This is a genomic window from Paenibacillus sp. DMB20, assembly GCF_000987955.1.
Lineage (GTDB): Bacteria > Bacillota > Bacilli > Paenibacillales > Paenibacillaceae > Paenibacillus_AQ.
The window spans coordinates 230686-288356 of record NZ_LAZU01000053.1; the positions used below are offsets into that span (position 1 = coordinate 230686).

48 protein-coding genes, 5 tRNA genes, 4 pseudogenes and 1 riboswitch (2 of these 58 only partly in view) are annotated in these 57671 nt (G+C 50.7%); of the genes and pseudogenes, 46 read left to right on the forward strand and 11 right to left on the reverse strand.

Features of this window, described 5'->3' with window-relative positions; translation table 11 throughout:
• The 8 genes and pseudogenes from cobD to cobS form a co-directional block, all read left to right on the forward strand.
• Positions 1–85, forward strand: partial view of a threonine-phosphate decarboxylase CobD gene (gene cobD, locus XI25_RS29045; protein WP_046681308.1) — the end only. 1007 nt of this gene lie to the left of the window's left edge; the window shows 85 of its 1092 coding nt (coding positions 1008–1092); its start codon lies beyond the left edge, outside the window; it ends in the stop codon at positions 83–85.
• A gap of 16 nt (positions 86–101) precedes the next feature.
• A complete protein-coding gene (locus XI25_RS29050; protein WP_046681309.1) occupies positions 102–824 on the forward strand; it encodes an adenosylcobinamide amidohydrolase in 723 nt (240 codons plus the stop codon).
• Positions 821–1798 (forward strand): adenosylcobinamide-phosphate synthase CbiB, encoded by a 978-nt coding sequence (gene cbiB, locus XI25_RS29055; RefSeq protein WP_046681310.1) that lies wholly within the window; start codon positions 821–823, stop codon positions 1796–1798. Before XI25_RS29050 ends, cbiB begins: the two co-directional genes overlap by 4 nt.
• Positions 1789–2379, forward strand: coding sequence for a histidine phosphatase family protein (locus tag XI25_RS29060; RefSeq protein WP_052759791.1), 591 nt, complete (start codon positions 1789–1791; stop codon positions 2377–2379). Before cbiB ends, XI25_RS29060 begins: the two co-directional genes overlap by 10 nt.
• 100 nt (positions 2380–2479) lie before the next feature.
• Positions 2480–2683: riboswitch (cobalamin riboswitch) on the forward strand.
• Between the two features lie 237 nt (positions 2684–2920).
• Positions 2921–3925, forward strand: a complete 1005-nt coding sequence (locus tag XI25_RS29065) for an ABC transporter substrate-binding protein (RefSeq protein ID WP_046681312.1) — start codon at positions 2921–2923, stop codon at positions 3923–3925.
• A gap of 85 nt (positions 3926–4010) precedes the next feature.
• Positions 4011–5081, forward strand: a complete 1071-nt coding sequence (gene cobT / locus XI25_RS29070; protein ID WP_052759792.1) for a nicotinate-nucleotide--dimethylbenzimidazole phosphoribosyltransferase — start codon at positions 4011–4013, stop codon at positions 5079–5081.
• Positions 5078–5649: pseudogene (gene cobU / locus XI25_RS29075) on the forward strand (bifunctional adenosylcobinamide kinase/adenosylcobinamide-phosphate guanylyltransferase). The gene cobT and the pseudogene cobU overlap by 4 nt, the downstream one beginning before the upstream one ends.
• Positions 5646–6455 carry an adenosylcobinamide-GDP ribazoletransferase gene (cobS, locus tag XI25_RS29080; RefSeq protein ID WP_046681313.1) on the forward strand — a complete coding sequence of 270 codons (810 nt, stop codon included), beginning with the start codon at positions 5646–5648 and terminating at the stop codon, positions 6453–6455. Before cobU ends, cobS begins: the two are co-directional and overlap by 4 nt.
• 118 nt (positions 6456–6573) lie before the next feature.
• On the opposite strand, the gene XI25_RS29085 is transcribed toward cobS, so the two are convergent.
• On the reverse strand, positions 6574–7119 hold the full coding sequence (locus XI25_RS29085; RefSeq protein WP_046681314.1) for a DUF1697 domain-containing protein: 546 nt from the start codon (positions 7117–7119) through the stop codon (positions 6574–6576).
• Between the two features lie 467 nt (positions 7120–7586).
• Here XI25_RS29085 and XI25_RS29090 point away from each other — a divergent pair, with 467 nt between their 5' ends.
• The 10 genes from XI25_RS29090 (at position 7587) to XI25_RS29135 (ending at position 20196) form a co-directional block, all read left to right on the forward strand.
• A complete protein-coding gene (locus XI25_RS29090) occupies positions 7587–8552 on the forward strand; it encodes an ABC transporter permease (protein WP_152669243.1) in 966 nt (321 codons plus the stop codon).
• Between the two features lie 14 nt (positions 8553–8566).
• Positions 8567–9454: a carbohydrate ABC transporter permease gene (locus XI25_RS29095; RefSeq protein WP_046681316.1), complete on the forward strand. Its 888-nt coding sequence runs from the start codon at positions 8567–8569 to the stop codon at positions 9452–9454.
• Between the two features lie 56 nt (positions 9455–9510).
• Entirely contained in the window at positions 9511–11097 is a 1587-nt protein-coding gene (locus XI25_RS29100; protein ID WP_046681317.1) for an extracellular solute-binding protein, read from the forward strand.
• 67 nt (positions 11098–11164) lie between these two features.
• Positions 11165–12310, forward strand: coding sequence for an ROK family transcriptional regulator (locus tag XI25_RS29105; RefSeq protein WP_052759793.1), 1146 nt, complete (start codon positions 11165–11167; stop codon positions 12308–12310).
• Positions 12311–12384: 74 nt separating this feature from the next.
• Positions 12385–13254 (forward strand): sugar phosphate isomerase/epimerase family protein, encoded by an 870-nt coding sequence (locus XI25_RS29110; protein ID WP_046681319.1) that lies wholly within the window; start codon positions 12385–12387, stop codon positions 13252–13254.
• Positions 13255–13393: 139 nt separating this feature from the next.
• Positions 13394–13666: a hypothetical protein gene (locus XI25_RS29115; protein WP_046681320.1), complete on the forward strand. Its 273-nt coding sequence runs from the start codon at positions 13394–13396 to the stop codon at positions 13664–13666.
• A 70-nt stretch (positions 13667–13736) separates the two neighbouring features.
• Positions 13737–14879 (forward strand): response regulator, encoded by a 1143-nt coding sequence (locus XI25_RS29120; protein ID WP_046681321.1) that lies wholly within the window; start codon positions 13737–13739, stop codon positions 14877–14879.
• A gap of 34 nt (positions 14880–14913) precedes the next feature.
• Positions 14914–15582, forward strand: a complete 669-nt coding sequence (locus XI25_RS29125) for a class D sortase (RefSeq protein WP_046681322.1) — start codon at positions 14914–14916, stop codon at positions 15580–15582.
• A 323-nt stretch (positions 15583–15905) separates the two neighbouring features.
• Positions 15906–16637: an Ig-like domain-containing protein gene (locus XI25_RS29130; protein ID WP_152669244.1), complete on the forward strand. Its 732-nt coding sequence runs from the start codon at positions 15906–15908 to the stop codon at positions 16635–16637.
• Positions 16624–20196 (forward strand): SpaA isopeptide-forming pilin-related protein, encoded by a 3573-nt coding sequence (locus XI25_RS29135; RefSeq protein ID WP_046681324.1) that lies wholly within the window; start codon positions 16624–16626, stop codon positions 20194–20196. The genes XI25_RS29130 and XI25_RS29135 overlap by 14 nt, the downstream gene beginning before the upstream one ends.
• A gap of 69 nt (positions 20197–20265) precedes the next feature.
• Here XI25_RS29135 and XI25_RS29140 read toward each other — a convergent pair whose 3' ends face one another.
• Positions 20266–23331, reverse strand: coding sequence for an ATP-binding protein (locus tag XI25_RS29140; RefSeq protein ID WP_046681325.1), 3066 nt, complete (start codon positions 23329–23331; stop codon positions 20266–20268).
• Between the two features lie 293 nt (positions 23332–23624).
• Between XI25_RS29140 and XI25_RS29145 the strand changes: the two genes are divergently transcribed.
• The 7 genes from XI25_RS29145 to XI25_RS29180 all read left to right on the forward strand — a co-directional run bounded on the left by XI25_RS29145 (position 23625) and on the right by XI25_RS29180 (position 30706).
• Positions 23625–24932: an ABC transporter substrate-binding protein gene (locus XI25_RS29145; RefSeq protein WP_046681326.1), complete on the forward strand. Its 1308-nt coding sequence runs from the start codon at positions 23625–23627 to the stop codon at positions 24930–24932.
• 25 nt (positions 24933–24957) lie between these two features.
• Positions 24958–25890: a carbohydrate ABC transporter permease gene (locus XI25_RS29150; RefSeq protein ID WP_046681327.1), complete on the forward strand. Its 933-nt coding sequence runs from the start codon at positions 24958–24960 to the stop codon at positions 25888–25890.
• Between the two features lie 9 nt (positions 25891–25899).
• Positions 25900–26730: a carbohydrate ABC transporter permease gene (locus XI25_RS29155; RefSeq protein WP_046681328.1), complete on the forward strand. Its 831-nt coding sequence runs from the start codon at positions 25900–25902 to the stop codon at positions 26728–26730.
• A gap of 26 nt (positions 26731–26756) precedes the next feature.
• Entirely contained in the window at positions 26757–27515 is a 759-nt protein-coding gene (locus XI25_RS29160) for a glycerophosphodiester phosphodiesterase (RefSeq protein WP_046681329.1), read from the forward strand.
• A gap of 368 nt (positions 27516–27883) precedes the next feature.
• On the forward strand, positions 27884–28861 hold the full coding sequence (locus tag XI25_RS29170) for a LacI family DNA-binding transcriptional regulator (protein ID WP_046681331.1): 978 nt from the start codon (positions 27884–27886) through the stop codon (positions 28859–28861).
• A 167-nt stretch (positions 28862–29028) separates the two neighbouring features.
• The gene (locus XI25_RS29175) at positions 29029–29955 is read left to right on the forward strand and encodes a prenyltransferase (protein ID WP_046681332.1); all 927 of its coding nucleotides are present in this window, start codon (positions 29029–29031) and stop codon (positions 29953–29955) included.
• Between the two features lie 79 nt (positions 29956–30034).
• Entirely contained in the window at positions 30035–30706 is a 672-nt protein-coding gene (locus tag XI25_RS29180) for a DUF6081 family protein (RefSeq protein WP_235440493.1), read from the forward strand.
• A 160-nt stretch (positions 30707–30866) separates the two neighbouring features.
• Here the strand turns inward: XI25_RS29180 and XI25_RS33550 are convergent, their stop codons facing one another.
• The 3 genes from XI25_RS33550 to XI25_RS29190 all read right to left on the reverse strand — a co-directional run bounded on the left by XI25_RS33550 (position 30867) and on the right by XI25_RS29190 (position 34805).
• Entirely contained in the window at positions 30867–31964 is a 1098-nt protein-coding gene (locus XI25_RS33550; RefSeq protein WP_052759794.1) for a dockerin type I domain-containing protein, read from the reverse strand.
• Positions 31921–34056 carry a hypothetical protein gene (locus XI25_RS31695; protein WP_052759795.1) on the reverse strand — a complete coding sequence of 712 codons (2136 nt, stop codon included), beginning with the start codon at positions 34054–34056 and terminating at the stop codon, positions 31921–31923. The genes XI25_RS33550 and XI25_RS31695 overlap by 44 nt, the downstream gene beginning before the upstream one ends.
• Before the next feature lie 110 nt (positions 34057–34166).
• Complete coding sequence (locus tag XI25_RS29190) at positions 34167–34805, reverse strand: cohesin domain-containing protein (RefSeq protein WP_160308965.1); 639 nt, start codon at positions 34803–34805, stop codon at positions 34167–34169.
• Between the two features lie 236 nt (positions 34806–35041).
• On the opposite strand from XI25_RS29190, the gene XI25_RS29195 reads away from it, so the two are divergent.
• Entirely contained in the window at positions 35042–36427 is a 1386-nt protein-coding gene (locus XI25_RS29195; protein ID WP_235440494.1) for an extracellular solute-binding protein, read from the forward strand.
• Positions 36428–36689: 262 nt separating this feature from the next.
• Here XI25_RS29195 and XI25_RS29200 read toward each other — a convergent pair whose 3' ends face one another.
• The 3 genes from XI25_RS29200 to XI25_RS29210 are packed head-to-tail and all read right to left on the reverse strand — an operon-like array spanning position 36690 to position 39634.
• Complete coding sequence (locus XI25_RS29200; protein ID WP_046681335.1) at positions 36690–37604, reverse strand: glycine betaine ABC transporter substrate-binding protein; 915 nt, start codon at positions 37602–37604, stop codon at positions 36690–36692.
• A gap of 1 nt (position 37605) precedes the next feature.
• On the reverse strand, positions 37606–38439 hold the full coding sequence (locus XI25_RS29205; protein WP_046681336.1) for an ABC transporter permease: 834 nt from the start codon (positions 38437–38439) through the stop codon (positions 37606–37608).
• Positions 38432–39634 carry a quaternary amine ABC transporter ATP-binding protein gene (locus XI25_RS29210; RefSeq protein WP_046681337.1) on the reverse strand — a complete coding sequence of 401 codons (1203 nt, stop codon included), beginning with the start codon at positions 39632–39634 and terminating at the stop codon, positions 38432–38434. The genes XI25_RS29205 and XI25_RS29210 overlap by 8 nt, the downstream gene beginning before the upstream one ends.
• Positions 39635–39948: 314 nt before the next feature.
• On the opposite strand from XI25_RS29210, the gene XI25_RS29215 reads away from it, so the two are divergent.
• The 8 genes and pseudogenes from XI25_RS29215 to XI25_RS29250 all read left to right on the forward strand — a co-directional run bounded on the left by XI25_RS29215 (position 39949) and on the right by XI25_RS29250 (position 47094).
• Positions 39949–40515, forward strand: a complete 567-nt coding sequence (locus XI25_RS29215) for a GbsR/MarR family transcriptional regulator (RefSeq protein ID WP_046681338.1) — start codon at positions 39949–39951, stop codon at positions 40513–40515.
• 222 nt (positions 40516–40737) lie between these two features.
• Positions 40738–41298: a GNAT family N-acetyltransferase gene (locus XI25_RS29220; protein WP_046681339.1), complete on the forward strand. Its 561-nt coding sequence runs from the start codon at positions 40738–40740 to the stop codon at positions 41296–41298.
• A 388-nt stretch (positions 41299–41686) separates the two neighbouring features.
• Complete coding sequence (locus XI25_RS29225; protein WP_046681340.1) at positions 41687–42181, forward strand: ArsR/SmtB family transcription factor; 495 nt, start codon at positions 41687–41689, stop codon at positions 42179–42181.
• Positions 42182–42248: 67 nt separating this feature from the next.
• Positions 42249–43573 (forward strand): annotated as a pseudogene (locus XI25_RS37135) (MFS transporter).
• Between the two features lie 94 nt (positions 43574–43667).
• Complete coding sequence (locus tag XI25_RS29235) at positions 43668–44771, forward strand: LolA family protein (RefSeq protein ID WP_046681341.1); 1104 nt, start codon at positions 43668–43670, stop codon at positions 44769–44771.
• A gap of 275 nt (positions 44772–45046) precedes the next feature.
• Positions 45047–46225: an alanine racemase gene (gene alr / locus XI25_RS29240; protein ID WP_046681342.1), complete on the forward strand. Its 1179-nt coding sequence runs from the start codon at positions 45047–45049 to the stop codon at positions 46223–46225.
• Between the two features lie 233 nt (positions 46226–46458).
• Positions 46459–46740 carry a CopG family ribbon-helix-helix protein gene (locus XI25_RS29245; protein WP_046681343.1) on the forward strand — a complete coding sequence of 94 codons (282 nt, stop codon included), beginning with the start codon at positions 46459–46461 and terminating at the stop codon, positions 46738–46740.
• A gap of 3 nt (positions 46741–46743) precedes the next feature.
• Positions 46744–47094, forward strand: coding sequence for a type II toxin-antitoxin system PemK/MazF family toxin (locus XI25_RS29250; protein WP_046681344.1), 351 nt, complete (start codon positions 46744–46746; stop codon positions 47092–47094).
• A 282-nt stretch (positions 47095–47376) separates the two neighbouring features.
• Here XI25_RS29250 and XI25_RS33555 read toward each other — a convergent pair whose 3' ends face one another.
• The gene (locus XI25_RS33555) at positions 47377–47526 is read right to left on the reverse strand and encodes a hypothetical protein (protein WP_160308966.1); all 150 of its coding nucleotides are present in this window, start codon (positions 47524–47526) and stop codon (positions 47377–47379) included.
• A gap of 226 nt (positions 47527–47752) precedes the next feature.
• On the opposite strand from XI25_RS33555, the gene XI25_RS29255 reads away from it, so the two are divergent.
• Positions 47753–49963, forward strand: coding sequence for a Tex family protein (locus XI25_RS29255; protein ID WP_046681345.1), 2211 nt, complete (start codon positions 47753–47755; stop codon positions 49961–49963).
• 173 nt (positions 49964–50136) lie between these two features.
• On the opposite strand, the gene cmpA is transcribed toward XI25_RS29255, so the two are convergent.
• Together cmpA and XI25_RS29260 are read right to left on the reverse strand one after the other, a co-directional pair.
• Positions 50137–50265: a cortex morphogenetic protein CmpA gene (gene cmpA / locus XI25_RS33195; RefSeq protein ID WP_152669246.1), complete on the reverse strand. Its 129-nt coding sequence runs from the start codon at positions 50263–50265 to the stop codon at positions 50137–50139.
• Between the two features lie 80 nt (positions 50266–50345).
• Positions 50346–50696, reverse strand: coding sequence for a hypothetical protein (locus tag XI25_RS29260; protein WP_046681346.1), 351 nt, complete (start codon positions 50694–50696; stop codon positions 50346–50348).
• A gap of 264 nt (positions 50697–50960) precedes the next feature.
• Here XI25_RS29260 and XI25_RS29265 point away from each other — a divergent pair, with 264 nt between their 5' ends.
• The 11 genes and pseudogenes from XI25_RS29265 to XI25_RS29315 form a co-directional block, all read left to right on the forward strand.
• Complete coding sequence (locus XI25_RS29265) at positions 50961–51446, forward strand: SprT family protein (RefSeq protein WP_046681469.1); 486 nt, start codon at positions 50961–50963, stop codon at positions 51444–51446.
• A gap of 20 nt (positions 51447–51466) precedes the next feature.
• Positions 51467–51542, forward strand: a tRNA-Asn gene (locus XI25_RS29270).
• Between the two features lie 7 nt (positions 51543–51549).
• Positions 51550–51638: transfer RNA gene (locus XI25_RS29275), tRNA-Ser, on the forward strand.
• A gap of 269 nt (positions 51639–51907) precedes the next feature.
• Positions 51908–51982: transfer RNA gene (locus tag XI25_RS29280), tRNA-Glu, on the forward strand.
• Between the two features lie 151 nt (positions 51983–52133).
• A tRNA-Lys gene (locus tag XI25_RS29285) sits at positions 52134–52209 on the forward strand.
• Positions 52210–52240: 31 nt separating this feature from the next.
• Positions 52241–52323, forward strand: a tRNA-Leu gene (locus XI25_RS29290).
• 184 nt (positions 52324–52507) lie between these two features.
• Positions 52508–52845, forward strand: a pseudogene (locus XI25_RS29295) (KGG domain-containing protein).
• A 237-nt stretch (positions 52846–53082) separates the two neighbouring features.
• On the forward strand, positions 53083–54732 hold the full coding sequence (locus XI25_RS29300) for an AraC family transcriptional regulator (RefSeq protein WP_046681347.1): 1650 nt from the start codon (positions 53083–53085) through the stop codon (positions 54730–54732).
• A 105-nt stretch (positions 54733–54837) separates the two neighbouring features.
• A complete protein-coding gene (locus tag XI25_RS29305) occupies positions 54838–55854 on the forward strand; it encodes an iron-hydroxamate ABC transporter substrate-binding protein (protein WP_046681348.1) in 1017 nt (338 codons plus the stop codon).
• A 22-nt stretch (positions 55855–55876) separates the two neighbouring features.
• A pseudogene (locus tag XI25_RS29310) lies at positions 55877–56885 on the forward strand (FecCD family ABC transporter permease).
• A protein-coding gene (locus XI25_RS29315; RefSeq protein ID WP_046681349.1) for a FecCD family ABC transporter permease crosses the window boundary here: on the forward strand, positions 56878–57671 show its 5' portion. 229 nt of this gene lie beyond the right edge of the window; 794 of the gene's 1023 nt are visible here — the first part of the coding sequence; its start codon is at positions 56878–56880; its stop codon lies off the right edge, out of view. The pseudogene XI25_RS29310 and the gene XI25_RS29315 overlap by 8 nt, the downstream one beginning before the upstream one ends.

Consider the following 57671-nt stretch of genomic DNA (forward strand, 5'->3'; position numbering starts at 1 on the left):
ACATATTCGCATCGCCGTTAAAGGCCCGGAAGCCAACCGGACATTTCTAAGCAAGATACAGCTTGTGATCGACAGTTTTGAATGAGATAGGAGTGTTCCAAATGACAACGCCTTTTTTAAATGAATCCGGTACTCACTATGAATCGACGGCCTGGCCGGGTCTGACGCTTACTCGGCATGAACGTCATCTGCTGCTTCGCACCCCGGTCCCAGTGGATTGCCTTAGCAGCGCTATACATGGGGGAGGGATGAAAAGGATCGATCGCGCAGCCAACATTTATGTGGATCGGTTTTATGACTGCAGTAACCCGGAAAAAGACGTGAAAAAGCTCTTCGAAGATTGGGGTTATGACCCGGGGGCGACGGTAGGATTATTGACCGCGGTTCAGCTCAAGCATGCTGCCGTTCTTGAAGAAAGCGGAAAAGACGCCTCCCTTTTCTGCTGTACTACAGCCGGGGTTTCGAACGGCGCCCGGGCCGGATCGGAGCGGACGACCTTTCCCGTATACCAACCGGGTACGATTAACATCATGCTTATGATTGATGCCAGAATGACGCAAGGCGCCATGGTTAACGCCGTCATCACCGCCGTGGAAGCGAAGGCGGCCGCATTGGCGGATCTGGGCATTCGCGATGCGGAGAACGGCCTGATCGCCACGGGAACGACAACGGACTCCATCGTCTTGGGAGTCAGCCAATCGCCGTCCTATCCCATCGAACACCGATATTGCGGAACGGCAACGGATCTGGGAGCTGCGATTGGGCGAGTCGTTTACGGAACGGTAAAAGAAAGCTTGAACGCTGCGGGAGTGAAGCCGGCATGATGGAATGGTTCCCCGTATTCATCCTATGCGCTGCATACCTGCTAGACCTGATCATAGGGGATCCGCGATGGCTTCCCCACCCGGTGATCGGCATGGGCCATGCGATCAAGCGGCTCGAGAAGAGGATCCGCCGTCATGTCTGTCAGCCGGACGGCCTCAAGAAAGCCGGGATTTTATTCCCCCTCCTCATCGTCGGGGGGGCATGGATAATAACCTGGGCACTGCTAAAGGGACTGGGCCTGATTCATCCCTGGCTTGCCATAGGAGCGGCGGTCCTGCTGATTGCTACGACCATTGCCACGAAAGGACTTAAGGATGCCGGGATGGAAGTATATGCTCATCTCAAGAGCGGGGATTTGCCCGCTGCCCGGCAAGCCTTGGGGATGATTGTCGGGAGAGACACGGACCGCTTGGACGAGCCCGAGATTGTCCGCGGAACGGTGGAAACGGTCGCCGAAAACATCGTGGATGCCATCGTTTCTCCGCTGTTCTACGCTTTGATCGGAGGTGCTCCCCTTGCCATGGCTTATCGGGCCGTCAATACCCTGGATTCCATGGTTGGATACAAGAATGATAAATATTTGAATTTGGGGTGGGCATCAGCCCGTTTGGATGATATCGCGAACTTCATTCCGGCCCGAATCACCGCTTTATTGCTGGTCGTCAGCAGCTGGATCATGCGCCTTGATTACAAAACATCTTGCCGCACCATTAAACGCGATGCGCGTCTTCACCCAAGTCCCAACAGCGGCTTTCCGGAATCGGCCGTCGCCGGCGCTTTGGGGATTCGGCTTGGGGGAGAGAACGTGTATCACGGCGTGGCGTCTTTTCGTGCTTACATGGGAGAATATTCACGTCCGCTCGACAAAGGGGATATTCTATCGACCGTAAGATTAATGCTGGCATCATCGCTGTTGTTCCTGCTGCTGGGCATACTCGTCATATGGAGTGCAGGTGGAGCGCTATGGAGTTAGAACTGGTATGCGTTCGTCATGGCACAACGAAGTGGAATAAGGAGAAACGTTATTTGGGGCATACCGACATCGGTATACTCCCGGAGTCATTGACCAAGCTTATGCCTGTGAAAAAAGTCCTTGAAGGGAGAACGTTTCGAAAGGTATACTGCAGTGACTTAAAAAGGTGCAGAGAAACGCTGGATTGGATCTATCCGTCTTCAACCGATAGGGCGGTCTTCGATCGCCGGTTGCGGGAAATGGATTTTGGAGAATGGGAAGGGCAGACGTACGATCAGTTAAGGCATTCCGAAGTTTACCGGGAATGGCTGGACAACCCTCAATCCGTGACTCCTCCCGGAGGCGAGGCCTGGGCGCATTTTCAGGGCAGGCTGACCGATTTCATGAATAGTCTGACCGCTTTGGCGCAGGCAGAGAGCAAGGACAACCGCGTGCTGGTGGTAACTCACGGAGGAGTGATAAGGCAGCTTGCGGCGATGACGATTTCAGGTTCCGCCTTTTGGGACTTCTCGGCAGATCCAGGGAGCCTGTTCACGTTGAAGCTGACATTTGAAGGCGGTAAATGGATAGGGCATTTGTAAAAGGGGCTCCCCTGGGACCGCCCATGCAAGGCAAAGGCTTGTAAGGCGTCCCTATCTGACCTATAATCTTGAAATGAGAGGTAAGACTTGTACCTAAATGAATATGGTTAACTTGTAAGGTCCGGGTTTGGAAGATTTCTTCGATGCCCGGTTAAAAGGGAAGCCGGTGAGAATCCGGCACGGTCCCGCCACTGTGAAACAGGGATATTCTCTTCGTGCCACTGTTCTGCGGCAAGCAGGATGGGAAGGCGAGAATATCAGCGAACCTGTGAGTCAGGAAACCTGCCTTACGAGCCGTACGACGGTCCTTCGAGGAAAGGATTACGTTTGGCTTGTGGATGTACCGAGTTTTTAATACGGTGCATAGCCTGCAGAACTCGCTGCAATGACCAGGAGCCTGCATGACGTAATCCCTGATCCTTTCTTGTCAAAGAAGATCAGGTTTTTTTTGTTGCATAGACTTTCGTTATGATCATTCATTGTAATAACAAGGGGAGCGTCTCGGAGACCATGAAAACGAAGACAGAGGAGAGAAAGCACAATGAAGCAAACGTGGAAGAATTGGACTTTGGGCGCCATGATGGTCATGCTGGTACTGGCGCTTGCAGCTTGCGGAAGCAATAGTGAACCGAAACAAGGAACCGAGCCGGCACCGGCAGCGACGGAAAAAACGGCTCCCCCCGCCGAAGAGGCAAGCGTTCTGAAAACGGAGTATCCTCTGACCGTAAACGATGCTACGGGCGAGGCTCTTACTTTTAAAGAAGCGCCAAAGAAAATTATATCGATCTCGCCTGCGGAGACCGAAACATTGTTTGCGCTGGGTTTGGACGAGCAGATTGTCGGAGTTTCCGACTTTGACGATTATCCGGAAGCGGCAACGACCAAGCCTAAAATGGGTGGTTTGTACAATCCGAACGAGGAAGCCATGATTGCCGCGCAGCCCGACCTCGTGGTAACGGGAATCTCCATGAGCGCCGAAGCTGCACAGCATTTGCGCGATCTGGGAATTACCGTCTTCAAGACGGATCCGAAAAAGCTGGACGATGTGATGGCAAATATTGAACTGTTCGGCCAAATCACGGATCATCAAGAGGAAGCCAAAAAAGTGATCGAACAAATGAAGAAAGAGCGGGACGAAGTGACGGAAGCGGTCAAATCGCTTACGCCTGAGCAGAAAAAGAAAGTATACATCGAGTTTTCTCCCGGTTGGACGGTTGGCAGCGGCGAGTTTATGGATGAATTGATCACCTTGGCCGGAGGGGTTAACGTGGCAGCCGATACCGTGGGATGGAATGAAATCAGCGAAGAAAAAATCATTAAAGACAACCCGGACGTGATTCTGTACTCCAAAAACGTTACGGATGAAAAAACCAAGAAAACGTTGGACCAAATCATTAAAGGACGCAGCGGTTGGGACCAAATCACGGCCGTTAAGAACGATGCCGTGGTCGGACTGGATGATAACGTGATTAGCCGTCCGGGTCCGCGCGTGACGCAAGGCCTTAAAGAGATAGCAAAAGCGATTTATCCCGAACTGCTGAAATAAGTTCATTTTTGAAAAAGCGACCGAAAGTCGTTTTCGCTTGCGAAACTTCCTGCGATCGTTTAGAGCCATTAAAGGAGCGATAATGATGAGACAAGAAATCATGGAACACATCGGAGAAATTCGCGGTCTTGATCAAGCGGCGATCCAGGCTGCCAAATCGCACATAAACAACCTTACGGTTCCTCCGGGCAGCCTGGGCAAACTGGAGGCCATGGCGGTACAACTTGCCGGGATCACCGGAACCGTAAAGCCTTCTTTTGACCGTAGGGAAGTTATTATTATGGCAGGCGATCATGGAGTATGCGCTGAAGGCGTAAGCGCCTTTCCTCAGGAAGTGACGCCTCAAATGATTCATAATTTTCTTGCGGGCGGCGCAGCGGTTAACGTTCTTGCCAGACAAGCAGGCGCGGAAATTGCATGCGTGGACATCGGAGTGAACAGCGAATTATCCCATCCCGATCTCCTGTCTCGTAAAATCCGTTATGGAACGGCAAATATGGCGCAGGGACCGGCCATGTCCCGTGAGGAAGCGATGCAATCGATTATGGTCGGGGCAAAAGTGGTTGAGGATGCCGTCAAAAGGGGTGTCCAGCTATTCATAACCGGCGAGATGGGCATCGGGAACACGACGGCGAGTTCTGCGGTAATTTGTGCGTTAACGGGCATGCCGGCAAGCGATGCGGTGGGGAGAGGGACCGGCATTGACGATTCGCGCCTGCAGCATAAGATCGCCGTGGTTGACAAAGCTTTGAAGGTCAATGCTCCCGATCCGCTGGATCCCATCGATGTACTGGCTAAGGTGGGCGGCCTTGAAATCGGCGGGCTGGCAGGCGTGATTCTGGGATCCGCAGCAAACGGCTGCCCGGTCATTATCGACGGATTTATCTCCAGCGCGGCTGCGCTGCTTGCGAAAGCGATCTGTCCGGCATCCGCCGATTACATGATTGTGTCCCATGTTTCCCATGAACAGGGACACCGGAGGCTGCTTCAGGAATTGAATCTCCGCCCTGCATTGGAATTGGATCTCCGTATAGGCGAAGGTACAGGCGGCGTATTATGCCTGCATCTCGTGGATGCGGCATGCCGAATCGTCAGCGAAATGGCAACCTTCGAAAGCGCGGGGATCTCGGGCGAAACCCAGGAGCAGACGATATGATAACGCTTGTCACAGGCGGGGCAAGAAGCGGAAAGAGCAGCTTTGCCGAGAAGTTATGCATGTCGAAATCGGAACAAGCGGTGTATATCGCTACGGCTCAAGCCTTTGATGACGAGATGAAGGACCGAATTGCCCTTCATAAGTTGCAGCGGAATCATGCCGGCTATTGCTGGCGCAATGTGGAAGAGCCGTTTCATCTGGCAAAACTCCTGAGGGATTGGCGTGAGAACAGCCTGGGTGAAGAAGCTTCGCCCCTTCGGTTCTGGTGGATTGCCTTACGCTATGGCTGTCCAATATCCTTCTGTTCCATGAAGGACGGAAGGATGCCCAAGAGCAGGTGAAAGCCGAAATCCTTGCTCTTGTGGAGCAGGCGCAGCTGTACCCCGGGCATCTGATCATGGTAACGAATGAAGTGGGCAGCGGGATTGTGCCGGAATATCCGCTGGGCAGAATGTATCGTGATTTAGCGGGGTACATGAATCAGGCCGTAGCGAAAATCAGCTCCGAGGTATTCCTGGTCACGGCAGGCATTCCGATTGAACTGAAAAGCAGGGAGCATCGGCTATGACGAAATGGGGACAAGCGGCTGCGGCCGCTTTTCAATTTTTATCGCGTTTTCCCGTGAAGGCCAATCTCGATTACTCGCCGGCGCTGTTTCTCCAAAGCGTGAAGTTCTATCCGGCCGTAGGAGCCGCGATCGGATTGGTCGTGTGGGTCGGCGCTGCCGGACTGGCGTATTTGCTCCCCCCGTTGCCGGCTGCAGCCTTGACCCTTATCTTATGGGTGTGGCTTACGGGAGGGCTTCATATGGATGGCTGGATGGATACGGCTGACGGCATATTAAGCTACCGTTCACGAGAAAAGATGCTGGATATAATGAAAGACAGCCGCGTAGGAGCCATGGGGGTTCTTGCATGCGTGCTGCTCCTCATGCTGAAGCTTTCCTTAATTTATTCACTGCTGCATCAGGGCCCCAACTACTCGGGACTTCTGCTTCTTCCTTTGATTTGGAGCCGTTGGTTCATGGTTCATGCGATGGCTTCATGGCCGATGGCCCGCGGCAAGGATGGACTGGCGGGGAACTTTCATGGACTGGGCAAAGGGCAGCAATGGGCCGCGCTGCTTATGGCGGTCGTGCTGTCCGGAGCTGCGGCATCGATAGCGCCCTCGATCGCTATGGACTCCCGTTCCGTGCTTGCGGCACTTCTGGGATTCCTGATCGTCCCGGTGGCATTGTGGTGTGCGGGAGTATGGCTGGGGCGTCGGCTGAACGCCGCATTGGGCGGTTTAACGGGGGATACCTATGGCGCGCTGAACGAGTTTCTTGAAGCGGTGGGCTTGCTTTTGCTAGTACTGTTATTTAATCAGATATGAGAGAGGCTCCGCTTCAAAAGCAGCCATAGGCCAATAAGGCGGCCATTCGTACCGTATGGAAACGAATGGCCGCTTTCTTTGATGACCCGGAATGACTGCATATATTACGTGATCCGGTTTAACCCTGTGCAGCCAGCATAAACTCGTAAATTTTACGGGTGGTATTCACATTTCTGACCGTCATTTGGCGGCTGATTTTGTTGCCGGCAAGCTTCTCCATACCGCTTTTGGCCAGATCGGCTTTGTCGATCGACCATAGAATCGCCCCCGGTACATATTTAACCGTATCCACTTCCGGCCGAATAACGAGCTTCTCCAGCACCGTCTCATCGTCGATGTCATCCCATAAGAACAGCACATCGCTTTTCATCTGCTTGTCGTTGGTCCAGGACTCGGGAAGGGCCTGCATAACCTTTGCAAAGTCATCGAAACTAAGGACCAGTACCTTGATCCGCAATCCGAAGGCTGCATGTATGGCTTCTTCAAGCAGGTTCGATATCTCGTTTTTGGACCGGCTGTCGTCCGTGAAAATAATATTGCCTGTATTGATATAGGTTACGACGGAACGCATACCCGCCTCTTCAAAAACCTCTTTCAGCCGTTTCATCTCGATTTTATTGTTTCCCCCGACGTTGATTCCCCGAAGAAGAGCGGCATAGACCATGTTTATCCCTCATTTATCATATTTAAAAGCCCCGGTTTCTATTTTAAGAGATAAGAAAGTATAACTCCAGAGGTTTGCCTCCTTATCTCGCAAGAAAAACATCCGTTAAATGCGTCTGCTTCTGAGAAAGTACGTCGATAGACGTTTTTCATATTACGGATCAAAAAAATTGTCGATTAATTAATAAAGACACTGTACAAATTAATTAAATCAGTTATAATGTGATAACAAGCTTGTTAAAAATGCTGGAAAACAAGAGAGGAATATCATTCAATCGACGAAAATGTAACCGCTTAATGGAAGCGATTGCGAATGCGCGAATCAGTAGTGGGGGACACGCACGAATGATATTAAGGCTCAAACGGGAGGGAGGCCGCGCGATCCGTATTTTAGCAGAAGTACTTTGATGGTTCAGAAGAGAGAGGAAGTATTCGTCAAAGTATCAGACGTTTGAAGGGAGTATGAACATGGCTAGCTCTGAACAGACCGTAATACAGATGGGAAGGAAGAAGAACAAGGGTTCCAAGCTTCAGTTATGGGCCAAAGAGATTGTCTACAACAAATGGCTGTACATTATGTTTTTGCCTGTTTTCATATGGTATTTCATATTTGCCTACTGGCCGATGCATGGTTTGTTGATGGCATTTCAGAAGTACAACGTGGTAAAAGGGATCACGGGCAGCGAATGGGTAGGAATGAAGTATTTCAAACAATTCCTGGACGACCCTCACTTTTGGAGACTGATCAAAAATACGCTGCTGCTGAATATTTACAGCTTGATTTTCGGATTCCCGGTGCCGATTATTTTGGCTCTTTGCTTTAACGAAATCCGAAGTCTTCTGTTCAAAAAAGTTGCGCAGACGATCAGCTACCTGCCTTACTTTATTTCGACCGTGGTCGTGTGCGGGATGGCTCTGACGTTCCTGTCCCCAAGCACGGGGGTTGTCAATATCATCTTGAACAAATTCGGAATGGAGAGCGTTTACTTCTTCCAGGACCCGGCGTATTTCAGAACGATTTACGTGCTGCTGGGAATTTGGCAGGGAGCCGGATTTTCCGCCATTATTTATATCGCCGCCCTCTCGGGCATCAGTCCCGAACTGTACGAAGCAGCCAAGATCGATGGGGCGGGAAGATGGAGCCAGCTCCGATATATTACATTCCCGAGTCTGGTCCCGACCATCATTATCATGCTGTTGTTAAACCTGGGAACCATTTTAACGGCCGATTTCGGCAAAATCCTGCTTTTGTACAATCCGACCATTTATGAAACCGCGGATGTGCTGAATACTTACGTGTACAGAAAAGGCCTCATTGACAACAACTACAGCTATGCCACGGCGGTTGGCCTGTTCCAGGCCGTTATCGGTTTCATCCTGGTATACGGGGCCAATTACTTGAGTAAAAAGGCAAACCAGACTTCGCTTTGGTAAATGGGGGAGAGAACATGCTTAAAACCAAAAAAAGAGTGGACGCCGGTGATGCCCTTTATTTTGCATTCATCTATCTGTTTATTATCGTCACTTGTATCGTGATGCTCTACCCGTTTATTTACATCATATCCGTATCGATCAGCGATACAGACAGCGTGATGCGAAATGAAGTGCTTCTCTGGCCGAAAGGAATAAACTTGTCGGCTTATGAGACGGTTCTGAACTATAAGGGAATGATCATGGCCTATGGAAATACGATTTTCTACACGGTGGCGGGAACCTTTCTAAGCTTGCTGCTAACGACGCTTGCAGCCTATCCGCTGTCCCGGAAAAACTGGAAGCTGCGCAACTTTGCGGCCATCTTTCTGGCGATTCCATTATGGTTCGGCGGCGGAATGATTCCATTTTATATGGTCATGAGAGACCTGCATTTGCTTAATTCCCGAATGGGCATCTTGTTGTACGCAGCGATTTCGACGTTCTACATCATCATTGTGCGAACCTATTTCGAGAGTCTTCCCAAAGAGATCGAGGAGTCGGCCAAGATCGACGGGGCCAGCGATATCCGGATATTCCTGCAAATGGCGCTGCCTTTGTCCAAACCGGTCCTCGCGGCCATCGGCTTGTATTATGCGGTTGGCAAATGGAACTCCTTCTTCTGGGAATTGATACTGCTTAGCAAGGAACAATTGATGCCGGTTCAGGTGCTGTTGGTCCGAATTATCCGGGACAGCTCATTCGATAAGGAACTGGAGAAGGCGCTGGTGCAAAGTTCCGGTGTTCTGCCGATTACGATTCAATATGCGGCTATTGTGATTACGGCCCTGCCGATTATTATGGCCTATCCGTTTCTGCAAAAGTATTTCGTGAAAGGGGTGATGATCGGCGCCGTTAAGAGCTAGTGATTCGAAAACAGAGAAGTACCGAGAGTGAATAATCCAAAGTGGAGGTCGTAAGAATGCACAGACAATGGAGAAAGAACAGGATATCCTTATTGATCATTGTTATGATTATGGCTCTTCTGACATCGGCATGCGGGGGAGGATCGTCCGAAGGAGAACCGCCGTCAGACAAACAAAGCGGTTCGGATGATCAAAAGGTGAAATTATCGATCTTTATTGCGAGCCGGGCAACGGACGAAATGTACACCAACGAAACTCTGGTATGGAAAGAAATCGGGAAAAAGTTTAACGTTGAATTCGACTTCATTACAGGTGACGCCAAAACGATGCGCGACAAGTTTCCGCTTATGATTTCTTCCAACGAGTATCCGGATATCGTCGCGGATGCGCCCAGCAACTTCAACAAGTACGGTCCGCAGGGCGTGTTCATCCCGCTGAATGATCTGATCAAAGATAAGCCTAATCTGCAAAAATACTTAGTAGACGACAAAATCGCCAAATCCCAGATCGTCAATGCCGATGGCAATATCTACGCGGTTCCCATGCTGTCCGCGGTCCGTACATCGGAAGGACCGTTGGTTCGTCAGGACTGGCTGGATCGCTTGAAATTGCCGGTTCCGGAAACGATTGATGATTGGTATAATACGTTGAAAGCGTTCAAAGAGAAGGATGCCAACGGCAACGGAGATTCGAACGATGAAGTGCCATTTTCCACTGCCGGTACGTTTTATCTGAACTTTGCCGATGCTTGGGGCATTGATTTGAACGAGGATGGCCGCTGGATGGAGGAGAACGGCAAGATGATTTACACGCCGATCGATCCGCGCGCCAAGGAATTTTTGACCACGATGAACAAATGGTACAGCGAAGGATTGTTTGATAAAGAGATCCTGTCCAGACAGGATAAAGACTATACTTCGTTGGTTTTCAACGATAAGGTCGGTGCAACCAACCATTGGGTCGGATATGTGGCAAGCTTTAATTCCAGACCGGAAGTCGAGAAAATTAAAGGATTTAACTTCCAGGTTACGCCTCCTCCCGTCATGAACAAAGGCGACCAACCTCTTACCAGCAGACAGCAGCAAATCGTGGTGCCTGTTGCTTGGGCCATCAGCAGCCAGAATGAGCATGTCGACAAAACGATGGAAATTTTTGAGTATGCTTACAGTGACGAAGGCCAGCTGCTGTTCAACTTCGGAGTCGAGGGCGACACGTATACGAAAGAAGCGGACGGAACGCTCAAATATACCGACAAGATCATGAAAAACCCGGACGGGGCAGCGAAGGCATTAAATAGAATCGGAGCGCAGCCATGGATCGGTTTCCGTCAAGACCCGCGTTATGAGAAAGCCGCGGCGGTGAGCGAGGATGCTGCCAAGCAACTGTTCTATTACGTCGACCAAAATTATTTCCGGGATCCTACGCCTGCTTTGAAATACAGCGAGGATGATTTCGAGACATACAACGAGATCAAAACGCCGATCGATACCTATGTCAATGAGATGATCAGCAAGTTTATTGTCGGGCAGGAGCCGTTATCCAAATTCGATGAATTCGTTGGACAAGTAAAATCGATGCGCTTTGACGAACTGGAAGCCATCCAGAACAAAGCATATGAGGCAAATAAAGAATTGATGAAGTAGCAGATAAGAATAATGGAAACTAGGGGGTTTCTTTTATAGAGAACACATTACCCTGGAGAAAGGTACAATGATGAAACATATTAGAGGTAACGTATATCTAATGAAAGAAATCAACCGAGCGACCATCTTAAGCTTACTTCATAGGGAAAAAGCGATGTCCCGGGCGGATATGGCAAAGGTTACGAAGCTGAGCGCCACGACCGTATCCTCCTTGGTGGACGAACTGATTGCCGAAGGCTACGTTGTCGAATCGGGCGAAAAGTCATCGGTAGGTGCGGGGCGCAAGGCCATATCGCTGGAGATCAGCAAAGATAAAGGGTTTGTCATTTCGGTCGGGCTGGGCAACCACTCGTTTTACTGCACGCTGTCCAATTTTCACAGTGAAATTGTAGCTGAGCTTACGGTTCCGGCCGTAAAAGGAAACGACCAGGTTCTACAGGCGATTTTTCACTGCATAAGCGAGATTGCCCGTATAGCGGGAGTCGGTGACTTTTCCCAGATCAAAGGAATAGGCATTGCTTCTCCGGGCATTGTCGACGAAAGCAGCAGCACGATAACCTATGCGCGTTATTTGAATTTGAAGGACTTCGAGATCGTCAAACAGCTTCAAACCCGTTATTATAATCTGCCTATTTACGTAATGAACGACACGAATGCCGCCGCGTTTGCGGAATATTATCTGGAGACGAGTCCTAACGTTAAGAACGTGCTCTACGTATGGATATATGAAGGCGTCGGAGCCCGGTTTATCGTGAATGGCCAGGTCTACTCGGGATATAAGGGAAGAGCGGGCGAGGTGGCCCTGCTGCATGACAATTGGTTTAACATGACCCATGTGCTGGAGCAGGCGCAGAAAAGGGCAGCCAAGCATGGCTGCCCCGTACCTCAAAGCATTGAGGAAGTTGTGCAGGCCTATGAACGCGGGGAAGACTGGATCGAGACGGTGATGAATCGGAGCCTGGTGTTTTTGAGCAGGGCGGTTGCGGTCATGATGAACCTGTTTGGTCCGGAAAAAACCATTTTGGACGGGTGGTTCATGAAATCGCCGAAATGCATGCAGAAGATACATGATCATCTCGCCAAATTTGCGGTGGATGGTTTATACGACTCGAGCTGGGTCATCCCTGCCAGCTTAGGCAAACGAAATTATGTGATCGGCGTAACGACGATGGTTTTGCATCAACTGTTCAAAGGCAAGGTTTCGTTGACTTGACCATGGACTTAAGGGCAGACCGTTCCGGAGTGCCGGTTATGGAACTTGGGGAAACATTGGGGAGATAAAAGACTGTGAAACTGACGAATAAGATAGGCGTAATTGTTGACGGTTTCCGATTGCCCGTGAGGGAAGGACTTCAGAAGGCCAAGTCCGTTGGCGCGGACGGCGTACAGATATTCGCGGTGCACGGGGAGATGGATCCGGATCATTTATCCGTTTCCTCCCGTCAAGAACTAAAAAAGTACATTGATTCTCTCGGATTGGAAGTTACGGCTTTATGCGGCGATATTGGACATGGATTTCAGGATCGTTCGGAAAACGACCGGAAGATCGAGAAGTCCAAACGAATTCTGGATCTTGCGGTGGAGCTTGGGACGAACGTTGTCACCACGCATATCGGCGTTATACCGGAGGATGAGAATGATCCTGTTTATGAAGCGATGCAAGCAGCCTGTGCCGAGCTGTCGGCGTACGCCAGCAGTTTGGGGGCCCATTTCGCCGTCGAGACGGGACCGGAAACGGCTGCAACCCTAAAAAGATTTCTCGATTCATTGGGTACCAGAGGAGTCGCCGTCAATTTCGATCCGGCGAATTTGGTTATGGTTACCGGCGACGATCCGGTAGAGGGAGTCAAGCTGTTACGGGATTACATCGTACATACGCACGTAAAGGACGGAATTCGCTATAAGCCCATCGATCCGAGGGAAGTGTATGGTTCGCTCGGTTATGAGAGTAAGGATCAGAGTTTGGCGAAGAGGATTGAAGCGGGCGAATTTTTCCGGGAAGTGCCGTTAGGGCAAGGCGTCGTGGATTTTGAGGCTTATTTCGCGGCACTCCGGGAAATAGGTTATACAGGGTATCTGACCATTGAACGTGAAACGGGTCAAAACCCGGAACATGATATTTCCGGAGCGGTCCAGTTTATCCGGCAGTATAAATAATCGGATTTCATATTAATAAAGTCATAGAAGAAGAGGCGATGAGCCTCTTCTTTTTTTGTGTTCATTGAAAATTCAAAAAATATTCAATCGCGCGTGATTCAATGAAGTAATTGAACTACCAACAGTGAGAGGTATTGCTATGGTTATATCAAATCAACAGCAGGAAGCACTGGATCAGGCAAAAAAACATGGCGGCAAGCTAATAAGATGGCGGGGCGGAATGTGGACGTTCGAAGGAGCCGCTTGCACCGGGGAAAACTGGTGCGGCGTGCCGGAGCCCGAATGGTATTGCACAACCAATACCATATTCGCACTGGTCAGACGCGGGTATCTGGTCATGGACGGATGGGGGAGCTGCTCTTTGGGCATGGATGAACCCGGACGAAGAAAATTGGACAGAAACACAATGTGAATCGACACAACCGGAACATAATTGCTAAAATATAGAGAACATACTTGGAATGGAGGCTGTCAGGAACGGGATGGTTTTCAAAGCAATGGTTGTGGATGACGAAAAGCTTGGATTGATGAAATTGACCAAGTTATTGAAAGATCAGCCGAATGAAGATATTCAAGTCGAAATCGTCGGCGCTTTTCAAAACCCGTTGGATGCGCTCAAAGCTGCTGAGCGGGAAGTGGTACACTTGGCTTTTCTGGATATCGAGATGCCCGAAATGAGCGGTTTTGAGCTCGCGGAGCGGCTTTTGCAGCTTCGGCCGCATGTCCGCATTATTTTTGTGACGGCCTATCAGGAGCATGCGGTAAAGGCATTTGAATTAAATGCCCTGGACTACTTGTTGAAGCCCGTTCACCAGATCCGACTGGAGAGAACGCTGCTTCGGGCCGCCGAGTTTTTATCGGTGCCGGCTCCCTTGAATTCCAAAAGGATGGCAGCCAAGCTGTGCTGCATGAATCGGCTTCGCTACATCGATGCGGATGGAAATGAACAGGCCTTCGTATGGAAAACGTTAAAGGCGCCCGAGCTGTTTGCCTATCTTGTGTATCATCGGGATAAGACCGTTTTTAAACAAACGCTTATCGATTTGTTATGGCCGGGCTATGACGAAGATAAAGCAACGGCCCAGTTATATACAGCGATCTACCAAATCCGGAAAGTGATCAAAACGGCGGGGCTCGACCTTGAAATCAAATATAAGGATGAGGGTTATCAGCTGGTATGGGGCGATTTGAAACTCGATTTGGATGAGTGGAAAAAAGCGATAGCCGAAGCCCCCGAAGTGACGCCTGACACCTTAAGCCTTCATCATTCCATAAAAGCTTTATATACCGGGAACTTTCTTGAGGAGCACCGTTATATCTGGGCCGAGCATGAGCAGGAACGAAATTTGCTGATTTGGTCCGACCATGTGAGGAAAATGGCCGAGTGCTGCGTATCGGTTAAAAATTACACGGAAGCTATTCTGTTGTACCAGGAAATCAAGGAAAGGGCACCCGACATGGAGGAAGGCTATTTCGGTCTGATGATAATCCATGCGTCCTTGAATCATCCGGGCGAAGTGCGGAAGCAGTATCAGCTTATCTCGGACAGACTTCTTGAAGAATTCGACGTGGAGCCAAGCAAGAAGCTTAAAAGCTGGTATTCAAAATGGAGTGCCGATTTATAATTCGGCAAGCCGGAAGAAGAGGTTAAGAAGCAGGATGAAAAGGAAAATTACGGCTATATTGCTTATCGTTATGGGAATCGTGGTCCTGCTGTTCCCCAAACTATCGGAAATGTATTACGACCATCAGCAGGAACAGTTGCTGAAGGAATGGCAGGTTAGTCTTCAGAACATTGATAACGGGGAAGAGCCAACAGGGCAGGAGCAGGAAAAGAAAGAAACCGGGAAGCCGGCTTCAACCCGCTCTGCTGTCAAGGTTAGCAATAAGAAAGAACCATCCAAGCCTAAAACGGATGAAAATACGGACGGAGTACTTACGATTGAAAAAATAAATTTGAAACTTCCCATTCTTCAAGGGGCAACCAAGGAGAATATGAGAACGACCGTCGCCAGCATAACAAACACGGGCCAGCCCGGCGAAGTCGGAAATTACGCCATAGCAGGTCACCGGAACCGAACGTACGGCAGAAATTTCAACAGGCTGGATGAATTGGAATTGGGGGATCGTATCGGGGTTAACGATGGAAGGGAGTCATACGATTACGAGGTGACCGAAAAATTGTATGTCAAACCTGAAGAGGTCTGGGTGCTTAAACCGAACGGAAGCGATAAGGAAATTACTCTTGTCACTTGTCACCCGCTTGTAAACCCTACCCATCGTTTGATTGTAAAAGGAAAAATGGTAGAGCCAACCACTCGCTTATAATAGTCGAGTGGTTTTTTTGTTTTCTGAAATATTCAGAAAAAATTCAACGGCATGGTATAGATTAGTTCTGATGGGCTAACATGACACGTCTAATATACAACAGTAAATATAGCCTTTTGATCTGCAAGTGGAGAAGGGGGAGTGAAGGGGACTGGAAGAGGGCTGGAAGCCGCTCTTCGAATGTTTTTAGAAGTGGCTTCGTTCGTAGAGAAGGACGAAGAAGACGTGTTTGGCTTGTGATTGTTATATCTTGTGAGGTGAAACTTCTCGTTATGAGGAAATGGCAAAAATCAGTGTATTACCTTTTAGTAGCGGTTTTGCTTATGAATCTGCTGATTCCGGTTTCAGCCGCTGGGGCGGATGGCACCGTAACGCAAAACCCTGCTCCTGCGGAAACCACGGTTACCGATAGCGTTTACGGAGGACCGGGACCGAAGACGGTTACGAACAGCGTTTACGGAGAAAATCAAATTAAAACGAACATCATTACAAACGTGGTGTTGAAAGACAAGGACGGCAATAACATCGAAGACATCCGGCCGGACCAAGGCTCCCGCGTACAGGTGAATTACGAATGGAAGCTGCCGGCCGGCCACGGATACAAGTCGGGCGCGGCTTTTGTATTCAGCTTGCCCGACAAGTTTAAAGTCGATCGCATGCTGACCGGAGATTTGACCATCAACGACGGCGGTACGATCGGCGCCTATGAAGTGACGCCGGAAGGCCAAGTCACGTTCACCTTCAACGAAGGGATCGAAGACGAAGAAATCGCCGGTTATTTTTATGTGTGGAGAGAATTTGAAGAAAGCAAGTTTAACGGCGGCACGAAACAAGAAATCATTTTCCATGTTGGAGACGATCAAATCATCATCCCGATCCATTTTAAAAGCGACAACAGCAGCGAGATGGATAAAAAGGGGTTAGCGGATAAAGGGATGAATCCCGGCGAGATCACTTGGACGGTGGACTTCAATAAAGGCGAGAAAGCGATCAAAAAACGCCGTATTCAAGGATACGCTGCCTGCTGGTCTCACGGTGGACATGAGCTCGATTGAAGTAAGGGAATTGGCCGTTCAGCTGGACGGCAGCGTGATTCCGGGTTCCCTGGCCACCGGTTACACCCCTAAACCTCTGAACGACGGATTCGAGATCGGGCTTGGCGATATCGATGGTGCGTATCAAGTGAAGTACACGACCCGCATTACGGGCACCCAGGATGCGACTTATACCAATAAAGCGGTCGTTACCGGCGACAACTTGGACACTCCCCTGGAGAAATCGGCCAATGTTGAAGTGAGATACAGCAAACCGCTTGATAAAAAAGCCCTCCATTACGATGCACCGACGCAAACGATAACATGGTCCATTCAGTACAATTACAACGAACGGAAGATCGCCCAGAGCGATGCCTGGCTGAAAGATGCTTTTGATAAAAAACAGCTGGAGTTCGTTGACGGATCTTTTGAGATCTACGAAATGGCCATCAAAGATAACGGCAGTGCCGTACGGAAAACGGGCAAACCATTAATTCCGGGAACCGACTACATATTGGATACGAAAGCCGAATATGGTTTCCATTTGAGCTTTAAAAATGAAGTAACCTCCGCGTATGAGATCATATATAAAACCAAAGCTTCAGGGCGGATATACGATGAGAGCGTTGCTATCAACAACAAGGTCGAAATGTATGACGGTCATTCCAAAGAAACGGGGCGGAACATCGGTCAGGTCATCTTTGACAAGTCTGCCGGGAACGTTGACTATGCGAACAAAACGATCGAGTGGACCCTTAGCTTGAATAAGGATCAACAGGAAATGAAAAATGTCGTGATTCGGGACGATATTAAAGGGCAAGGCATGACGTTCCTGCCGGACACCTTGCATATCAGCGGTTTAGAGCTTAATAAAGACTACACCGTGAAGCCGGATCCATCATACAAGGAAGCTTTTGTGATCGAGTTCAAAAACCCGGTCAAGAAGCATCACTACATTACCTATAAAACAAAATTCAATTTTGCGGAAATCCAGAATAAAGAATACAGAAACAGGGCGGTACTGACCTGGGAGGATGAAAAAGGACCTCACGAAATCGAAAAATCGGCCATTGTCAGACCGGACAACTATACAACAGGGAACGGCAACAAGACGGGCGAATATAACGCGGTCACCAAGGAAATCACATGGACCATCGATGTAAACTATAATCTTCATCAGATCGGCAGCGCGGTTATCCGCGACTTTTATACAGGGGGGCAAACCTTTGTAGAAGACTCTTTGACCGTTCATCACCTGACCCTCACGGGAGGCAGAGACGGCGTTGAGTTGGGAGCCGAAGTTCCGAAGACCGGATACACGTTCCAGAAGCAAACCGAGAACGGTCTGGACGGTTTGGAGATTAAACTGGGCGCGATTGACAGCGCATATCGGATCACCTATAAAACCAGTCTTCAAGGTCCGGTTGCAGCCGAATACAAAAACCATGCCGCAATGTGGGACGAAAGCAATCCCGACCAAAAGATTTTTGAAAAATCGGCCGTCGTTAAACCCAAGTTCGGCGGCGAGTTCTTGAACAAAACCGGCAAACAAGGGACGGGCGCCGACCAGGATTTTGCTTTCTGGCAGCTAAGCATTAACCGGAGCCAATCGCATTTGGAACCGGGGGCTGAAGTAACCGATACGCTGTCCGGAAACCAAATCCTCGTCAAGGATTCCTTTAAACTGTATGCAACCATCGTTGACCCATCCGGCAGCCTTAGAAAAGGCGGGCTTGCGGATCCTGCAAGCTACAAGCTGGATATCGGCGAGACTCATTTTAAACTTACGTTTGTAAACGCTCTGGATACAGCTTACATTCTGGAATATCAATCCTTTATCAATGCCGAGGACGGCGAAAACATCGACAACAACGCCAAGTTCTCCGGGAAATCCATCGAAACGGTGGAAGACAGTGATCAAGAAGTGGTCATCGTACGGTTCTCGGGTGCCGGAGGCGGCGCGAATTCGCCGGGTAAAGGAGACTTGAAAATCGTAAAAGTGGACGCCGGTTCGAAAAAACCGCTGGCAGGGGCCAAATTCGGATTGTATGATGCCTCCGGAGCCAACCTGCTGAAAGAACTGGTCACGGATGAGCAAGGACGCGCAGTGTTCGAGGGTGTCAAATACAAGAACTACATCCTGAAGGAACTGTCGGCTCCATCCGGCTATGTCATCGACCAGGCTTACTTGAAGGGCAAACTCATCAAGTTTGCGGCGTCTTCCAAGGAGTTTACGGTTGAAAACGAAAAAGGAACATGGAACCTGGAGCTGACGAAGATCGACCGGGATCAGCCATCCAAAGGTTTGGAAGGTGCCGTATTCAAACTTCAATATGATAACGGATCAGGCTTTGCCGACGTTATCGGCTACGAAAACCTGACAACGGATGCGAGCGGAAAGATTCTTCTTTCGAAGCTTCAGCCGGGCAAATACCAACTGGTGGAAATCAAAGCGCCGAAAGGCTATAAACTGAACTCCACTCCGATTCCGTTTACCATCGAGCCTAATCAGACAACGGTTAAAACCATTTCGGCACCGAACGAAAGCTACGTTGGCTCTGTCGAGCTCGTGAAGGTGGATAAGGATTCCGGCGCTTCGCTGGCGGGAGCCCAATTCGAGCTGCGTGACGGAGACGGATACGTCTTGCTCACCGGCTTGACCACGGATAAAGAGGGCAAACTGTTTGTGGATCAGTTAAAGGCTGGGAAATACCAATTTGCCGAAATCAGCGCGCCGAATTTATACGTCGTTAATCCGGAGCCATTGAAATTCGAGATCGTGAACGACGTGAAATTGGAAGTTATCTTTGAAAACGAGCGGATGCCGGGCTCCCTTAAGTTGACCAAAGTGGAAAAGGGATATCCGGACAAGAAGCTTCAGGGCGCTGAATTCCGTATTTTGGACGCCAAGCAGAGCCCCGTTAAAGATAAGGACGGTAAGGAGCTGGCAGGACTGGTTACGGATGAGAACGGTGTCCTTCATGTCGAAGGACTTAAGCCCGGCCAGTATTATGTTGAGGAAACGAAAGCTCCTGCCGGTTACATCAGGGATTCCAAACCCATTTTGATAGAAATCCAAAGCGGTCAGGAAACGCCGATAAGAGTCGAGAATATTCGGTACACCGGCGGAGAGGGAGGAACCACTCCACCGAATCCCGAGCCTCCTACAGGACCGAATCCCGAACCGCCTGTAGGACCGCAATCGGAACAACCGGGCGAACCGACGACACCAGGTAACCCGAATGGTCCAACCACGCCGACTGACCCGAATGGAGAAACCGGCGAACCCGGGGATCCGGACGGCGCTGTCGATCCTTTGCCGCCGCCACCGGCTAAAGAGCAAGAGAATAAGCCGGGCAAACCGGGCAAGCCTTCCAAAGGTTCAAACGATGACCCGAAGAAGAATGACAACGGACAGCCTTCGGACGGAGGGAATCAGAAGAATAACCTGCCTTCCGGCCCTGTTCTGCCGAAGACAGGGGAAGAAAGCCAGCTGCTTTATCAACTGATCGGTTATGGCTCGATTCTCCTGGGAGCCGCACTGCTGCTGGTAGGAAGAAAGCGTAAAATGAATTCTTAAATCGATTGAATGGCATTAAACGAAAGAGCCTGCTGAATGATCAGCAGGCTCTTTTATCTGTTCTGAAAGCTATAGCGGAATATCGAAGATGACGGTCGTGCCTTGGCCCGGTTTGCTGTGGATCGTCAATCCTTTGCCGTACAGCTTCTTTAGGCGCCTGTCCGTATTTCGAAGGCCGATGCCTTTCGTTTTCTGTTCTCGGGCATGGAGCAGACGGTTAACTTCATGTTCGTCCATGCCGGGGCCATCGTCCGAAATGATCACCTGCATGAATATGTCATGCTGTATAATCCGGATGCCGACCGTTCCTCCCCTGGCACGTTTGAGACAACCATGCCGCAAGGCATTTTCGACTAGGGGCTGTATGGTGAGAGGAGGAAGTTTCACCGGAGCCTCCACATGTACGTTCCACTCCACGTTCAGCCTTTCGCCGAAGCGCTGCTTTTCGATGTAAAGATAAGACCGTACCAGATTAAGTTCATGCTCGATCGGGACGAAATGCTCCGAGTTCCAGTAATCGAAGCTTAATCTTAAATAGGAACTGAATGCCTCTATTAAATCATTCATCTTGGCTAGGTCAATGTCGCTTAATGCCGTGATGGAATTCAGCGTATTAAACAAAAAATGCGGCTGGATTTGGGCTTGAAGATAAGCGGCTTCCATCTGCTGGCGTTCGTTAATCGAGCGCTGTAAACCAATCAGTGCCGACATCCTCGATTTAAGCTCAAGCGTATTTACAGGTTTCGTAACATAATCGTTCGCACCTGCTTGAAAACCGGAGTAAATATCCTCCGTTCGGCTCCGAGCGGTCAAGAGCAGTATGGGCAGCTCGGAAATGGCAAAACGTTCCCGAATGCGCCGCGTAAGTTCGTAACCGGACATGTGAGGCATCATGACATCCACAATGACAAGATCCCATTTGGCAGAATCCAATTTGTCCAGAGCCTCTCTGCCGCTTGTTGCTCCTACCATGTCATATTCGTTTTCAGGCAGGATATTGGCGAGTATTTTCAAGTTTACGGGATCATCGTCAACGGCCAGCACTTTCGATTTGCCGGAAAGGTAAATGATAGGCTCGGGTTGTATATTCGGTATTCCGGTTTCTTCCGCTGCCGCGGCTTCCGTGATTCCGGGAATCAGTAGCGGCAGGCGGACACCATGAAGTTCCTTGGATAACCCTAGATTAAAAGCAAACACGGATCCCTGATCCGGAGACGATTCAACCGTCAGAGTCCCTCCGTGCAACTGCACCATTTGTTGGCATATGTTTAAACCGAGACCTACGCCTCCGGAGGATGCCAAGCTGTTCCGTCCCTGTTCATACGCCCCGAACGCTCTTTCCAACAGCTCTTCATCCATCCCGATTCCGGTATCCGACACGCGAATGAACGCTTGTCCGTTACGAATTTCCGCATCCACCGCGATTTCCCCATCGGGCGTGAATTTGATCGCATTATGGACGAGATTAAACAGGATTTGGATCAGTCTGTTTTCATCGGCAACAACCGGAGGAAAAGAATCCGGAACATTTGAAACGAGACGGATGGGTTTTCCCTCAGCCATATGCTTCAACATATCCAACACGACGGAAACGACGGATTGAAGTTGTACGGGGCCAAGCCTGAGTTTAATGTTGCCGTCCCTAAGCTGGGTCAAATCGAGAAGGTCATTCAACATCAGGGACATCCGTTGTCCTACGGAAACCAGCAGCTCCAGGTTTTCAATATTACGCCGGCGGAGCGAATTTTTTTCCTGCTCCAACACGCTTTGGGCCATGTTGATGATCCCATGCAGCGGCGTTCTCAATTCATGGGATGTGTTTGCGAGAAAATCATCTTTGATCTTATCGGCCTTCTGCAGCTGATCGGCAAGCCTCGTTGCTTGCCTTGAAGTTCGCACAAACCCCCTGAACCAGAATGCGGCGAACGTTATGAAGGCGATCATCCAGTCGAACGGATAATATATATTATCCGTAATGCCCAGGTTCTTCAACATTCCCCAAGCCACGTTATTGGTGATAGCCGAAGCGCTAAGTACCAGCAAAATCCAGTCCTTCACATTTTGCATGGCCTTATTCAAAGCAGCTATAGGGATGATCAGGAAAGTCGGGAAATAAATGATATAAAATAAAGCCGCGCTTTCGAATATCGCATTTAGCGGGGCGACCAGAACAAACAAAGCATAAAGCAGGCTAACGTAAACAAGCCAGCGGATGACTTTGGCACCCTTTGATCCGTTTAACAGATGTCCGACAAATTGGAGCAAAAAATTGGCGGCTCCCATATAAGACACAATAAAGACCTTGATCTTCCATTCATAGCTGAAAGGCAGACAGAGGAACAGCAATTGAGCGTCGTCGACAAGGGTAATGATCACGGCAGAAGCGGAATACAGAACAAATAAGATGACGTTTTTCTGGCGAGTCCCCGCAATATATAGAATCAGGGCATAGAGCGTATGGAAGAGAATAATGACCGCAACGATGATTTGGAGGCCGACGGTCAGCATTTGCTCATTTCTCAAACTCTGATCCGTCCCGAACTTGATCGGTTGTACAATTCCTCCTTGGACGGGATTAAGAAAGTTGGCGACATGTATGGAGATATCGATTACGGCCCGGTCCGTTTGAAAAGAGACGGAGTAAGGATTGCTGTCAGCCAGGTTTTGCTGTTTGGCGGAAGCGGGCCGACCGTTGCTGCGGAGCAGTTCACCGTTTATGTACAGCTCCGAGGCCGATTCGATCCGCGGAATATGGATTCTGTAATACTGCTGTTTGTCCGGATTCACCAGAATACGGAGACGATAGGTTCCGTATCCGTAGGCATTTGGCTCAACCTTGCCTGGAAAGACATCCCCCCAGCTTTCGGGAACGTTCAGGTATTGGGGCGTAACGGTGCCGGGTTCGTTCTTCTCCGAACTCTCATTCCGCATCATAAACTGTCCGGGATGAAATTCCCAAACCCCGTTCAAAACAATGGGGCGGCTGGCGACCAGATCCCAGTTCCTCAAATCGAGCTGCCCATGCACAGCCTTGGGGTGATCCGGCGTTTTATTGTAATCCAGCCATGCTAGACGAACGATGGCCAGAGAGAATAAAAACACGCCAAGAATAATCCATACTTTTTTGCGTGACATTAAACAGCATCCTTTCAAACCGATGTAACAATAATTCGACATTTTCGGAAAGTTTTCCTTTAACGGCGGAAATCAAATATCCAGTTGACAGCGCCTGTGATGAATGTCATAATCACTTTTGAAAACGCTTAATTTCATAACCGCATTGGGTGGAGATGACGAGAATACCCATGTGCCTGTGTTTGTTTTGCTGTGCTGTTTTGGTGCAGATGTAAATCGGGCCCATGGTTTTTTTGCGTCTCCATTTTTTGTTGTCTTGAAATGGTCTTTATTTAAGAAAGGGGAATGTAGTGATGATGAGCAAAAAGAAAAAATGGCTGGGGACCGCTTTGGCCGCACTGCTTATAGCGGTTTCCCTGGCAGGCTGTTCCGGCAGCGGGGCAGCCGAAGATATGCCCAAGGGAGACCCGAACGACACGACCCCGGTGACCATCCAGTATTGGCACTCCCATGCGGAGGCCCAGATGGGCGGATTGAATTACATGATCGAGGAGTTCCGGAAGAAATATCCGCACATTACCGTGGAACCCGTATTCCAGGGCGGCTATGCCGATCTGCAAAAAAAGCTCAGCGCAGCCGTAGCGGCCAACGATGTGCCGGCCGTCACGAACGTCGAGGTTTCGGTGGTTGCCAATTTTGCGGACGGCGGCTTGTTTGAAGATCTGACGCCGTATATCAAACGCGACAAAGTGGATTTGGAGGATTTCTCGAAAGGCATGCTCCAGGCCTACGCTTACAATGATAAGCAGTACGGCTTCCCTTTGATCGTAAGCACGAGCGTGATGGTCTACAACAAAACGATGTTTGACAAGCTGGGCGTCCAGCCTCCGCAAACCTGGGATGAAATCGAGGATTTCAACAAGAAGGTCACGCTGAAAGAGGGCGGCAAAACAACCCGTTACGCGTTCTCGGTTCCGGGCTGGGATACCTGGTATTACGATCCCTGGATTTCGAACGGCGGCGGAGCGGTCTTGGCCGACGACGGGAAGGTCGGATTGGACAAACCGGAAAGCCAGCGCTGGGCGCATAACTTCAAGAAGTGGATCGATGACGGTTCCATGTTGATGGGCTTCGGCAAGGGCGCCTCCGATACGATGCGGCAGATGTTCCTGGAGGAGAAGATCGGGATGGTTCAGCATTCCTCGGCAATCATTAAAACCTACGTGGAAAATGCCAAGTTTGAGGTTGGGGTATCTTTTATTCCCGGCGATAAAGAGCGGAAATCCCATATCGGCGGGGCCGGCATCGTCATGATGAAGGGCGCCAAGGAAGAGCAGAAGGAAGCGGCGTGGAAATTCATCCAATTCATGACCTCGGCGGAGCACAACATCAAATGGGCGGATGAGACGGGTTATCTCCCGACCCATAAATCGGTAATCGATACGGATGAAGGCAAAAAGTATTTTGAAAAATGGCCTCAGTACAAAGCGGTCTTCGATAACTTCGACAATGTGGGACCGCGTCCGCAGCACCCCGCCTATCCGGAAATGAGCGGCGTATACAAGGACATTATCGGCGAGATGGCGCTGAACGGGAAGGATCCGGTTCCGCTCATTCAAGAGAACATCCAGAAAATGAACGATATCTTGTCCGACTATTAATGCATATGGGAAGTGAGGAAAGAGAATGAATCAGGTCCCCACGGTCGTCACGAAACCCAAAGCGCCCAAGAATAAAGGCCTGCATAGCCGGATGGACAGTCTTAAGGACTTTTCATTTGCGGCTCCCGCCTTGTTGATTCTCGGCATATTCATTTACTATCCGCTTCTGTTCTCGTTATACATCAGTTTTACCAACTGGAACATGACCAAGCCGATGAAGAAATTCATCGGCTTGGATAACTACGACAGGCTGTTGAACGATCCTTTATTCTACAAGGTACTGCGGATTACGTTTACATACACCGTGCTGGACGTACTCCTGACGCTGGCCATCGGGCTAGGGCTTGCGCTGCTGTTGAATGCATCCGGCAAAATATTCAGCTTTATGCGCTCGGGCATATTCATGCCGTACTATATATCCATGGTTATCGCATCCATGATTTTCTTGTGGATTTTCAACAATCAGTACGGCCTGCTGAACAAACTGATCGGCGCCTTCGGTTTCGAGCCGGTAAATTGGCTGCAGGACCCGGATACGGCAATCTGGACGCTGCTCTCGGTATCCATCTGGAAGGGCGTCGGCTTCACGATGCTTATCTTTTTGTCGGGCCTGCGCAGCATTCCGCTCGAATATTTCGAGGCCTCCAGTTTGGACGGGGCGAACAAGTTCTGGCAGTTCCTGCATATCACGTTTCCGCTGCTGTCGCCGACGACCCTGTTCCTTGTGATTACGAACTTTATTTCTTCCATGCAGGTATTCCAATCCATCGATATTATGACAAACGGCGGGCCGCTCGACTCGACCAAAGCGATCGTGTACTGGATATACGAAATGGCATTCGTTAATTTCAGGACAGGCCGAGCTTCGGCGTTAGTCATTATCTTCTTCTTCATTATCATTATTTTGACCGCCGTGCAAATGATGGTATCCAAGAAGAAAGTCCATTATGAAGGGTAGGTTGCCCAGATGTCACAAAAGGTTTGGAAAACCGTCAGATGTATTGCGGCAATAGTGGTAACCCTCATCATGGTTTTTCCGGTATACTGGATGATAATTACATCGCTTAAAACGTCAAACGAGCTGCGGCTTGCCGTGCCCACATTTTGGCCGGAAAAGCTGATGTGGAGCAACTATGTCGAGGCCTTTCATGCTGCGCCTTTCGGCAGATATGCCATCAATACGGTCGTGCAGACGGTCGGCATTCTTTTTCTGCAGATCAACCTGGGAATCATGGCGGCTTATGCGTTTGCCAAGGGAAAATTTCCGGGAAGGGACAAGCTTTTTCTGCTGGTTCTCGCGGCATTGATCGTGCCTGACCAAGTCACCTTCGTGCCCGTTTACGTAATGCTGTCCAATCTGCAGTGGATCGACACCTTCTATGCGCTGATCGTGCCGCACGCGGTGTCGGCCTATGCGATTTTCCTGCTTCGGCAGACGTTCAAGTCCATTAACGACGACGTGATCGAAGCGGGGAAGGTGGATGGGGCCAACCGGTTTCAGGTGCTGTACCGCATCTTGACCCCGATGGCGCTTCCGACGATTGCCACCATGGGCATCCTGAGCTTTATCAGCAGCTGGAACTCTTACTTCTGGCCGCTGATCATGACCAACTCCAACGACATGCGCGTGCTTACCGTAGGAATCGCCATGATGAGGGATTCGATAGCCGGGGATGAGGCGCTTAATTTCCATTTGATCATGGCTGCGAGCGTCATGATTATCATGCCGATTATGCTGGTCTTCATCTTTGCCCAAAAGCATATCATTACCGCGATGAGCAATTCGACATTCAAGTGAGTATAACATCATTTTCATGCTAAGGAGTGTGTCATCATGTCAACGACAACAAAACCTGTTATTTTCGCGCACCGAGCGCTTCCGGAGAAGCGCCGGAGAATACGCTGGCGGCTTTCAAGCTGGGACTGGCACAGGGCTGCGACGCTTTTGAGCTGGATGTCCATTTATCGAAGGATGGACAAATCGTTGTCATCCATGATGGAACCATTGACCGCACCACGGACGGCTTAGGAGCAGTCAACGAGATGACGGTGGAAGAATTGAAGGCATTCGACGCCGGTTCCTGGTTTGGCGAGAAATACAGAGGGGAGCGGATTCCCCTTCTCGAAGAGGTTTTTGATATCACGCCCGGCCATATTATCATTAATATCGAGATCAAGGGCTCTTACAACGGACAGCTTGAGCCAGCACTGATCGATCTGCTTAAGAAAAGAGACCGTCTGGATACCGTCGTGATCTCCTCGTTCGATTGGAAGAGCCTTCGTTACATCAAAGAACTTGAGCCGGGGATCAAAATCGGCCTGTTGTACCATCTTCGGATGGACCATCATGAGAAGCTTCCCGAAGCGGTTGGAAAAGACGTGTACTCCCTGCACCCGAATTTCACCACGCTGGAGCCGGAGGATATCCGGCGCGTCCAAGCCGCGGGCCTGCTCGTTTACGCTTGGACGATCAATACGGATGAACGCATGAAGCAGGCGCTTGAAAACGGCGTGGACGGGATCATTACGGATTACCCCGGCAAACTTTTGGCTTTGATGGAGGGAACAGGCACCCGAGCGTAACTTGTCCGGTCCTTGCCGTGAGAGCCGAGCCGGTTGTCCGCATGAACACCAAAGCCAAAAAGCTTCCATCGTTTCAAATGCCCTTGATCCGCATTGGATCAAGGGCATTTTTTTGAATCGAATTCATGCGCGGGTAAGGTTCGATACGTCAGGAACGAAAGCCTCCCGTCACGCCCTAATGGTCACGCCGGCCCTAGCTTTACGTTCCCGTGAAATCATTGTAAGGTATGAAAAGCATACCAGAGCAAGCCCTTTTGAAGCATTTTCCCCCTATCTTTCTGACCAGCCGGCCAAAACGTGATTCCAGGGGAGAAACATGCTAGTATACCAGTGAAAAGATTTTTTCATTGATTAAGGGGGCGGGGCTCATGGCAAACATCAAGGAAATCGCCAGATTGGCGGGCGTGTCGGTATCAACGGTATCTCGCGTTCTGAACGACCATCCTTATGTCAGTGCTGAAAAAAGAGCGCGCGTTCTCGAAACGGTAGAACAGCTGAAGTATGCCCGAAACATGAATGCCGTTCATTTAATAACGGGAAAAACGCGAAGCATTGCCATCATGCTGCCTTATATTAATCATGCTTACTTCTCCCGGTTAACGGAAGGGATCGGCGGCGAAGCGCTCGCCAACCATTATCGTCTGGTGCTTTATCAGACGGCCTACAAAACGTCCATGGAACGCGAAGTGCTGGAAATGCTGCGAAACAGGGAAGTTGACGGAATTATCATTCTTTCGATGTCCACTCCGGTTGCGGTCATTGAGGAATACTGCCGGTACGGGCCGATTTTATGCTGTCAGGATGCCGGGGAACGCGCCTTCTCATCGATCTATATCGACCACGCGCGGGCATTTCGCGCAGGTATGGATTGTCTGATCAACAAAGGGCATCGGCATTTCGGATTTACCGTCGGCCGGATGGACAGTCCCAGCACCAAATCGCGTCTTGAGGCTTACAAGAAGGTGCTCAAGGAGCTGAACGAGCCATTCCGCGAGGAATGGATTATGGACGGCTGCCTGGACATAGAGGATGGCGCTTCCATCATGCAGCGGTTTCAGAATATGCCGGAGCGGCCGACAGCGATGATGGTCACCGGCGATCAGGTGGCTGCCGGCCTGCTATGGGAAGCGGGAAAAAGAGGCGTATCGGTTCCCGGGCAGCTGGCGATCATCGGTTTCGATAACCAGCCGGTGAGCAAACTGCTCGGCCTAACCACGATTGATAACCGTCTGTTCGAGATGGGGGCGGAGGCGTTTCGAATTCTCTACCGTCAAATCCGGGAACCCGATTCGGGACCTGTCCGAAAAGAGCTGGCTTTCCGGCTGATTGAGCGCTCCTCGGTATGAGGGGTGCTTTTATGTTCTAAGCCCGCTTTCCATGGAAAGATTACAAATTCAATCAATTGTGATATTCTTAATATACAAGAAGCAAGTTCATTGTTTCACAATTACTTTTCGCGTCTGCAGGGTCACTGCAGGCGTTCTATTTCATTCTTGGAAAGGAGCACATGCCGTTGGACTCATGGAACCAATTTAAAAAAGCTTCGCGGCTGCAGGTCGTTCCGGTCATGCTCATTCCGGTTGCGCTTGGAGCGTTGGGGGCCTACGTATGGACCGGGGAATTCCATGCATGGCTTTTTCTATTAACGCTGATCGGAGCGGGTACGGCCCATTTATTTTCCAATATGGTCAACGACCTTTGGGATTATAAAAACGGGACGGATGACGAGGCGAAAAATAACGTCGACGCCATATCCACCAACTCCGGCTTTCTGACCCAGGGAAAATGGTCGGTGCGCAAATTCGAAGCCGTTACCTGGCTGCTGTTTGCCGCCGCCGCGTTATGCGGCGTAATCCTCAGTCTGTTCAGCGGCTGGTGGGCCTTCATATTCGGGGCTTTGGGCGGACTGATCGCATATTTTTACGTCGCCCCGCCGGTCCGCTTCGGTTACCGCGGAAAGGGCTACAGCGAAGCGGCAATTCTGCTGTCGTTCGGCATCCTGCCGGTCATGGGCGCCTACTATGTCCAGACTTCGCAGATGGATGTCCGCGCGCTGCTGCTGTCGCTGCCGATCGGCCTGTTGACCACCCTGATTCTCTTCAACCATCACTTCCTGCACTGGAAGGCCGATCGCCAAGCCGGGAAAAAGACGCTTGTCGTCGTCTGGGGAGAGAAAAGGGCGCTTCGTTTTTCGCGCATGCTGCTGCTTTTGGCTTGTTTGTCCCTTATCGCAAGCGTAGCCGCCGGCGCTCTGCCGCCGTATGCTTTGGCTGCACTGCTTACGGTTATCCCTTTGTATCTGGTTTACGGCCGTTTGCAGGACCATAACCGCTCCGAGGCTTATTTGCCGCTGATGGGAGCCTCCATGAAAACAGCCATGAGATGCGGGGGCATTCTGATCGTCTCCCTGATCGTACAGGGCCTGATTCAAACGATGTGAAAAGAGAGGTAGGATTGATTTCAATGGAACAAGAACGCATTTTTGGAGATTTTCATACGATCCTGTCGGAAGGCGAAGTTTGGAAAATAGGAGCTTTCCGCTGCCGGACGGTTCGTTCTGGGAGTACCGCGAGCCGAATGCGGTGGTGATCGTCCGCAACGGCATCTTGTACGTTCGTGCGCCGCTCAGCCGCCAACACGGCCAAGTCCAAATTTTGGACAATGCGAAGCATATGTATTACTCCGTAGAAGACGTGAAGGTGCCGGAAGCGGGAGAGGTCAGCTTCGAGCTGCAGATCCGGGCACGCAGCCAGGGCACGGTTCCGGGGGATCTTTACGACGGCTACGTATCCTTGAACCTGCTTGATTTCACGACGGGGGCGGCGCTGGATTTCTTCGCTTCCAACGACAAGTATGCCAGCGTATATGCCGTACTCCCGTTCCCGGGCGTCCAGGTACCGGAGTCGGACAAGACTCGGTATTTCTGCATCTTCAAGGAAGATACGAACTTCAAGCCGCGCGAATTCAATACGTATAAAATAACGTACAACCGCGCCAATGATGAAGCGGCATACTATGTGAACGGCGAAGAAATTCGCCGCGAGAGAAACATCCCGATCAAATTCAATCAGTTCACGATCGCCCTCGGCATCATGACCGAGAAAGATCTGACGCCGGAAGGCAGCGTATCCGTTCACGGCCAGACCGTGATCGGCGAATGGTCGCCGGTTACGGTTACGATTAAGGAATAGGCTATCGCCCGGTACGGGGGTATGCTCCAAGGTTAAAAACCGCCTTGCCCGCGAGCGTTGGGACAAGGCGGTTTTTTCGTTGTAATACAAGACAGTATAAGTTTTGATCGGAGAAACGCTTTCGTCTATGAGCGGGAAGACAAAGTCAAGTCGTTTCTGCTTATGGATTTGCCTCCCGCATGCCCATCGGATCAAGCTGAAGAACGACAAGGCCCAGGTCGGCGATATCAATGACGCCGTCGCCGTTAATGTCCAGGCTGCGGCTGTTTTCATTGACAACCGTGCCTATATGCCCGGCTACGAGCTTGACGTCCAGTTCGTCGACTTTTCCGTCGCCGTTGACGTCTTCCGCTTGTTCAGGGCTGCCGGGCGTTTCAGGCCCGGTCTGCGTATTTATCTTGATCCGGTACATCAGCGTACGGTTGTGAGACGGGGCATAATACAGATTTCCATCCGGACCGAGCGTGAACGATTCGGTATCGCTTAGTTCCTTGAAGTCAAACGTGTTCGGATCGATGGCATACAGCTTTTTGGTCAGGTTGGCAATGAGGATGCCGTTCTTGGTCCAGGCAAGGTTGTAATTGCCCCACCGCAGCGCCGTTCCGTTATCGGCAGGATTGACGTTGTAGGATTTGACCACTTTCAGCGTTGCCGTATCTATTGCGAAGATAAAGCCATTCACGCCACCCCAAAGCAAACCGTCCGGGCCGAATGTCAAACCGCCGATTGCCGAAGGTTTGGAGAGCCCCGGAATGTCCAATGAAAATTCCGTGATTTTCTCTTCCTTCACCGTATCCCACACAAAGAGTTTGGCTTCGGCCGCTTTGGGATCAACAGCCATGCCGCCGTTAATGCTGGTGGAGCCGTACAGCTTGCCGTCTTTATAGGCAAGGGATACGACGCTTTGATCCTGAACCGCGTTTCGGAACACCTGGTAAGAGGTGCTGCCGCCTTGGGGATCAAACGAAGTGATTGCGCCTCCAAGTTGGCCGTAGGTGGAAACGGAGCCGAAGTATATTTTGTTGTCCGCCGCAATGCCCGTCCCGATGCGGTCCTGGCCGTTTTCAAGAGCAAACAGCCGTTTCGGGTTGCCCGTACCCGCCGGAAGGCTCAGGTCATACTGATAAATGTCGCCGCCGGGGTATACCCCGAAATACAGGCTGTTGCCGTAAGGAACGACCGCGCCGGCCTGCCCCATGCTGAAGGTTACCGCCTTATTGGTCTCGATATCGTAAGCCGCCGCTTTGGAGGCCTGCATGCCGGTTACGTAGATTTTGCCTGTCCGGGCCGTTGGCGAACTTGTGTGTAATCGTAGCGGATGGCGGAAGGATGTTCTCATAACGTTTCACCGTGTTGGTCTGCGGATTGAAAAACACGATGATGCCGCTAAAGTTCATCGTCACCAGGCTTGTACCCGGCAGGTCAGGATCGTCAACCTCGACCCAGTTGGCTCCACGAAACGCCGTTTCATAGATCATTCCGGAATCCTGCACTTCATGGGTAACCACGTCGAAGGTTTTGATTTTTTTGTCGGCCGGGAAGTAAATTTTGCCGTTCAGGGATTGTTTCGGAAGATGCAGCCCGGAGGAGCTTTTCTCGATGACAACGTCAAGCCATTTCGCTTGCTCAATGTCATAGATGTAGCGTTTCTGCGGCGTATCGTAGCGGACCACGACAAATTTGTCATCCACGATATTGAGGTCGTAAACATAACCCGTTTCATTCAAAGAAGAAGCGATTTCGACCTTCTCACCGGTAACGACGTTCAGCTTATATACTTTGCTGTGGGAGGTCCCGGCATAAATGTATCCGTTGCTGTAGTCGATGGATCTTACGTATTGCTGTCCGGCTCCATCCACCATGACGCCGTAATCGCGGCTTTCCTTGGTGGCGGGATCATATTTGAGCACCCGGCCCCCGGGTCCTGCACCGATGTATACGGCGCCGTTTTCATCGATCGCAAGACACCAGAACACGCTTTCGCTCGGATGCGTGTATACTTTTTTGGCTTCCTTGGTAACGGGCGAGTAGGCCCACAGCTGCCCGGCCGAGGTGATATAGACGGTTCCGTCCGGAGCGATTTCATGGTTCCATACTTCGCCGCCGCCTTCCAGCGGAATGCTGCGGATCACATGGTAATCGTCAAGGTCAATGACGTGGAACATCGGCGGAATGCCCTTAACGGTCGTGTACATGACGTTCTTGCTGTCTTCGGTCCCGGCTTCGCCATCCATTAGACCTACAACGTCGGCAATCGGGGCTGTCATGTATTCGGGTTCGCCGAATGTAATATCGTCCAGGCTCGGCCTTCCTCTTGGGTCTCCGATGGTTATCCATTTTACGATATCGTTTGCGAGGATGTTGGTATCGTTGATTTCCGCTCCTTTTCCTAGCAGGACCCAGGCGCTTCCCGACTTGGCCCGAACCTTGAAGGTTACGACAGCCATGTTGCTGTTTCCGTTCAAGGCTTGGGAAAGAGAAGCTTCCAGATCGACTCGTCCACGTTGATTATCCGTATTCAGGCTTGCTCCTTCTTGATCAAATTCACCGGCTGCTTTTACGTTGACCAACTCCAGCGCATCGGGATCGTAGTAGACGGAAGAGGTAACGCTCGTAAGGTCTTTGGCGTCCGCCACGCTCAGCACCGAGGCAATCTTCTGCCCCGGCTCGGCGGCAGCGGGAACGGTCATATTCAGCGTTCCAGGCAGAGTGACCGGCTCTTCATAAGACAGGACGATGTCATCGTAATAAGCGTCCGCCCGGCTGTAGGCCGTCGTATAAAGAATGATGCGGGCATAAGCGACTTCAGCCGGCGCGTCCAGCGTGGTAAAAACCTGGCGCCATTGGTTCAGCGGGAAGCCCTTGGACGTTTCGTTGTGCAGCGGCTTCTCGGCGATCGATTGGTTCGCGGCATTGAAATAGCGCAGATTCAGGCTTGCCGTTCCGCTGGATTCCATATAAACGGATGCGGTTACGGTATAGGATACGCCGCCGGTAACGCTCAGCTTATCGCTCATGAGCGCAACGGAGCCGCTTTGGGAGGTGTCCGTGATTTTAAGGCTGTGGTTGCCTCCGCTGCTGTTTCTGTCTGAAACCTCGTAGAAATATTCACCCTCCTTAACGGCAAACATGCTGCTCCAACCCGGAATGGTACCGGCGCTTGAGTCGTCTTCGAATCCCGGATTGGTCATTGGGAAATTCACCGTTTTGGATGCAGGGGTTTCAGACTGGGAAGCGATTGGTTCGGATGCAGCCGGTACCGGTACCGCGGAGAGTAGAAGAGAAGCGACTAAAGTGACGGATAACAGGGAGGTTACATGTTTTCTAAGCTTGCGGAAGTATTGAATCAATGAAATCCCTCCTGAAGTGAATTGGAAAGTCATGATAAGACTGGACAAGCCAATGTATTTCTACGATCGCATCTATGGTCATTCGTTTTTTAGGGAGGCCCACAGCCCGATCATAGTGGCTGTTCCGTGCGAGTCGCGGAGTGACCCGGCGCGTCATTTCCATTCTGGTGATGAGGCCGTTCGGATGAAGGCGGGGCAGGATGGGATAAGGGCTTGCCTGAAATCACAACCGAAACCTTTTCCGGTGATCCGAGAGGCAGTGCAACCAGATCCTTTTTTCCGCCGGCATTCGTGAACGTCTCGGTAGTGACGGTTTTGATATGGCTCAGATTGACGGTCGTGCGGCCGGGTGCGGCGGCTGTAAAGGTCAATTCCGCCAGGGAGAGCCGGTTTTTGAGTGAAGTGTCGCTGCTATCCTTTCGGATGAGGGCAACGATAAGGTCTGCTTTTTTCGCTTTATCGGATTTTGTTGGGTAAACGGTAAAATGGCTTGAGCCGGTGATCCCTTCGAGCAAAAGATCGTCCGGATTGAAGTCAACCTGAAACTGGATACCGTAAAGATCCTTGACTTCCTTGGCAGTCACTTGAATCTTTAGCTTATCTCCTGTCCGGACAAGCCTTGTCTCGGAATGAAGCTGAAGGGATGCGCCGGAGGCCGAAACTTCTTGAGTACCGAAAAAACATGGAAACATAAGATTGAGAAAAATAGCCGTAATGATTGACGTGGATATCGGTTTGAATTTCATCATTGATGCACCTCCGTTTGTGCTTGCATAAAAAATAAAAAGCATTCCTCCTTTCGAACATTCATTAATTGTGGTATCCATGAGGTATATAAAAATGATAAGCGCTTTCAAAATAGCTGTCAATGTCCATAAATAGAGATAAATTTGGTTCCCTTGTGGGTGATAAATTTTCGGAACGGACGGGATATGATATACTTTCCCTACAGTGATTGAGGCAGATTGGTATTTAAGGAGAGCTAATGATGAGTAATAAACCTGATCGGATTACGTTCCAAAAGCGATTGGACGACATGGTAGGCACATTGCGCCGGGAGATTATCGCAGCGAAAAGGCCAGCCGGTGACTATCTGCCCTCCGAGCTGGCGCTGGCGGAGCAGTTTTTGCTCAGCAAAAAGTCGGTCCGCAAAGGATTGGAGCTGCTTGTAGAGGAAGGATTGATCACCAAGGTTCCGCGTGTCGGAAACCGGATTAACGGACCGGGGGCAGCGGAAGTCATATCCATTAAGCTGGGCTGTTATCCCTCGCTGGAGGGGGAAACCGGTATATCGGAGCTGATTGGGCAGTTTAACGACAGGTATCCGCATATCCGCGTGGAAATCCTGCCGCTGCCTTATACGCAATATCCCGAAGCGGTCAAGGGGTTCCTGGATCACGGCTGGGTCGATGTGATTACGTTGAACCTTTGGAATTTCCGGGAGACGATGGAACACGATGCCTTGAGTATATTCGAACCGCAAACGGCTAATCCCGAATCCTATCCGTTTCTGACGCCCCTGATGTCTCATGAAGGGGTATTATACGCGAAGCCGTTCATTTTCTCGCCGGTCGTCCTTTGTTACAACAAGTCCCTACTCCGGCAAGCCGCCATTCCTGAGCCTGACAGCAGCTGGTCGTGGAAGCAGCTTTCCCATGCGGCCAACCGTTTGAAGCAGCAGCTTGGTCTGTTCGGATTTTATGCGCATATCGCATCGACCAACCGTTTTCCCGTTCTATTGCTGCAGGAGCAGTTTCGCTTCAGGAAGGAAGGGGGAGGCTACCGTTACGACGACCCCAAGCTGTGGGAAAAACTGTCGCAGTTCCGGGATTTGATTTATGCACAGGGCGTTCATTCTTCTTTTTTATCGGAATCGGACGCGGATGCCGAAAAGCTGTTCCTGCAGCAGAAGGCTGCAATCATCATGACGACTTATTATGGGTTGAAGTATGTCAAAGATGCTCCATTCGAGTATGACCTGGCGCCGCTTCCGTACGATAACAGCGCCAAAACGCTTTTGCTGGTCACGGGCCTTGCCATTAACCGTCAGTCGAAACAAAAGGATGCAGCCAAGCTGCTCGTCGATTTCCTGTGCTCCGAACCGTCCCAATTGTTCATTCGTCGAAATACTCTCAGCATCCCGGCCGGCAAAAGCTCGGCGGAATGGACCGGTCCGGAAACGATGTACAAGCCCCCGCGTTATAACGTATACCGGGAGATTATCCCTACCTTCGGTACCTATGGGGACTTGGACATTCCCATTCGTGAGCTGGACCGGCTCCGCAATGAGCTTAAGCTTTTCTGGGCTAATATGGAGGATGCCGAAAGCGTCGCGGGCCGACTTGAAGCCCGTACATCCATGCGGTCCTGAGGGAACGATTGCGTGATGAAGGACAGCTGAAAAAGGACTTCCGCCTTGTCGGAAGTCCTTTTTGTTTTGGCCGGCTTAGGACCATTTTCGAATCACCCACTAAGCAATCGTAATTGTCCGTGCGTGTTTCTTGAAAGGCGGACCGCGTGAAGCGGCAGGTTGCATGCGTTTTTTAGGAAGCCGCTTTTAAGTCGTTGCTGCTGCTCAATGGACGAACAAAAGCCGCCCGGATGGGCGGCTTTTGTTATGCTAAGACAACTGATTACTTTGTTTTTAGGTCTTCAATGGAGCTGATATCCATGTAAGACGGAACGACAAGGCCGGTTTTTACGCCTTCCATGTTGGCTCCAAGGTCTTCGAGCTGGTCTTTGTATTTATCCCAATAGTCGGCATGCGTCAAAGGAAGCCAAGCTGCGACGGTAGCATCAACGTCTCCGTTTGCAACCCCGGTCCACATCGGTCCGGCTTCGACTTGAAGCGCCGTTACTTTATATCCAAGTTTGGTCTCAAGAACATGTTTCACCAGGTGGGTGCTCGCGATTTCGGAATCCCACGCGACATAGCTCAGCTTGAAGTCTTTGCCGCTGACCGGCTGGATGTCCTTGGTCCACTCATCGATACGGTCGCTGTGGCTGTCAGCCCATTCCTTGGCCGCATCCTCGGGAGATTTTCCTTCCTGGATGGCGGTCATGATTTCGCCCATTTCATCGGAGGTCCACTTGAAGTTTTCGAGGAATTGATACGCCTCCGGCTGGTCGTCTTTCAGGTTTTTGCGGGCCAGCGTGTGGATTTCCTCAGCCTCGCCGTAGGTTTTCTTCGGATCTTCAAGATATTTCAGATCATATTTGGAGAACATCCAGTGCGGAGTCCAGCCGGTAATAATAATCGGTTCTTCGTTTTTGATGGCCTTGGCAAGGGTAGCGGTCATCGCGGCGCCGGACCCCTCAACGAGCTTCCAGTCGGAAAGGCCGTACTCTTCAATGGCTGCGGCGGTAGCTTTCATGATTCCCGCACCCGGATCGATGCCGATGATTTCATGTTTCACTTGTTCTCCGACAGTCTTAGTACCGTCGTTGTTTGAACCGGCGTTTTTCCCGTCACCGCCGTTTTGGCCGCATGCGGACAAGACCAGTACGACCGCCAAGCTAAGCGTCATCCAGAGCTTCGTTTTTTTCATGTTACGCACCCCTTTTTTTCGTTTTAAATATATTTTGCGTAAAGCGGTCGAGCACAATCGCCAGGATGACGACGGCCAGACCGGCTTCAAACCCTTTACCGATCTGCAGCTGCGTAACGGCGCGGTAAACCTCCGCCCCGATGCCCTGCGCACCGATCATGGATGCAATGACAACCATGGAAAGAGAGAGCATGATGGTTTGGTTGACGCCGGCCATCAGGGTCGGCATCGCCAGCGGCAGTTGTACCTTGAACAGCTTCTGGCCGGAAGTGGATCCGAATGCATCGGCTGCTTCCGTCAGTTCTCCGGATACCTGCATAATGCCGAGACGCGTTAGGCGAATGGTTGGCGGTATGGCAAAGATAACCGACGCAATGACCCCCGGAACGACGCCGAGGCTGAAGAAGGTAACGGCAGGCAGCAGATATACGAACGCAGGCATCGTCTGCATGAAGTCCAGAATCGGAATGATAATGCGGGATGCCGTACGGCTGTAAGCACACCAAATCCCGATCGGAACGCCCAACAGCACCGAGATCAGACCTGAAGTCAATACAAGGCTGAGGGTGTCCATTGTTTGCGGCCAGTATCCGAGATTATCGATGATCAGGAAACCGATGACCGTAAACAGGGTCAAAGACAGACGACCCGCGAAGAAGGCAAGTACGCCCAGAATCGCGATAAAGACGAACGGGTGCGGCAGCATGAACAGGCTGGTGAATGCATTAACGATGCCCTCGATGACCGTCGCGACGGCATCAAAGAAGCCGGACATATAATCTTCCATCCAGCTGACGAGGGATTCGATCCATTCGGCTAAAGGAATTTTAGGCATTCGCGTTCACCTCCCCGGACTTGTTCTCGCCGGCAAGGGCGCCGAGTACCGCGCCGCGGACGATCACGCCGAGCAATCGTCCCGAAGGATCCACGACCGCCAGCGGTACTTTGGATAAACTCGTGATCTCAAACAGTTCGTTCAATAAGGTATCCGGGCCGACCTTGGGCCCGTCATGGATGATGATGTCTTCCAGTTTACGATTGTTACGGAGTGCGTCGGACGCATCCTCGGCCGTAATGACACCTAGCAGCCGCTTGGACCGGTCAATAACGAACAGATTGGAAATGCCGCGTTCCCGCATAATCTCCAGTGCCACGCGAGGTCCCCGGTCGGGGGTAACCGTCTCCGGACGACGCATCACGTGTGCGGCAGTCAGCACCTTGGACAAGTCCACATCCTCGACAAAACGTTCGACGTAGTCATTGGCCGGCTGCGTCAAAATTTCCTCCGGCGTGCCGATCTGTACGATGGAGCCGTCCTTCATCAAGGCAATGCGGTCTCCGATGCGGAGGGCTTCATCCAAATCATGGGTAATAAATACAATCGTTTTTTTCATCTTATCCTGCAGTTCCACCAGTTCGTCCTGCATGTCCCTGCGAATGAGCGGATCGAGCGCGCTGAAGGCTTCGTCCATCAACAGAATTTCAGGATCATTGGCTAAAGCCCGGGCCAGACCGACGCGCTGCTGCATGCCGCCGCTCAGCTGATCCGGCATTTTTTCCTCCCACCCTTTGAGCCCGACGAGCTCAAGGGCTTGCAAAGCGGCTTCCCTGCGTTTGCTTTTTTCCACCTTTTGAATCTCAAGGCCGTATTCGACGTTTTCAATGACTGTTCGGTGCGGAAACAGAGCGAACTTCTGGAACACCATGCCGATCGATTTACGTCGGACATTCCGCAGCTCTTCCTTGTTCATTTTTCTCAGATCCTTGCCGTGGATCAAAATTTCACCCGATGTCGGCTCAATCAAGCGATTTAGCAAACGGACCAATGTAGACTTGCCGCTGCCGGAGAGGCCCATAATGACGAAAATCTCTCCTTCGCGAATATCGAAGCTGACGCGGTTGACCCCGACGGTGATATTTTTTTCCTTGGCAATCCGTTCCTTGCTCCATCCTTTTTCCAGGAGTTCCAGGCCCTGTTCCGGATGGCTTCCGAACAGCTTGCTGACATTGTTGACTTGCAAAATGGTCAAAAATATTCCTCCTTTATAAATTGAAGTTTCGCATATCCGTGATCTGCCGAGCGAAAAGTGGTTATGATACGTAAACCCATGTGCAATATTGTAACAATACTATATGTTTTGTATCAAACGTTATATCTGAACGTATAGAACGTACAGTAAAAACTGTACAAACATATACTCCCATATCCTCCCGCATGCTCCATAATGCGTCCGGGAGGGGTTCTTTACTTTTAAAATGGCATTCCCTACAATAGACGAGAGAATATGTGATGGAAGAATATTTGGATCAGCGGGGATGGTTACAGAAAGAGGAGGCTGCAAGCATGGGCTTGTACCATTTGGATGAGGAACAGCAGGCCGCCGTGCATAAAATTCGCAAACGCGTTATTGAAAATATCGGGCGCAATATGGATTTGTACGGCATATCCATTTCAACGGGGCATTTGTACGGTCTGTTATATTTTGCGGACAAGCCGATGAACCTCGATGAAATGGGACAGGAAATGAAAATGAGCAAGACGAGCATGAGTACCGGCGTGAGGACGCTGCTTGATTACAAAATGGTCCATAAAGTCTGGGAAAAAGGCTCGCGCAAGGACTTGTACGAGGTTGAATACGATTGGTACCAGACCTTCGTCGATTTTTTCGATATCAAATGGAGAAAATCGGTGGAGAGCAATATATTGATCCTTCGCAAAGCCCTGGACGAAACGGATAAGCTGCTGAAGGAGCACTCGGATGACGTGGTGCTGACCGCCGTGTTGAAGGAAGACCAGGCAAAAATGAGGGAAGCCGTGGCTTACTACAAATGGCTCGACCGGCTGATCGATACGTTTGTCAGCGGGGAAATTTTCAACCTTGTTCCTAAAGAGCCGCCGGAGAATAAGTGAGGCCTCGAAGAAAAGGCGTTTTACATGGGCATTAGTAGACAGTGGCCTCAAAAGGTACGGCACGTATCGAACGGGTTGTACCTTTTTGCTTAACCGCATTAATCGAAGAGGCGATGCCCGGCACCGCAGTGCCGTATTAACGTCTCAGCTTGTTCCTTTGGAAAAATGAGGCTACACTTTTAGCATGGACTTAACCACCCGGAGAGGACATGGAGGAGCAAAATGTTAATCAGACCAGCAGTAAAAGAGGATGCCGTGCCCGCAGCGCGGCTGCTATACGATGCTCTGCACGATGTTGCCCATCAGTTGACGGGGCAGGAAAGCGAGCAAGAGGCCATCGCTGTGCTTGAATGGTTTTTTCGGCAGGAGGAAGGACGCCTCGGTTACCGGCAGGCGCTGATAAGCGAAGTTGAGGGCAAGGTTGCCGGAATTATCGTGACCTATGCGGGCGACGAAGCGGAGCAATTGGACCGCCTGATCGTGGAGAGGCTGCGGAAACTGAAGAATGATCCATCCATCTCGCTCGATAAAGAGGCGGACGAGGATGAATATTATATCGATACGTTGTCGGTTTCACCGCAGTACAAAGGCAAGGGCATCGGCACCGCGCTGATCAAGGCAGCCGAGAACCGGGCGCGGGAACGCGGTTACGACAAAATCGCCCTGGCTGTCGTAACCGACAATACGCGGGCCCATGGGTTGTACCTGAGAACCGGATACGAGACGGACAAGGAAATCATCATTAATAAGCATGTTTATTATCATATGGTTAAGAGATTATAAGAACAGGAAAGCCGGCTTGGCTACATTCAAGCCGGCTTTTTGCCGACTTTCCGTGTTCCTTGCATGTGCGGGCCGAGGGCTATCCCCGCTTCCGCTACAACGAACAATTTCATAAGAAAAACGTCTATCGACGTATTTTCTCAGAAGACAGACCGCATTTAGCTGAAGTTTTTCTTGCGATATGGAATTCCATCAGCTCCGCTGATAACTTATAAATTCTATATCTATAAAAAAAATGAGGGACCCTATTTACAAAAGGAAAATCGTGGTCTATAGTATGGATAATCGATCTAAAAAATTAGAATGAACAAATAATACAGAATATACTTAAAATGTGGAATGTCTTTTTCATGATGAAGGACATCTAACTAGAAATGGAGCGACGTACATGAAGGATAATAATCAAGCTGTGGAAATTTCGGTGGAACAGGCCAAATTGCTTGGCAGCGCACAACGCGTGAAGATCATAGGGACCATAGTCAGCACGGCCAAAACCGCCAAACAGGTTGCGGATGAACTGGGCGAATCCCCGGGAAGCATCCACTATCACATTCAGAAATTACATGATGGCGGATTAATAGATTTGGTCGAAACCCGGACGGTCGGCGGCATCGTGGAGAAGTATTACAAGTCCAAGGCCAAGTGGTTTAACACGAAGGGAACGCAGCTGGTGGATCCGGTGCTTGCCGATGATTACGATGCCGCTTCCAGCACTAAAATCAGCTTGAGAATGCAGCTTTCGCCTGAACAACGAGAGGAAATGACGGAGGATTTCAAGCGATTGCTGGAGAAATGGCTGGCGTTGACCACGAACGCCAAGGCGGAGAACAGCCAGGAATATGCGATCGGGTTTAAGCTGATTTCCGCCGAAATGACGGAATAGAAAAACGTTCCATTCGGACCTTGGTTCATTATTGGATAACAAAAATTGGGGAGCAGGGGGTTTATCCGTGGAAATATTAAAAAACCGCAATTTCATGCTGCTGTTCATCGGCCGCATTTTGACCAATATCGGCGATAGTTTATATGCCGTTGCTGCGATGTGGCTGGTGTATGATTTGGGCGGCTCCACTTTATATACGGGGCTTGCCGGTTTTCTGTCCATCCTGCCGAGAGTCGTTCAACTGCTTTCAGGTCCATTGATAGACCGGTTTCCGCTGCGGGGGATTCTGGTGTACACGCAGCTGCTGCAAGCCCTGCTCCTGCTTATTGTGCCTGCGGCATTTTATTTTGATTTCCTGAGCGTGGCTTTGGTGCTTGCCATCACGCCGATCTTATCGACGCTAAATATGTGGGTCTATCCCGCCCAAATGTCGGCACTACCGAAAATCATCGATAAGAAGCATCTGACGCAAGGCAATTCATTGTTTTCCATTGCTTATCAAGGCATCGACGTGGCCTGCAACGCGATATCGGGAGCGTTAATCATTGTATTGGGTGCCGTTTCCCTCTACCTGTGGAATTCAATAGGTTTTTTCATCGGGGCCATTCTGTTTGCGCAGCTTCGAATCAAGGCCTCAACAAATGATTCGAATAACAACGACAAATCGCCATCGGAGTCGGAAGGCGGTTCTAAATTATCAGCCCGGCAGAGCCCTATGAAAAACTATGTAGCGGATATGAAGGAAGGCCTCCGGCTGATCTTGCTACGCCGCTTGCCCGAATTCAATTTGGCATCATTGTGATCAATGCGGCAGGCGGAGCCACATTCACGGTTATGCCCGCTTTCGCCGACAGTCTCGGGGGAGCGGGGATTTACGGGATATTGCTCATGGCCCAGGCTGGCGGAAGTTTAATCGGCGCGGTGCTGGCCCCTTATATGAAACTGGAGCGGGTCCGTCTCGGATCGATCTTTGCCGCCGCCTTCTGCTTATCCGGGGCTGCCTGGTGCCTCAGCGTATTTACGCCGTGGACCTGGCTAGTGGTCCTGATTTACGGATTGTCATGGTTTCCGGGAGGAGTAACCAATGTGATCATCAACACGGTAATTCAAAAGGGCGTCCCGGAAAAAAACATGGGGACCGTCTTTGCCGCCGCATCCGGATTAAGCGGAATTGCCATGCCTCTTGGGAGCCTGATCGGCGGCAGTCTCGGCGTTATCACGGCAAGCTCCTCCGTCATCGCAGGCTGCGGCATTGCGGTACTGTGCGTGGGAGTATTCTGGATGTTTGATTCCGTGACGCGAAGCCTGCCTGCCGCCGAGCATGTAGATGAATCCTGGTTTGCGCCGCCGGCTTCACAGGTGCAGGGAGAGACCGTTGCAACCGGCCCGTAAAAGATTGCTTGTCATGCCCGTCTGCATAATGTGACCAAGTCCCTCATAGACATGTATCAGTTAATTCAAAACATGTACTGAAGGGGATGATGACATGCGCCGGATTTCATGGGTGCTGCTCGCTGTTGTATTAAGCTTCAGCTTGGTGTTGGCAGGATGCGGGAAGAAGAAGGATGCGGACGGAGTCATAAAGGACCTGAACAAGGTGGCGGATCAGCTGGAGGGTTCCAAAGGATCATATCAGGGAACCGGTGTGATGACGATACATACGGGCTCGGCTCCCCAGCAGTATAACGTGGAGGTATGGTATCAGTCGCCATTCTACTACCGCATCAGTTTGACCAACGGGCAGAAGGATCTTACGCAAATCGTGCTGCGTAACGACGAAGGCGTATTCGTGCTGACGCCGAGCCTGAACAAAAGCTTCCGCTTCAAGAGCGATTGGCCGGAAAATCAGGGACAGGTTTATCTGTACCAAACGATGCTCGGCAGCATTCTGAGCGACAAGGCGCGCCAATTTGCGGAGGATAAGGACAGTTACGTTTTTGACGTGGCCGCCAATTATCACAGCCATTCCCTCGTACGGCAAAAGATATGGCTCGCAAAGGACAATTACACGCCGAAGCAAGTTCAGGTAACCGATTCGGAGGCTAAAGTCGTCGTGGAGGTGAAATTCAACACGTTTACCTTCGATACGAACCTCACCAAAGAATCATTTGATACGAACCGCAATCTCAGCGCCATGAACGGGGAAGACAAAGGAGCCATGGCCGAAGTGGATGAGAACGGAATGCCCGTGGCCGTGACGGACGGCGGCGAGGGACAAGGGCCGGAAGCCGAGCCAGCGGCAAAGGAGCTCGGATCGTTCGGAATCATCGAACCTACCTATATCCCGGCGGGCGTAGTTAGCAAGGGAACCCAAGAAATTGCTGATAGCAAAGACCATGCGGTAATCCTCCGCTATGACGGAGTATATCAATATACCATCATAGAATCCCGGCCGCTTGACCGTGCGGTATCCCTGGCGCCCGGAAAAGTGATCGACTTGGGCCACACCGTTGGTCTGCTGACCGGAGACGATCAAAAAACCCTGACCTGGACGACCGAGGGAGTGGAGTACCGGATTACGAGCGCAAACCTTCCGACTTCCGAAATGGTGGAAATCGCTGCTTCCATGCAGGGACAATCGGGTAAGTAATACGATGAAGGCGGATAACCGACTATTGCGGACGCATAACCTTTCTGCAATACAGGCCATTCGCCTTCTTCTTCAAATAAGGGGATTCCCCCAAGGTCATCCCATCCCCTTATTTTTCAAGCGGATTTCATCCGATTCCGCCGGTCCGCCGGCCCGGATAAGCAGCATGCCACATTCTGCCGATCCGGGTTGAATTGACAGTTACCTGCGGGGGCATTACCATTAATCTATTGCACATGTTATGTGTTTCAAAATGGTAAGAAGGTGACTGAAAAGTGCAAGCGATATATCGACCTACTCAAGCGGAAATCAATTTGGATCATTTGCGTGCGAATTACCAAGGCTTTCGGGAATCGCTTCCCGAGTCCATGAAGCTGCTGGCCTGCGTAAAGGCCAATGCCTACGGACATGGAGCCGTTGAAATCGCGCGCGAGCTGGAGGAACTGGGCGCGGACTATTTAAGCGTCGCCTTTTTGGATGAAGCGCTGGGGCTTCGAAAGGCGGGGATACGGATGCCGATTCTCGTGATGGGGTATACCCCGCCGGAGGGAATCGAGACGGCATGGCGCAACGACGTAACCATAGCCCTGTTCAGTTCTGAAGTGATGGAAGCGATCAAAGCTCTGCCTCTTGAAGAGGAACGCCCGCTGAAGGTGCACATCAAAATCGACAGCGGAATGGGCCGCTTGGGGCTTTTGCCCGGCGATGCGGCGGTTTCTTTTATCCAGGAAGCATTTGCGCTGCAGCAGGTGATGGTCGAGGGTATGTTTACCCATTTTGCAAAGGCGGATGAAGAAGATAAAGGCTATACACTGGAGCAGTACCGGCGTTTCAAAAGCGTGGCGGATGCGCTGCGGGAGTTGGGCTACAACATCCCGATCATACATACGGGCAATAGCGCCGCCGCGATCGACACCCCCGAGCTTTCCTACGACATGGTGCGTCTTGGCATCAGTTTGTACGGATTGTATCCATCGGAGGAGGTCCATCGAACAACGGTCAGCTTAAGCCCGGTCATGACGTTAAAGACGAAGGCGGTCTACGTCAAAAAGCTTCCGCCGCATTACGGCATCAGCTATGGTACCAAGTACGTAACCGAAGGCGAAGAAACGATAGCTACGCTTCCGATCGGTTATGCGGACGGGTATTCCCGTATGCTGAGCGGTAAAACGGAGGTGCTCATACGCGGACGCCGCGTACCTGTCGTCGGAACGATCTGCATGGACCAGTGTATGGTATCGCTGAAATCTTTCGCCGAAGAGGCGGAACAAATCAAAGTCGGTGAAGAGGTTGTACTCATCGGTCAGCAGTCTGGAGCGTGCATCACGGCAGACGAGCTGGCTTCTAAGCTCGATACCATCCACTATGAGCTGGTGTGCATGATAGCCCACCGTGTACCGCGTACGTATATACGCGAAGGCGTACCCGTTAAGCGGGTCAATCCCCTCTGGTAGAGCTTCTTGCTTGATTCCTGCAACCATATTTATTCGGGATTAAAAAGGAAAACGTACAGGCTTTCGCGAACTATGAATATGTCGGTTGGTCTGTACGAAAGTGCCGATTGTAGTTTATAATGGGATGCAGCATACTTGATATACCTTCGGCATATATATTCTTTTGTATAAATTTCCTTGAATAACGTAATACTGGTGCACAGGGCAAGAAGGTTGTGGGGGTGGAATAGAAGGTGGCCAACATGCAGAACACCAAACGAATCATGATCAGTCTACCGGATCATCTTTTGCAGGAAGTGGATGGGATCGCTCAGCTGGAAAATTCCAACCGCAGTGAACTGATCAGGCAGGCCATGAAGCTGTATTTGAACGAACGCAAGAAGCGTTACATTCGAGAGTCGATGCAGCGGGGCTATATGGAGATGGCTAAAATCAACCTGACTATGGCATCCGAGGCCTTTCACGCGGAGGAAGATGCAGACAGCACTCTGGACCGCTTAGTAAGCGGGGTGTAGACAGTGATCGTAAAACGCGGCGACGTATTTTTTGCGGATCTTTCACCCGTTGTCGGTTCCGAGCAAGGCGGTGTAAGGCCGGTTCTCATTATACAGAACGATATCGGTAACCGGTTCAGTCCGACGGTAATTGTTGCGGCCATTACCGCGCAAATCCAAAAAGCGAAGCTTCCGACCCATGTCGAAATCGACGCGGCGTCACATGGATTTGACCGGGATTCTGTCATCTTGCTGGAGCAAATCCGGACGATTGACAAGCAGCGCCTTACCGACAAGATCACCCATTTGGACGAGGAAACGATGAGCAAGGTGGATGATTCCCTGCAGATCAGTCTGGGTTTGATTGATTTTTAATCTGTGCTTGGCTTGTTTTTAGCAGAACGGCATCGTCCTTTGAGCAGGATAGAGTTTTCTGCTTATGAGTTTGAATATAGCCGCCATTGAAGGGCACGAAACAACCCGCCGGAATATTTCCGGCGGGTTGTTTCGCATGGCTTTAAGTGATGCATCTGCTTTAGCGGAGGGCTTTTTTCTCTGAAGTTGCCAATAGAGCCGTACAGATAGTAGTCTGCTCTGTGAGAAGATCTTTTTGGCGAGAGAAAAAACGGTCTCTCAAAGAAGATGGGGAAAGTCCGTTTACTTGTGGTTTTCGCTTATGGATGTGTGAAGGGCACGGTGAGTTTTTTGCGGCTGGCCGTCGGGGATCAGGGCATATGCGGTGGCAACAACGGCAATAAACATGGCAAAGCATACGGCCGACAATGCCCATGCATTCTTGTTGTTCATTTTAGCGTACCTCCATTCAAGATGTAGACGGACGATTTCAAACCAACCCATATCTTATATTTAAGCAAGTCTAGTTATCCTTGAATTTTACGACCCGAATCTTAAAATCAGATGAAAAATCGTTGAACTTTTGCGCGATTCCGCTTCCAATTCATGCCAACTGGAAATAGCCGAGAAGATTTGGGATAATGGGAATATAGTTTTTTTGAAGAGAGAGGGATAATCATTGTCTGATATCGAAGCTGTGGTGGAAGTGAACGAGGAACAGATCCGCAAGGAAGAACATGAGAGGATCGTCAAACAAATTGCCAAGGAGCTTCAATTGTCCGTCAAGCAGGTTCGAACGACCGTTGAACTGCTGGACGAAGGAAATACGATACCTTTTATCGCACGTTACCGCAAAGAGATGACCGGGGAGTTGGATGAGAACCGTCTTCGTGAAATAGAGGAGCGCACAGGCTACTTGCGCAATCTGGAGGTCCGCAAACGGGAAGTCATCCGGATCATAGATGAACAGGGCAAGCTGACGGACGAACTCAAGACGTCGATCGAGAAAGCCGTCAAGCTTCAGGAAGTGGAGGACTTGTACCGTCCTTACAGGCAAAAACGGAAGACGCGCGCCAGCGTGGCTAAGGAGAAGGGACTGGAACCGCTTGCCTCCTGGATTTGGTCTCAGCCTAAGCAGGGAGACGCTTTGGCTGAAGCGGCCAAATATGTGGACGAGGAGAAAGGCGTGGCTTCGCCGGAGGAAGCGCTGCAGGGAGCGATGGATATTTTGGCCGAAAACGTAGCCGATGACGCCGCGATCCGTTCCTGGGTGCGCCGGTATACGATGGATCATGGCATGCTCACTTCCGAAGCGAAGGACCCGGAAACCGAGTCCGTATACGAGAATTATTACGACTACCGTGAATTGGCCAAAAAAATGCCGCCTCACCGCATTCTTGCCATCAACCGGGGCGAGCGGGAAAATATTCTGAAGGTCGGTCTTGAGGTGCCGCCCGATTCCATTCATGCCTTTATCGGCAAGCAGGTGCTTAAAGGAACTTCAGCCGTATCGGATATTCTCGCATCGGTGATCGAGGACGCTTATAAACGTCTTATTGCCCCTTCCATCGAACGGGAAGTTCGCGGCGAGCTGACGGAAAAAGGTGAGAATCAGGCCATTTCGATTTTTGCCGGCAATCTGCGGAGCCTGCTGCTTCAGCCGCCCGTGAAGGGACGGTGCGTACTCGGGGTCGACCCTGCTTACCGGACGGGCTGCAAGCTGGCGGTTGTGGACGATACCGGCAAGCTGCTTGAAGTGGCCGTTACCTATCCGACGCCGCCTAACAACAAGAAGCGCGAAGCTTCCGCCAAGTTCAAGGAACTGATTTCCAAATACGGCATTCAGCTGATCGTGATCGGCAACGGCACGGCTTCCCGGGAAACCGAGCAGTTCGTGGCCGAGGTCATTGGCGAGGCGGGAGACCCCGATTTGGCTTATTTGATCGTGAATGAAGCGGGGGCGAGCGTGTACTCTGCTTCCAAACTGGCCCAGGAGGAGTTTCCGGACCTGGATGTTGCGGAGCGCAGCGCGGCGTCCATTGCCCGCCGTGTTCAAGATCCGCTTGCAGAGCTTGTGAAAATCGATCCTAAATCGATCGGTGTCGGCCAATACCAGCATGACGTATCCCAGAAACACCTGGAGGAAAGCCTGAAGGCCGTCGTCGAGTCTGCGGTAAACCACGTCGGCGTGGACGTCAATACGGCATCTCCGTCGCTGCTCTCCTACGTTGCCGGAATCAATGCGACGATCGCCAAAAACATCGTGAAATTCCGCGAGGAAAACGGAAAGTTCGTAAGCCGCAAGCAGCTCCAGAAGGTACCGCGCCTAGGCTCGAAAACCTTTGAGCAGTGCGTCGGATTCATGCGCATTTCCGATGGAGAGAATACGCTGGATCGTACGCCGATCCACCCGGAGTCGTATCCGGTTGTGGACCGTCTGTTCCGGGAACTCAACGTAAGCCCGGAAAAGGTTGGAACGAAAGAGCTGTCGGGGCTGCTGGCGGAGCAGTCGCCTGAAGACCTTGCGGTGAAGCTGGAAGTAGGGGTGCCTACGCTGCGGGACATTTTGGACAGCTTGCAGCGCCCCGGACGCGATCCGCGCGAAGAGCTGCCGCTGCCGATCTTCCGGACGGACGTGTTGAAGATTGAGGATTTGGCGCCGGGCATGGAGCTTCAAGGTACCGTCCGTAACGTTATCGATTTCGGGGCGTTCGTGGACATCGGCATCAAGAGCGACGGGCTGGTCCATATTTCACAGTTAAGCGACGGTTACGTAAAACATCCGATGGATGTCGTGTCCGTCGGTGACAATGTGACGGTGTGGGTGTTGAATGTAGATTTGAAGAAAGGCCGTGTCGGACTGACGATGCGCCAGCCGAAGGACCAATAATATATCGAAAGGGGCGTTCCAAAAGGTCCATTGACCCGGGACGCCCCTCGTTTATGTCAAGAGAGTGGTCCTCTTCTAGTGGAATCGCGGTTCAAGAAGGGAGAACACCAAAAAGCAAGCCGGACTCCGGTCCGGCTTGCTTAGCCATTCATACATGAGATTTGAACGAACCTTCAGCGGCGATCGGGGCTTACCCCCGGCGATTTTCGATAAAAGAACCAGCATTCGTTCAAAAGTTTGATTTGGCGTCTGTCTTTTTTGCGAAAGGCGCGTGTCAGCTGATTGCAGAGCCATTGCGGCAAGGGTATCTCCTCCTCTTGCTAAACCGTCTGTATGGATAGCATATGGGGAAGACACCCAAAGCGTGCAGGTCTACCTATTTTTAAACGGCTTCTTCTTCGTACCACTGCTCAAGCTGTGCTTGAAGGGCCCGAATTTCGGTGAGCAGGGCGATGAGCGGGTAATAGTTCTCCTTCAGGGAAGCAAAGGACTGCTCAAGCTCATTAATATAATGGAGACCGCTGATTATACGGGAAGTTTCCTGCAGCAGATCCAGATTGTCGCATTCGGCGACGGCCAGAGGCAGGTCCGGCGTGTTTTGGGCGGTCAGCTTGCTGATTTCTTTATTCAGCCTTAAATTAAGCGCGCTGAGCTGATAGGCGTAATCCGCAGGCATCTCCACGTATTGAAGCTTGTCTCCCGACTGTAAAATGACGTATCGCATGTTCGGCATGTTCGTGGGTTCTCCCTCCATAGCTTGCTTGGTTTATGCAAAATTCATGCATAGGATCGTTTATTCGTGTGATTCAACACGGACAGGGAATCCTAAAACTTGTATGGCCAGAATCGGAACGGTAAGCCGCCTTTCGGATTTCTGCATGATCCCTTACTTGACAGTGTAGCTTAGGGTGAAGTTAAAATTCAAGTAGCATTCATGTTGAACCGGCATGCCGGTTCGAGGCAAGCGGAAAGGGAGTTTACATCCATTATGCAATATATGAGCAATGAGGAACTTCAGGCCTGGGTCGAGGACATTTCCCTGAAGTGGTTTCATGTCCCGTTCAGGCATCGGGCGGTTTTTAACCGGAGACTGTCTTCTACGGGGGGACGGTATTTTCTGAAGAGCCACGACATCGAAATTAATCCCCATCAGCTGGAAGTACACGGAAGAGAAGAAGTGGAGAAGATTATTAAACATGAGCTGTGCCATTATCATCTCCATCTGGCGGGACGGGGTTACAAACATAGGGATGCGGACTTCAAAGTACTGCTTCAGGCCGTAGGGGGGAGCCGCTACTGCAAAGCGATTGCCAAGCCGGAGGATAAAAAACGAAAGCCCGAGCCTTACCGGTATGTCCTGCGCTGCACGGATTGCAAAATGGAATATAAGCGCAAACGGAAAATGAATCCGGCGCGTTACCGGTGCGGCAGATGCAGCGGACGGTTGCAGCTTCTGGCGCTTGACTCCAAAGGGAACTCATGATAAATTATTAATCATAACGTTCCCTGATAGCTCAGTTGGTAGAGCACTCGACTGTTAATCGAGTTGTCACAGGTTCGAGTCCTGTTCGGGGAGCCATTTCCATGGAGAGATACCCAAGTGGCTATAAGGGGACCCTCTGCTAAGGGGTTAGACTGCGTAAGCGGTGCGAGGGTTCGAATCCCTCTCTCTCCGTTCCGATTAACATCACAGAAAGCTCCACCGTGAAAACGGTAGGAGCTTTTTTTAAGAGATAAGAAAGCTACAGAGGGATGCCCATCCTTATCTCGCAAGAAAGACTTCCGTTAAAAGCGGTCTTCCGAGAAAGTACGTCGATAGACTTTTTTCTTACGACAAAAATTCATTCAATAAACTGCATAAAAAATAATTTTAAAAAAATGCTTGTCATGTTCCTCATGATTTGTTATACTCATTCTTGTCGTCACGGCGACACTTGTTAATAAGGCCCGTTGGTCAAGGGGTTAAGACACCTCCCTTTCACGGAGGTAACAGGGGTTCGAATCCCCTACGGGTCACCACTTTCTTTATCGCTTCGGGGATGAGAACCCCAGAGGGTTCGTCGGAGCATAGACATCGTTAGGAATACTTCGCAGTCTCGAACGGAGTGAGAGTATCCCCTACGGGTCACCACTTCAACTCTTTTATGGCAGCTTCATTGTTTGTCATCGAGAGCCATTAGCTCAGTTGGTAGAGCACCTGACTTTTAATCAGGGTGTCGAAGGTTCGAGTCCTTCATGGCTCACCATTTGTTTTATCGGTTTTTCCCTTTATATTATGCGGTAGTGGTGGAATGGCAGACACGCTATCTTGAGGGGGTAGTGGGTGTATACCCGTGGAGGTTCGAGTCCTCTCTACCGCATAGCTAATAAAAGCTCCTGCATTGTGCAGGGGCTTTTTTTGTGTATTTATACATGTTTGGTCTAAAAGATATGGTTTTTTTCTTCGCATTTAAGAAGATTAAAATGTTTCAGCATAGCGGCAGTGGTTAATATCATAACGTGGACGAGCACAACTTCCAAAAAACCTATAAGGAGTGATTCAAAATGGCTAATAACAATAATGGAAAAATGAGCCGTGAAGAAGCAGGACGTTTAGGTGGAGAAGCAACTGCAAAGAACCACGATAAGGAATTTTATCAGGAAATCGGCCGGAAAGGCGGCGAAGCGACTGCAGACTCCCATGACAAAGACTTTTACCGGGAGATCGGCCGCAAGGGCGGAGAAGCCACTTCGGATTCCCATGACAGGGAATTCTACCAGGAAATCGGACAAAAAGGCGGCGAAGCCGCAATAATTCCGATAACGGCAGCGGCGGCAAAATGAGCCGGGAAGAAGCTGGCCGCAAAGGCGGTCAAGAAAGAGCCCGTCAACGCAGAGATTAATGTATTCGAGAGGAAGGAACCGCAAAAAGAGTTTCTTCCCATGGACCCATATGAAAAGTTAATGATCTAAAGATGTTTTGATAGCTGGCGTTAACAGCCTTGGTCCCAACGGGACCAAGGCTGTTTGAATTTTTATCGGAGTCCGGAAAAAATCCGGCTTTATGGGCGATATCTGATATGATATGATTTTATGTGATAATGATTACCATTCTCAATAAAAAGGCGGTACCTGCAGTCATGAAATACATAGGAAATAACGAGGAATGCCTCGAATGGCGTTTCAGTGAACTTACCACCAGGCTATGGAACGTAAAAATGTTTAATGAACCCGGTTTGTGCCTTGCTCAACAGCTTTCGGTACAACCTGCCCTTATCGTTATGCTAAGAGGGGAGGCATCTCTTGAATCCGAAGACGGCCTAATTCAACTGCATGAAGGCACGGCCTATTTTTGCCCCGGCGGCAAAACATTCGGTTTAAGCGGAAGGAGCCAAAGCCAGGCATTAGCCTTCATTTTTCATTTTAGTATCTACCGGGCTGTTTGTGGAAGCCGCAGACAGCTTGAAGAGACAGACGGAGAGCAGCTTGTGATGGGGAACGAGGTATGGACGTTTTCATCCCCGGACCGATTGAACCTTTTGTGCCGTTCCGTTTATGAATGCTTTTACCATACCGGCGAAATAAAAAGATGGCGCGCCCAGCTTGATTTTCAAGAGCTGTTGTACGAGTTTTTCTCTGAACTCGGAGAGCGCCGCACCGGCAGCAGGAAGCAGGGGCTTGAACTGGCAAAAAGCTATATCGATGAACATTTTTTTGAAGATTTGACGATGGAGCATCTGGCGGGAATCGCCGAACTCAGTCCCAATTATTTTGCCGATGTGTTCAAAAAAACGTATGGTCGGAGCGTAATGGATTATCTGACGCAGACCCGAATGGACAAAGCCAAGAAGCTAATGCTTGGATCCGACTGCTTGCTAAGGGAAGTTGCGCATTCGGTCGGTTATAAAGACGAGTTTTATTTCAGCCGTAAATTCAAAAAGGAATTTGGTTTTTCACCAACCGCATACATAAAGAAACGAAAAAATAAAGTAGCGCTTTATGGTTCAACCTCCCTTCTCGGGTTTGTGCTTCCGCTTGAGATCATACCTTATGCGGCGCCGCTTCATCCCAAATGGTCAAATCACTATTACCATAAGTTTGGTCCCGAGATCCCCGTTCATCTGGACGCATACCGGCAAAATCATTACAAAACGGCCAATCTGGATAAGCTGGAGGCTGCCGGGCCCGAAATTATCATTTGCACAGATGAGCTTGAGTCCTGGGAAAAAGAGAGGCTGAGGAATATGGCTCCCATCCACGAACTGCAAGGAGCAAACGGGGATTGGCGGAGCCAGCTGTCCGGGTTGGCCGATTTATTGGACAGAAAGCCGGAAGCTGCGCAGTGGATGGAATCTTTTCGTACAAAAATGATTGCGCTGCACCGTAAGGTAACCCCTACTTCGAAACGAAGTCCCAAAATTTTGAGCGCGCGGTTTTATCATGACCAACTCGTTATAAACGATAACCGCGGGGGGAGAGAAGTCCTGTTTGACCACCTGGGCTGCCGTCTTCCCGATCTTCCCCATGTAATGGTCGACCATATGCCGCTGACATGGGAAATGCTCAGGGAAACGGATGCGGATCATGTTCTGCTGCTAGTCCGGCAGGATTCGGAAACGCTGGAACATTGGGCAAGGCTCCAATCCGCTCCGGAGTGGATCTCCTTGCGTCACGTCAGGGAAGGCAGGGTTCATCTGTTGCCGTCTTATCCTTGGCGCGAGTACTCTCCGTTTGCTCTTGAACAAATGGCCGAGTCGGCCGTCACGTTTTTATCCGGGAATTGTCCATGAAAAATCGGATGATTGTCCATGGCGCATGACCCGGTTCTCCTTTACTATCAATAATGATAATCATTATCAATTATAGATTGGATCGAAGGGAGAAGTCAGAAAAAGATGAAAAGAATGAAGTTGATGCTGGGCTTACTCATCGTGGTTGCCATGATGTTATCCGCTTGCGGAAAAGAAAATAAGCAGGGCAATGCCGCTGAAAAGGGGGCACCCCAAACGGCGGTTGCAACAGATGCACCGAGCGGACAAGATGCAGGATCAGGGTCTGGGTCCGAGACCGGTACAAAAGTGGTGAAATACCTTGATCAGGAATATACCCTGCCGTCCCAAACGGAGCGGATCGTCATTACCGGCGCCGTCGAGGCGATGGAAGACGCGATCGTGCTGGATGTCAATCCTGTGGGAGCCATTACGGTTGCAGGACAATTCCCGGAGATGTTCCAAAGCATTACGAAGAATGCCCAGTCCGTAGGGGAAAAGACCGAGCCTAATTTCGAAACCATACTGGCCCTGAAACCGGACGTGATCTTAGGTTCCTCGAAGTTTAAGCCGGAAGTGGTGGAGCAGTTGAATAAAATCGCGCCGACCATACCTTATTCCCATATTTCTTCCAATTGGGAGAGCAATTTGAGACTGCTCGGAGAGCTGAGCGGCAAGCAGGAACAGGCGGAAAAGGAGATCGCGAAATACAAATCCGATCTTGAAGCGGCCCAAACTCAAATCGGCGATTCCCTAAAAGATAAAAAAGTGGTTGCCGTGCGAATCCGGGGGGGAGAATTGTATATCTATCCGGCAGCCGTCTTTTTCAATCCCGTTTTATATGAGGATCTCGGTTTAGCCGCTCCGGAGGAAGTGAATGCAGCTAAGGCCCAGGAATTGGTCTCGAAAGAAAAATTCGCGGAGATGAATCCGGACTACCTGTTTATCCAATTCTCGCCGGATGAAAACAAGGAAACGCCGGATGCGCTGGAACAATTCCAAAACGATCCGATCATCAAAAACCTGGATGCATTCAAAAACGGCAACGTGTTTGTTAATGCGGTTGATCCGCTCGCCCAAGGCGGGACGGCCTACAGTAAAATCGAGTTCTTGAAAGCCGCAGTAACCCGGCTTGCAAAATAGTTCAGTATAAGGCGTGTTGAATATGTCGTTTAAACGTTCGCTGCCGGCGGTTATCCTTGCGATAGCGCCGGCAGCCGTTGTATTGGTCATTATGGCTTCGATTTTATACGGAGCGAAAAACATTTCGGCACAAGTGATATGGGATTCTGTTTTTGCCTTTGATGCCGATAACGTGGATCATCAAATTATTATATCGTCAAGGCTGCCGCGTGTGATCGGGGCGATGCTCATCGGCGTTTTTCTCGCCGTTTCGGGAGCCTTGATGCAGGGGATGACCCGGAATTACCTGGCTTCTCCATCCATCATGGGCGTATCGGACGGCTCCGTTCTGGCGGTGACGCTCTTTATGGTCTTTATGCCGAACGGCAATCCGAACCTTTACATCGCCAGCTCCATGATCGGCTCCGCGATCGGCGCAGCCATCGTTTTCGGGCTTGCCTGGTGCATTCCGAACGGCCTGAGCCCCGTCAGGCTGGCCATATTGGGAACGATCATCGGAACCTTTTTAAGCGGAGCTGCAGACGCCATCGCGACTTATTTTCAGGTGTCCCAAAACATAAGCTTCTGGTATAACGCCAGGCTGCACCGGATGGATCCCGAATTGATCAAGTTAAGCATCCCGTTTGCTGTAGTAGGCTTGACGCTGGCCCTGTGCATATCCAAATCGGTATCGGCTCTTTCTCTTGGGGAGGAGACTGCCAAGGGGCTAGGTCTGCGGGTCGGCCTTACCAAAGCATTGGCGATTCTGTCCGTGGTCATATTGACGGGCGTATCGGTAGCGCTGGCCGGTAAAATCGCCTTTGTCGGGCTGGTCATACCGCATATCGCGAGGTTTTTGTCGGGCTCGGATTACCGCTGGATCATTCCGGTGTCCGGGGCGCTTGGGGGCGTTTTTTTTGGCGCTCTGCGATATTGCCGCCCGTTTTGTCAATTATCCCTTTGAAACGCCTGTAGGGGTAGTTACGGCTTTAATCGGTGTTCCCTTCTTCTTGTATCTGATCAAAACGAGAGGAGGAGACCATCGTGCTTAAATCCTCGAATGCCCGGGTATGGGCCGTTATGGCGGTCGGGATTGCTTTGGCAGCCGCTGCGGCGTATCTCAGTTTAACGAACGGGACCTTCGATATGTCTGTTTGGGAGGTCCTGAAAACGCTGCTGCGCATCGATCCCCGGCCGGATTTTACACTGGTGGTGTTTGATTTCAGGCTTCCCCGCATCGTACTCGGAGCCCTTGTCGGCTTGGCGTTGGGCATGGCCGGCGCGGTGATTCAAGGCGTCACCCGGAACGGGCTGGCGGACCCCGGAATTTTGGGCATTAATGCCGGGGCCGGCATGGCGGTGGTCTTGTTCATGTTATTGTTTCAAGGCACCGTTACGGCTTCCGGATGGCTTGGGGTAATGATGATGCCGTTGTTTGGGGTGGCAGGAGGCATGGCCGCCGTAACCGTCATCTACATGTTTGCCCGTCAGGGCGGGCGGCTTGACCCGCAGCGGCTTATCCTTGTCGGCATTGCCATCGCTTCGGGATTCGGAGCCGTAACGATGTATGCTTCCCTGAAGATGAATCCGAAAGATTACGAGATGGCCGTCGTTTGGCTGTCCGGAAGCCTTCACAGCGCGAACTGGAAGTTCGTGGCCACGATGCTTCCTTGGCTCGTTCTGCTTCCGCCCGTCATTTGGATGCGGGCTCACGTGCTGGATCTGTTCCAGCTGAGCGGGGACAGCCAGACAGGTCTCGGCGTACGGGTGGAACGCGAAAAAAATATTTTTCTGCTGTGCAGCGTCGGACTGGTCAGCGCCAGCGTTGCCGTTTCCGG

Excerpts from the sequence above, each read along its gene's own strand:
- XI25_RS29050 (WP_046681309.1), top strand. The coding sequence starts at position 102 with ATGACAACGCCTTTTTTAAATGAATCCGGTACTCACTATGAATCGACG.
- cbiB (WP_046681310.1), top strand. The coding sequence starts at position 821 with ATGATGGAATGGTTCCCCGTATTCATCCTATGCGCTGCATACCTGCTA.
- XI25_RS29060 (WP_052759791.1), top strand. The coding sequence starts at position 1,789 with ATGGAGTTAGAACTGGTATGCGTTCGTCATGGCACAACGAAGTGGAAT.
- XI25_RS29065 (WP_046681312.1), top strand. The coding sequence starts at position 2,921 with ATGAAGCAAACGTGGAAGAATTGGACTTTGGGCGCCATGATGGTCATG.
- cobT (WP_052759792.1), top strand. The coding sequence starts at position 4,011 with ATGAGACAAGAAATCATGGAACACATCGGAGAAATTCGCGGTCTTGAT.
- cobS (WP_046681313.1), top strand. The coding sequence starts at position 5,646 with ATGACGAAATGGGGACAAGCGGCTGCGGCCGCTTTTCAATTTTTATCG.
- XI25_RS29085 (WP_046681314.1), bottom strand. The coding sequence starts at position 7,119 with ATGGTCTATGCCGCTCTTCTTCGGGGAATCAACGTCGGGGGAAACAAT.
- XI25_RS29090 (WP_152669243.1), top strand. The coding sequence starts at position 7,587 with ATGGCTAGCTCTGAACAGACCGTAATACAGATGGGAAGGAAGAAGAAC.
- XI25_RS29095 (WP_046681316.1), top strand. The coding sequence starts at position 8,567 with ATGCTTAAAACCAAAAAAAGAGTGGACGCCGGTGATGCCCTTTATTTT.
- XI25_RS29100 (WP_046681317.1), top strand. The coding sequence starts at position 9,511 with ATGCACAGACAATGGAGAAAGAACAGGATATCCTTATTGATCATTGTT.
- XI25_RS29105 (WP_052759793.1), top strand. The coding sequence starts at position 11,165 with ATGATGAAACATATTAGAGGTAACGTATATCTAATGAAAGAAATCAAC.
- XI25_RS29115 (WP_046681320.1), top strand. The coding sequence starts at position 13,394 with ATGGTTATATCAAATCAACAGCAGGAAGCACTGGATCAGGCAAAAAAA.
- XI25_RS29120 (WP_046681321.1), top strand. The coding sequence starts at position 13,737 with ATGGTTTTCAAAGCAATGGTTGTGGATGACGAAAAGCTTGGATTGATG.
- XI25_RS29125 (WP_046681322.1), top strand. The coding sequence starts at position 14,914 with ATGAAAAGGAAAATTACGGCTATATTGCTTATCGTTATGGGAATCGTG.
- XI25_RS29130 (WP_152669244.1), top strand. The coding sequence starts at position 15,906 with ATGAATCTGCTGATTCCGGTTTCAGCCGCTGGGGCGGATGGCACCGTA.
- XI25_RS29135 (WP_046681324.1), top strand. The coding sequence starts at position 16,624 with ATGAGCTCGATTGAAGTAAGGGAATTGGCCGTTCAGCTGGACGGCAGC.
- XI25_RS29140 (WP_046681325.1), bottom strand. The coding sequence starts at position 23,331 with ATGTCACGCAAAAAAGTATGGATTATTCTTGGCGTGTTTTTATTCTCT.
- XI25_RS29145 (WP_046681326.1), top strand. The coding sequence starts at position 23,625 with ATGATGAGCAAAAAGAAAAAATGGCTGGGGACCGCTTTGGCCGCACTG.
- XI25_RS29150 (WP_046681327.1), top strand. The coding sequence starts at position 24,958 with ATGAATCAGGTCCCCACGGTCGTCACGAAACCCAAAGCGCCCAAGAAT.
- XI25_RS29155 (WP_046681328.1), top strand. The coding sequence starts at position 25,900 with ATGTCACAAAAGGTTTGGAAAACCGTCAGATGTATTGCGGCAATAGTG.
- XI25_RS29170 (WP_046681331.1), top strand. The coding sequence starts at position 27,884 with ATGGCAAACATCAAGGAAATCGCCAGATTGGCGGGCGTGTCGGTATCA.
- XI25_RS33550 (WP_052759794.1), bottom strand. The coding sequence starts at position 31,964 with ATGCAGGCCTCCAAAGCGGCGGCTTACGATATCGAGACCAATAAGGCG.
- XI25_RS29190 (WP_160308965.1), bottom strand. The coding sequence starts at position 34,805 with ATGATGAAATTCAAACCGATATCCACGTCAATCATTACGGCTATTTTT.
- XI25_RS29195 (WP_235440494.1), top strand. The coding sequence starts at position 35,042 with ATGATGAGTAATAAACCTGATCGGATTACGTTCCAAAAGCGATTGGAC.
- XI25_RS29200 (WP_046681335.1), bottom strand. The coding sequence starts at position 37,604 with ATGAAAAAAACGAAGCTCTGGATGACGCTTAGCTTGGCGGTCGTACTG.
- XI25_RS29205 (WP_046681336.1), bottom strand. The coding sequence starts at position 38,439 with ATGCCTAAAATTCCTTTAGCCGAATGGATCGAATCCCTCGTCAGCTGG.
- XI25_RS29215 (WP_046681338.1), top strand. The coding sequence starts at position 39,949 with ATGGGCTTGTACCATTTGGATGAGGAACAGCAGGCCGCCGTGCATAAA.
- XI25_RS29220 (WP_046681339.1), top strand. The coding sequence starts at position 40,738 with ATGTTAATCAGACCAGCAGTAAAAGAGGATGCCGTGCCCGCAGCGCGG.
- XI25_RS29225 (WP_046681340.1), top strand. The coding sequence starts at position 41,687 with ATGAAGGATAATAATCAAGCTGTGGAAATTTCGGTGGAACAGGCCAAA.
- XI25_RS29235 (WP_046681341.1), top strand. The coding sequence starts at position 43,668 with ATGCGCCGGATTTCATGGGTGCTGCTCGCTGTTGTATTAAGCTTCAGC.
- XI25_RS33555 (WP_160308966.1), bottom strand. The coding sequence starts at position 47,526 with ATGAACAACAAGAATGCATGGGCATTGTCGGCCGTATGCTTTGCCATG.
- XI25_RS29260 (WP_046681346.1), bottom strand. The coding sequence starts at position 50,696 with ATGCCGAACATGCGATACGTCATTTTACAGTCGGGAGACAAGCTTCAA.
- XI25_RS29265 (WP_046681469.1), top strand. The coding sequence starts at position 50,961 with ATGAGCAATGAGGAACTTCAGGCCTGGGTCGAGGACATTTCCCTGAAG.
- XI25_RS29300 (WP_046681347.1), top strand. The coding sequence starts at position 53,083 with ATGAAATACATAGGAAATAACGAGGAATGCCTCGAATGGCGTTTCAGT.
- XI25_RS29305 (WP_046681348.1), top strand. The coding sequence starts at position 54,838 with ATGAAAAGAATGAAGTTGATGCTGGGCTTACTCATCGTGGTTGCCATG.